The 57,671-nt window shown below is 64.7% G+C and carries 45 protein-coding genes and 1 tRNA gene (1 of these 46 only partly in view); 22 read left to right on the top strand and 24 right to left on the bottom strand.

From position 1 onward, the window contains the following. Positions 1-48 precede the first annotated feature (48 nt). Positions 49-2,385 carry a lipase maturation factor family protein gene (locus H6718_33325; protein MCB9590340.1) on the bottom strand — a complete coding sequence of 779 codons (2,337 nt, stop codon included), beginning with the start codon at positions 2,383-2,385 and terminating at the stop codon, positions 49-51. After that, positions 2,382-4,622: a DUF393 domain-containing protein gene (locus tag H6718_33320; protein MCB9590339.1), complete on the bottom strand. Its 2,241-nt coding sequence runs from the start codon at positions 4,620-4,622 to the stop codon at positions 2,382-2,384. The genes H6718_33325 and H6718_33320 overlap by 4 nt, the downstream gene beginning before the upstream one ends. Positions 4,623-5,476: 854 nt before the next feature. On the opposite strand from H6718_33320, the gene H6718_33315 reads away from it, so the two are divergent. Then, positions 5,477-8,107 carry a zinc-ribbon domain-containing protein gene (locus H6718_33315; GenBank protein MCB9590338.1) on the top strand — a complete coding sequence of 877 codons (2,631 nt, stop codon included), beginning with the start codon at positions 5,477-5,479 and terminating at the stop codon, positions 8,105-8,107. A gap of 626 nt (positions 8,108-8,733) precedes the next feature. On the opposite strand, the gene H6718_33310 is transcribed toward H6718_33315, so the two are convergent. After that, the gene (locus H6718_33310; GenBank protein MCB9590337.1) at positions 8,734-9,630 is read right to left on the bottom strand and encodes a serine/threonine protein kinase; all 897 of its coding nucleotides are present in this window, start codon (positions 9,628-9,630) and stop codon (positions 8,734-8,736) included. Between the two features lie 206 nt (positions 9,631-9,836). Here H6718_33310 and H6718_33305 point away from each other — a divergent pair, with 206 nt between their 5' ends. Further along, positions 9,837-11,297: an NAD-binding protein gene (locus H6718_33305; protein ID MCB9590336.1), complete on the top strand. Its 1,461-nt coding sequence runs from the start codon at positions 9,837-9,839 to the stop codon at positions 11,295-11,297. On the opposite strand, the gene H6718_33300 is transcribed toward H6718_33305, so the two are convergent. The 5 genes from H6718_33300 to H6718_33280 all read right to left on the bottom strand — a co-directional run bounded on the left by H6718_33300 (position 11,298) and on the right by H6718_33280 (position 17,272). Continuing rightward, a complete protein-coding gene (locus tag H6718_33300; protein MCB9590335.1) occupies positions 11,298-11,882 on the bottom strand; it encodes a hypothetical protein in 585 nt (194 codons plus the stop codon). It abuts the gene before it with no gap. A 68-nt stretch (positions 11,883-11,950) separates the two neighbouring features. Then, positions 11,951-13,591, bottom strand: a complete 1,641-nt coding sequence (locus H6718_33295; protein MCB9590334.1) for a L,D-transpeptidase — start codon at positions 13,589-13,591, stop codon at positions 11,951-11,953. 91 nt (positions 13,592-13,682) lie between these two features. After that, on the bottom strand, positions 13,683-15,641 hold the full coding sequence (locus tag H6718_33290) for a protein kinase (GenBank protein ID MCB9590333.1): 1,959 nt from the start codon (positions 15,639-15,641) through the stop codon (positions 13,683-13,685). A 48-nt stretch (positions 15,642-15,689) separates the two neighbouring features. Next, positions 15,690-16,103, bottom strand: a complete 414-nt coding sequence (locus H6718_33285) for a gamma-glutamylcyclotransferase (GenBank protein ID MCB9590332.1) — start codon at positions 16,101-16,103, stop codon at positions 15,690-15,692. Next, entirely contained in the window at positions 16,100-17,272 is a 1,173-nt protein-coding gene (locus H6718_33280; protein MCB9590331.1) for a PHP domain-containing protein, read from the bottom strand. The genes H6718_33285 and H6718_33280 overlap by 4 nt, the downstream gene beginning before the upstream one ends. 202 nt (positions 17,273-17,474) lie before the next feature. Between H6718_33280 and H6718_33275 the strand changes: the two genes are divergently transcribed. The 6 genes from H6718_33275 to pheA all read left to right on the top strand — a co-directional run bounded on the left by H6718_33275 (position 17,475) and on the right by pheA (position 22,065). After that, positions 17,475-17,744: a hypothetical protein gene (locus H6718_33275; protein MCB9590330.1), complete on the top strand. Its 270-nt coding sequence runs from the start codon at positions 17,475-17,477 to the stop codon at positions 17,742-17,744. Positions 17,745-17,948: 204 nt separating this feature from the next. Then, positions 17,949-18,728, top strand: a complete 780-nt coding sequence (locus tag H6718_33270) for a FadR family transcriptional regulator (GenBank protein ID MCB9590329.1) — start codon at positions 17,949-17,951, stop codon at positions 18,726-18,728. Positions 18,729-18,858: 130 nt separating this feature from the next. Next, positions 18,859-19,185 carry an SCP2 sterol-binding domain-containing protein gene (locus tag H6718_33265; GenBank protein MCB9590328.1) on the top strand — a complete coding sequence of 109 codons (327 nt, stop codon included), beginning with the start codon at positions 18,859-18,861 and terminating at the stop codon, positions 19,183-19,185. A 186-nt stretch (positions 19,186-19,371) separates the two neighbouring features. Beyond that, positions 19,372-20,163 (top strand): hypothetical protein, encoded by a 792-nt coding sequence (locus tag H6718_33260; GenBank protein ID MCB9590327.1) that lies wholly within the window; start codon positions 19,372-19,374, stop codon positions 20,161-20,163. A 52-nt stretch (positions 20,164-20,215) separates the two neighbouring features. After that, positions 20,216-20,902 (top strand): hypothetical protein, encoded by a 687-nt coding sequence (locus H6718_33255; GenBank protein MCB9590326.1) that lies wholly within the window; start codon positions 20,216-20,218, stop codon positions 20,900-20,902. Positions 20,903-20,934: 32 nt separating this feature from the next. Beyond that, the gene (gene pheA / locus H6718_33250; protein ID MCB9590325.1) at positions 20,935-22,065 is read left to right on the top strand and encodes a prephenate dehydratase; all 1,131 of its coding nucleotides are present in this window, start codon (positions 20,935-20,937) and stop codon (positions 22,063-22,065) included. Positions 22,066-22,089: 24 nt separating this feature from the next. Here pheA and H6718_33245 read toward each other — a convergent pair whose 3' ends face one another. The 4 genes from H6718_33245 to H6718_33230 all read right to left on the bottom strand — a co-directional run bounded on the left by H6718_33245 (position 22,090) and on the right by H6718_33230 (position 24,351). Beyond that, positions 22,090-22,584, bottom strand: a complete 495-nt coding sequence (locus H6718_33245; GenBank protein ID MCB9590324.1) for an FKBP-type peptidyl-prolyl cis-trans isomerase — start codon at positions 22,582-22,584, stop codon at positions 22,090-22,092. A 66-nt stretch (positions 22,585-22,650) separates the two neighbouring features. Further along, positions 22,651-23,025: an FKBP-type peptidyl-prolyl cis-trans isomerase gene (locus tag H6718_33240; GenBank protein MCB9590323.1), complete on the bottom strand. Its 375-nt coding sequence runs from the start codon at positions 23,023-23,025 to the stop codon at positions 22,651-22,653. A 199-nt stretch (positions 23,026-23,224) separates the two neighbouring features. Then, a complete protein-coding gene (locus H6718_33235) occupies positions 23,225-23,623 on the bottom strand; it encodes a TerB family tellurite resistance protein (GenBank protein MCB9590322.1) in 399 nt (132 codons plus the stop codon). Then, the gene (locus H6718_33230) at positions 23,620-24,351 is read right to left on the bottom strand and encodes a hypothetical protein (GenBank protein MCB9590321.1); all 732 of its coding nucleotides are present in this window, start codon (positions 24,349-24,351) and stop codon (positions 23,620-23,622) included. Before H6718_33230 ends, H6718_33235 begins: the two co-directional genes overlap by 4 nt. Before the next feature lie 292 nt (positions 24,352-24,643). Between H6718_33230 and H6718_33225 the strand changes: the two genes are divergently transcribed. The 3 genes from H6718_33225 to H6718_33215 all read left to right on the top strand — a co-directional run bounded on the left by H6718_33225 (position 24,644) and on the right by H6718_33215 (position 27,141). After that, the gene (locus tag H6718_33225) at positions 24,644-26,080 is read left to right on the top strand and encodes an outer membrane protein transport protein (protein ID MCB9590320.1); all 1,437 of its coding nucleotides are present in this window, start codon (positions 24,644-24,646) and stop codon (positions 26,078-26,080) included. A gap of 144 nt (positions 26,081-26,224) precedes the next feature. After that, positions 26,225-26,827, top strand: a complete 603-nt coding sequence (locus H6718_33220) for a class I SAM-dependent methyltransferase (protein MCB9590319.1) — start codon at positions 26,225-26,227, stop codon at positions 26,825-26,827. An 8-nt stretch (positions 26,828-26,835) separates the two neighbouring features. Beyond that, positions 26,836-27,141, top strand: coding sequence for a hypothetical protein (locus H6718_33215; GenBank protein MCB9590318.1), 306 nt, complete (start codon positions 26,836-26,838; stop codon positions 27,139-27,141). 21 nt (positions 27,142-27,162) lie between these two features. Here H6718_33215 and H6718_33210 read toward each other — a convergent pair whose 3' ends face one another. The 3 genes from H6718_33210 to H6718_33200 form a co-directional block, all read right to left on the bottom strand. Then, positions 27,163-30,024 carry a hypothetical protein gene (locus tag H6718_33210; GenBank protein MCB9590317.1) on the bottom strand — a complete coding sequence of 954 codons (2,862 nt, stop codon included), beginning with the start codon at positions 30,022-30,024 and terminating at the stop codon, positions 27,163-27,165. A gap of 281 nt (positions 30,025-30,305) precedes the next feature. After that, entirely contained in the window at positions 30,306-31,154 is an 849-nt protein-coding gene (locus H6718_33205) for a tetratricopeptide repeat protein (protein ID MCB9590316.1), read from the bottom strand. After that, positions 31,151-32,083: an SUMF1/EgtB/PvdO family nonheme iron enzyme gene (locus H6718_33200; GenBank protein ID MCB9590315.1), complete on the bottom strand. Its 933-nt coding sequence runs from the start codon at positions 32,081-32,083 to the stop codon at positions 31,151-31,153. The genes H6718_33205 and H6718_33200 overlap by 4 nt, the downstream gene beginning before the upstream one ends. A gap of 227 nt (positions 32,084-32,310) precedes the next feature. On the opposite strand from H6718_33200, the gene H6718_33195 reads away from it, so the two are divergent. Together H6718_33195 and H6718_33190 are read left to right on the top strand one after the other, a co-directional pair. Then, positions 32,311-33,936: a hypothetical protein gene (locus H6718_33195; GenBank protein MCB9590314.1), complete on the top strand. Its 1,626-nt coding sequence runs from the start codon at positions 32,311-32,313 to the stop codon at positions 33,934-33,936. Between the two features lie 1,155 nt (positions 33,937-35,091). Further along, positions 35,092-35,655: a hypothetical protein gene (locus H6718_33190; GenBank protein ID MCB9590313.1), complete on the top strand. Its 564-nt coding sequence runs from the start codon at positions 35,092-35,094 to the stop codon at positions 35,653-35,655. 92 nt (positions 35,656-35,747) lie between these two features. Here H6718_33190 and H6718_33185 read toward each other — a convergent pair whose 3' ends face one another. Next, a complete protein-coding gene (locus H6718_33185) occupies positions 35,748-36,911 on the bottom strand; it encodes an SGNH/GDSL hydrolase family protein (GenBank protein MCB9590312.1) in 1,164 nt (387 codons plus the stop codon). A gap of 700 nt (positions 36,912-37,611) precedes the next feature. Between H6718_33185 and H6718_33180 the strand changes: the two genes are divergently transcribed. From H6718_33180 to H6718_33165, 4 genes are all read left to right on the top strand, one after another. Continuing rightward, positions 37,612-40,059 carry a DNA topoisomerase IV subunit A gene (locus tag H6718_33180; protein MCB9590311.1) on the top strand — a complete coding sequence of 816 codons (2,448 nt, stop codon included), beginning with the start codon at positions 37,612-37,614 and terminating at the stop codon, positions 40,057-40,059. A gap of 43 nt (positions 40,060-40,102) precedes the next feature. Then, complete coding sequence (locus tag H6718_33175) at positions 40,103-42,001, top strand: type IIA DNA topoisomerase subunit B (protein MCB9590310.1); 1,899 nt, start codon at positions 40,103-40,105, stop codon at positions 41,999-42,001. A gap of 258 nt (positions 42,002-42,259) precedes the next feature. After that, entirely contained in the window at positions 42,260-43,246 is a 987-nt protein-coding gene (locus tag H6718_33170) for a Rieske (2Fe-2S) protein (protein ID MCB9590309.1), read from the top strand. A gap of 299 nt (positions 43,247-43,545) precedes the next feature. Next, positions 43,546-44,748, top strand: a complete 1,203-nt coding sequence (locus tag H6718_33165) for a metallophosphoesterase (GenBank protein ID MCB9590308.1) — start codon at positions 43,546-43,548, stop codon at positions 44,746-44,748. An 84-nt stretch (positions 44,749-44,832) separates the two neighbouring features. Here H6718_33165 and H6718_33160 read toward each other — a convergent pair whose 3' ends face one another. From H6718_33160 to H6718_33140, 5 genes are all read right to left on the bottom strand, one after another. Continuing rightward, a complete protein-coding gene (locus H6718_33160; GenBank protein ID MCB9590307.1) occupies positions 44,833-45,927 on the bottom strand; it encodes a hypothetical protein in 1,095 nt (364 codons plus the stop codon). Between the two features lie 80 nt (positions 45,928-46,007). Further along, the gene (locus H6718_33155) at positions 46,008-47,228 is read right to left on the bottom strand and encodes a hypothetical protein (protein ID MCB9590306.1); all 1,221 of its coding nucleotides are present in this window, start codon (positions 47,226-47,228) and stop codon (positions 46,008-46,010) included. A gap of 206 nt (positions 47,229-47,434) precedes the next feature. Continuing rightward, positions 47,435-49,276 (bottom strand): DEAD/DEAH box helicase, encoded by a 1,842-nt coding sequence (locus H6718_33150; protein ID MCB9590305.1) that lies wholly within the window; start codon positions 49,274-49,276, stop codon positions 47,435-47,437. A gap of 302 nt (positions 49,277-49,578) precedes the next feature. Continuing rightward, positions 49,579-50,343, bottom strand: a complete 765-nt coding sequence (locus H6718_33145; protein ID MCB9590304.1) for a hypothetical protein — start codon at positions 50,341-50,343, stop codon at positions 49,579-49,581. A gap of 89 nt (positions 50,344-50,432) precedes the next feature. Beyond that, positions 50,433-51,221 (bottom strand): hypothetical protein, encoded by a 789-nt coding sequence (locus tag H6718_33140; GenBank protein MCB9590303.1) that lies wholly within the window; start codon positions 51,219-51,221, stop codon positions 50,433-50,435. Between the two features lie 100 nt (positions 51,222-51,321). Here H6718_33140 and H6718_33135 point away from each other — a divergent pair, with 100 nt between their 5' ends. Next, positions 51,322-51,765 carry a hypothetical protein gene (locus tag H6718_33135; GenBank protein MCB9590302.1) on the top strand — a complete coding sequence of 148 codons (444 nt, stop codon included), beginning with the start codon at positions 51,322-51,324 and terminating at the stop codon, positions 51,763-51,765. Positions 51,766-51,913: 148 nt separating this feature from the next. Then, positions 51,914-53,056 carry a hypothetical protein gene (locus tag H6718_33130; protein ID MCB9590301.1) on the top strand — a complete coding sequence of 381 codons (1,143 nt, stop codon included), beginning with the start codon at positions 51,914-51,916 and terminating at the stop codon, positions 53,054-53,056. 18 nt (positions 53,057-53,074) lie between these two features. Here the strand turns inward: H6718_33130 and H6718_33125 are convergent, their stop codons facing one another. Beyond that, positions 53,075-54,043, bottom strand: a complete 969-nt coding sequence (locus H6718_33125; GenBank protein MCB9590300.1) for an SGNH/GDSL hydrolase family protein — start codon at positions 54,041-54,043, stop codon at positions 53,075-53,077. A 267-nt stretch (positions 54,044-54,310) separates the two neighbouring features. Between H6718_33125 and H6718_33120 the strand changes: the two genes are divergently transcribed. Both H6718_33120 and H6718_33115 read left to right on the top strand, forming a co-directional pair. Then, complete coding sequence (locus H6718_33120) at positions 54,311-54,763, top strand: hypothetical protein (GenBank protein MCB9590299.1); 453 nt, start codon at positions 54,311-54,313, stop codon at positions 54,761-54,763. A 75-nt stretch (positions 54,764-54,838) separates the two neighbouring features. Further along, complete coding sequence (locus tag H6718_33115; protein MCB9590298.1) at positions 54,839-55,411, top strand: hypothetical protein; 573 nt, start codon at positions 54,839-54,841, stop codon at positions 55,409-55,411. Positions 55,412-55,455: 44 nt separating this feature from the next. On the opposite strand, the gene H6718_33110 is transcribed toward H6718_33115, so the two are convergent. Further along, positions 55,456-56,235: a hypothetical protein gene (locus tag H6718_33110; GenBank protein ID MCB9590297.1), complete on the bottom strand. Its 780-nt coding sequence runs from the start codon at positions 56,233-56,235 to the stop codon at positions 55,456-55,458. A 593-nt stretch (positions 56,236-56,828) separates the two neighbouring features. After that, positions 56,829-56,900, bottom strand: a tRNA-Val gene (locus tag H6718_33105). Between the two features lie 138 nt (positions 56,901-57,038). On the opposite strand from H6718_33105, the gene H6718_33100 reads away from it, so the two are divergent. Then, positions 57,039-57,671 carry the 5' portion of a hypothetical protein gene (locus tag H6718_33100; protein MCB9590296.1) on the top strand. 150 nt of this gene lie beyond the right edge of the window, so only the first 633 of its 783 coding nucleotides appear in the window; the start codon lies at positions 57,039-57,041; its stop codon lies beyond the right edge, outside the window.

The raw sequence follows: 57,671 nt of genomic DNA, 5'->3' as shown, positions 1-57,671 counted from the left end.
AAAACACCCTGCGACTCAATAACGATCCTGTTCGGACGTCGCCGCGGCTCAGGGCGCTTTGGGTGGACCGTTGGGCTTCGAAAACAGCGGCCCGCCGGGCCGAAGTGCTGGGGATGACGGGAGCGGGCGCATCGGCGCGGGCTTGTCCATGGCGCGTCCTCGCTTGATTGGCGGCGCTTTCGGAGGCGTACGGGTCTGCTCCGGCCAAGGCCAAGCCAGGGGGTCCTTGAGCACTCCGTGGCTGACCAGGCGATTGCGAGTCGGGGGTTGGCGCGGCGCGCCGGGAGGAGGCACGCGCTCGTGCAGCGACCACATCTCGAACGCGACGATGCGATCGTTCGGGTTGCCCGTGCGCTCGTGATACTTGAGCAGGTAGTCCTTCACCCCAGGTAGATACGCGCGGAAACGCCCTTCAGACATACGCCGCATCCAGTCACACCAAATCTGGTTCAGGTGGTACCCGGTTTCTGGATTCATTTCGAAGCTAGGCGCCTTACCCGTGAGCGGGTCGATATGGCGACCGTCCTGAGTGATGGCGTCGACGACGATCACACCGTCGTCGTTCGGTGGCTGCGGCGCGAACATCGACCACCCCTGAAACATGCGCGGATAGATGATCGTGGCCTCCAGCCACTCCGGTCGGTGCTTGGGCTTGAACTGGTCTGGTATTGCGCGGTTCTCGATGAGTACTTGGCTCACCGCGGCCACCATCAAGTACGCCACCACGAGCTGAGTCAGCCAGAACCCAGTGCGCTGGACGGCGCGCCGTGCGGCGCTCTCTGGCGGAGCGATCTCGTCAGGTAGAGTCGGCAGTGAGGCGACGCCCAATCGCTTGGCGACCGCCTCACGATTCGTCATGGCTCGGGAGAGCCAGGAGTCCACCAGGTGACTCAGGCCAGGTACGTACAGGCAAAACCACACGAAGCGTGGAGCGCTCAATGCGTGGGTCAAGGAGCGGAGTCCAGCGACTCCGCTCTGGGCGGCTGAGTCGCTCCGCTCTTCTTCCAGCACGCCAAAGCCCTGTGCGTAGCCGGGCGAGCGGACGAAAGTCACCAAGCCTTGGCCATCGAAACGCTTGATCAAGCGACCCAAAGAAAGCGCAAGCCCATTGTCAGAGTCGAGTAGCACACGGCGAGGGTTCCGCTTCTTCCGCTGCCGCGCGGCAAGACTCGTCCAGTAGTCCGCGTGGACGAAGATCGACATCATGACCATCATCGCCCAGGAGAACGGTCCCAGCTGCACCATCGAGTCGATACCCAGGTGCAACGCTAAAATCAGCGCCCACGCCAACAGCCGGGCGCGTCGGAAGAACAGTGGTGTGAGGATGAGAGCGGGCAAGGCATACTCGATCGCTAGCGCGCTCCAGCTCATGCCCTTGATCGCCCAAAGTGGAAGGTGATGGCGGATCCAGCCCCCGAAGGGCGAGATCATGCGGTCCTGCTGCAGGAAGTAGTAGACCGCAGTACCGTCTTTCCAAGGTGGCCCGTTTTTGTGGACCGCGTTGAAGTAGTAGATGACCGCCCACTGCAGAAGCAGCGCGGTGGCAGCCAAGTTGACGACTGGCTTCGTCTCGAGCGTGGGACTCGAACGGTCGTTCAACGCCTCCACACTGGATTCGCGACGTTGCCTCAAGGAATCGAGCAGGGAATCCAGCGAGAAGCGCCGACCGAGCGGCAGGAACATGCTCCACACGGTGAGCAGGATGAGCACGACGTAGCCGCCGTTTTCCATCAGGATGCTGCGACTGCTGATGCTGCAGAGCAACACTGCGGACAGCACATGCATGAGTCGCGTGCGCCAGCCAATCCACAGGCAGAAGTAGATTGCCGCGTGGATCCAGAACAGCACCTTCACCTCGCCCGGTGTGCTGAACGCATGGTAGAGCGACCACAGGTGGTTGCTCATGGGGCGAAAGATGGCGAAGTGGTTCGGGAGCCAACCCTCGTTCGTGAAGTGGTCGACCAAGTCGGGATAGCGACGCAGCAAGTCGATCAGCAGGAGCGCTCCAAGGAGCCAGCGGAACAGCCCCAGCGACCGGGGGTCGACGGTGGCGTAGCGCTCCGCTAGCCCACGCCCGAAGCGGCGCCATAGCGGCACCCCCGCGTCGGGTGGTTCGCCATCAGCCGGCCCCGCCTTGCTGGTGGAGGGCCCGGCAGCCTCGTGCTGCCCTGAGTCGCTCTCATCCGAGTCGCTCTCATCCGAGTCGAGCTCATCCGAGTCGGGCTCATCCGAGTCGGGCTCGTCCGAGGCGCTCTCATCCGAGTCGAGCTCATCCGTGTCACGCTCATCGGAGTCGCCAGGATCGTCGGTCGGGCTTTCACCCTCGTCAGCCGAGTTCGGCGCCTGCTCCGGGTCGAGGCTTTCGTCGTCTTCGTGCGAGCTCACGGCTTACCCTGCTTGAGCCAAGGAGTGGCCAGGCTGTCTTTCACCAAACCGTGGGAGATCAGCTTCTGAGGTCGCCGCGGAACGCCGTGCTTCTGCCCGGGAGGAGGTGACTTGTCCTCGATCCACCACACGTCGAAAGCGACGAGCTTGTCCTTTGGATTGCCGGTTCGCTCGGGGTACTTCATCAGGAAGTCCTCGAGGTTCTTGCGGTGGTGCGAGTTCCCTCCGAAGCGGATCTTGTTCTCGTAGTCACACCAGAACTGGTTGTGGCCCCAGCCGGTTGGCGTATCCGGATTGAAGTCCGGCTCCTTGCCAGTCAGCGGATCGATCTTGCGGCCGTCCACGGTGCGAGCATCGACGACCACCGTCCCGTCGTCGTACGGGGGCTCAGGCGCGAACATCCGCCATCCCTGGTAGAGCCGCGGGTAATCAACGATTTCCTCCACCCACTGGGGACGCTTGATGCGGATCTTGCTGGTGATCCACGCGTTGTCGACCATCACCTGGCTACCCAAGATGACCAGCACGAAGAGCGCACCCACCTCGCGCAACGCACCGCCAAGCCGGCTCAGGCTCTCGCGCCACGGCTTCGGCTCCTCAGGCACGTTGGGCACCGCATGCCTCGCGACCCCGCAGGCGCCGAGCCCAAGCCACACGGAAATCTCAATCCGATTCGTGGCCACCTTGCGATAGAGCCAGCTCCCAAGGGCTGAAAACGGCGGTACCTTCAGCCACCACACGAGGGCAATCCCCAGCGGGAGCGCGCGCACGATCTCGAAAACGGCGCTCGCTTCCGTGCGGTAACTCCCGTCAGGCATGACGGCTACCACGCTCTGCTCGGTGACAGCTGGGTCGAGGCCTTGTGGGAGCTTATCGACGTCCCAGTTCTCCACGAAGGTCAAGCGCTGGAAAGGGTCGAGGCGTTTGAGGATTCGGCAAGTAAGCAAGCAGATCCCGCAATCCGCGTCGTAGATCACCGTTCGGCGCCGCTTCTCTTTCCCGAAGTAGCGTCCAACCGCTGCCCAGTCCTCGGCTCCCAGGAGCAAGATGAAGTAGCTCACCATCACGTACGAGAACGGTCCCAAGCGAGACATCGCCGCGATGTTGCCGTGCAGGCCGAAAGCCAGCAGGAATGCCAGACGGCGGAACCACTTCTGGCCAAAGGGGATGAGCAGGATCCCCGCGAGCGTGCCTTCCACCACCAGTGTGGTGTAGGTCAGCACACGCAACACGCCGAAAGGCACGTTGTTCCTCACCCAAACCCCGAAATCCGTGATGATGCGGTCCTGGTAGACGAACCAGTGCAGCGCCGAGCCGTCTTGCCAGCCGTGCCCGCTCTTGTGCACGGTGTTGAAGAAGTAGATCACACTCCACTGCAGAATCAGGGCGAAGAACGCCAGGCGATACACCGGCAGATTCACGCTTTCATCCGCGCTGCGGTCGTTGAGCTCCTCGGCATTGCGCTCCTTGAAGCGCTTCATCGACTTGCGGACAGCGTCCAGCGAGAGACGATTTCCGAGCGGCAAAAACAGCGTCCAGATCGTGATGATGTTGACCACCACGGTCCCACCGTTCTCGACGAACAGGTTTCTTGCATTCAAGCTGGTGATGCAAATCGCGGAAAGGATGTGGAAGAGCTTCGTGCGGTACCCCAGGAGGAAGCACACGAAGACAATCAGCGTGATCCCGAACGCGACGCTGACCTCACCGTACGTGCTGAACGCGTGGTAGAGAGAGAAGACATGACGCCCCATCGGGGCGAACAGCGAGTAGTGATTCGGGTAGATACCGTCGTTCGTGTAGAAGGCGTCCGCGTTCGCCCAACGCCGCAGTAGGTCGACGCTGAGGATCACACCCAGCACGATGCGGAACACACCCAGCCAGCGAGGATCGGCTTTGAGGTAGTGCTCGGCGAACCAGCCCGGCCCGGACGCCTTGGCCGGCTTGCCCTCCGTTGCTGCCTCCACGTGCTCGCTAGACTGGGTCTCTTCGGGAGTATCCTCAGTCTCCTGGGCGTCGTCCGCTTCGCCAGTGTCGGGCACGTCGACGTCGGCCTTGCGCCGCTTCTTCCGGCGCTTCTTGCGGCGGACAGGAGCGGCTCCACCCGTGTCCGCGTCGGGTTCGGAGGCGCGTTCCCCTGACGCGAGGCCGGAGCTTGCTGAAGCAACACTTTCCCCGGCGTCTGAATCGCGGTCTTCGCTAGGGGGATCGGAGTCTCGATCGGTCGAGTCTGTCATTGGAGCAGGGGCACTCTAGTCAAGGCGGGGTTCTTGGGGGGTGCGAATTGTTTCAATCACGGCTCGCCTACCTCCGCAGCGTTTGCGCAGTTTTTCGGCGGCTCTGTCGCAGTCGCCGCCGAGCGGGGTGGCTGTGAGTAGTGGATCCGGTTTCGAATGCGAAGCGCAGCAAGGCGCCGTGAGCGAAACTTCCGGCAACGGAAATCGCCAGGGAGCTGTGCACGGTCCGTGCCCTCACATTGCGCGCCCCCCAAGCGCTCGCGAGGACACTCCGGGTCGTGCGCCCAAGCGCCTTTAGGCGCTCCACAGCGACAGCTCGAACTGCGTGCTGTCGCGGACCTGGAGTGAGAGGCAAACGCCACGCTGGCAAGCGACGCCGCCCAGGCAAACAAGGACCGCCGACTGCGGACCCCAAGGCCGAGGTAGGACTCGCAGTGTCGGTGTATGGCGCAGGCTGGCGCAACCCCCCGTCCCTGCATCGGGCGCATTGGCGGCAATCCCCGGGCGGTAGTAGGCGGGAGTGTAGTAGATTCAGAGTATTGCGCTGGATTCCGTCTCCTCGTCCGCCTACCGACGCACAGCGCCGCGCCTCCCCATGAGCTCGCGCCAATACCAGGCGGCCGTCCGCCTCGCGCTCGACTTGCAGCCGCCCTGACTTTGCGGCCGAAACCCAGCTTTCCTCCACAGAAAGCACTGCGGATTACGCGACCAAAAGCGGCAAGCACCTGTACAGTGTCGTTTAGGGGTCCCGGGTCCAGCTACCCCGAGCCTCCTCGCGCAAGGCGAACTCCAAGGCCTCTCGAGAACTCCTCAATCCCACCCACCGCTCCCCTGCCCAAACTCCCCAGCGAACGATGAACGTTGCCTGCGAAAAGTGCTCTGCCAAGTACGCGGTGCCCGACTCCAAGGTCAAAGGCCGCAAGGTCCGTATCACCTGCAAGCGGTGCGGTGCTCCGATCGTGGTCGACGGACGGGCTTTAGCTGGAGACAAATCCGCAGAGAAACCCTCGCCAGCGAAAGCAGCCGCGAAGCCTGCTGCCAAGATCGAGCCCGCGAAGCCACAGGCGGCCGCCGCCAAACCCAAGGCCGAGTCGGTCAAGCCCGCGGACGCGCCCAAGCCGGCAGCAAGTGCGAAACCGATTCGCCCGGAAACGCCACCCACGGCCATCGCCACCGCGGTCAGCAAGCCGCCGACGGCGAAGTCGACGATGCTCGGCGGCCTGAGCGCCCCCAGCGGACCAAGCCCAGCGGCGCCGAAGCCCCTGACTGGACTCGGACCGAAGCCGGCCCAACGCACCATGCTGGGCGGCGTCACCGCTCCGCGCCCCGCAACCCCCATCGCCTCCAAGGCGGCCGTCAAGCAAACCTTGATGGGAGGCCTGAGTCCCGCATTCGGCGCCGCACCCGCCCCGCGGGACGCGGGACCCACCGCCTCGAGCGCGGCTGAGGGGGAGCGCGAGTGGACCGTGGCGGTGACCGACGAAGACCACTACGAAATGAACACCGACGAGGTCGTTCAGGCGTTTGCGCAGGGAAACATCGACGAGGAGACGTTCATCTGGAAGGAAGGGATGGACGACTGGCTCACCCCCTTCGAGGTCCCAGGCATCGCAGCGGCTTTGCGGAAAGCCGGGCAGCGCCCCAAGGGGGAAAACCCCATGGCGTTCGATGATGCCACGCGAGTGGGCCCATCCCCGATGGACAAGAAGCCGGTGGTGGCCCCGACGCCGAAGCCTGGTGAGACTCAAGGGGTATGGAAGGAGCCCGGCGACTGGAAGCCCATGGCGGCTCCAGGAATGGACCTCGCTTTCGACGACGTCACGGTGGCCATGGCCGCCCCACAAAGCCGGCAGTTGCTCGAGGAGACTCGAGATCTGATTGCTGCGAAGCAGCAGGACGATGATGAAGACCTGACGATTCAGGGCGAGTCTCCGCTGCTCGAACAAATCCGCGCGGAAGCACGTCTCAAGGAAGGGCTGAAGACCGTACCACCTCCGGCGCCAGCCGTTGGCACGCCCTACGCACCACCGCCCGTTGAACCCAAGATCCCCACGGCACCGGTCCCGGGCCCCTCCGCGTCTCCCACGCCCGCGCCCAGCGTCTCACCCGTGCCGAGCCCCGTCGCCTCACCAGTCCCCTCCCCTGCCAGTCCGGGGGCCCCACGGGTGACAGCCTCCGCACCTGTGGCAGAGCAGGACCCGGTCAGCGTCGCGGCGGACTCTGGGGCTTCGGATGCTGTAGGTCCGGACGCGTTGGCTCCGGAGTCTGGGATGCCGGTCAGCGTGGAAGTCGACGGCGTCGACGATCTCCTTGGAGGAGACACCTCGAAGCCGAGGGACGACGCGGGAGACGAGTCGAAGACCGGCGAACGAAACGAGACGTCGGTCTTGTTCTCCCTCGATGCCATCGGCCCGAACGCCGGCCAGCCGAAACCGAAACCCGCGAAGATGAAGTCAACCCTGCTGGGGATGGCTCCGCCGCCCCCGCCGCGGCCGGCACATCTGTCGAACCCGGGAATCGAAGCCGGCGACGCGGGGCTCTCCGAGGACGTTGCCGTGGGGATCTCCGCGAGTTCACCGGATCTCGGCAGCTCAAGCTCCCCCGACCTCGGCGCGGCGCCTGGACTCGGCAGCTCTCCAGACCTGAGCGGTGGTCTGAGTTCACCCGATCTCTCAGCGAGTCCCGGGCTTTCCTCGGGTCCCGAACTGACCGCCCCCCTCGACGGGCCGGATCCCATGCTGTCTCCGCCGGTGAGCGCTGGACCGGTCTCCGACTTCAGCCCGCCAAAGAAGTCGGGTGGCGGTCTGTGGGTCGCCCTTTTGCTGCTTCTGCTATTGCTCGGCGGCGGCGCGGCCTACGCGTACACCCAGGGCCTCGGCCCTTTCGCCAAGCCAGTTTCCACTTCCGCGCCGGCGAATACTGGGAGCTTGGCACCCGCAGGTCAGCCCACCAACGAGCCCACCCCGACCGCCGAGCCCGCGGATACGGCCCCTCCGAGCGACTCGGCAAGCGATTCCGCCAGCGCGGCGCCGACCGATTCGCCGCCGCCCGCGGCGGGGACGGCTCAGAAGCTGCAGACCAAGCCGGACGAGAAGACCGACGAAAAGGCCAACGAGAAGACCGAGGAAAAACCCGACGAGAAGACCGACGAAAAGGCCAACGAGAAGACCGAGGAAAAACCCGACGAGAAAGCCGAAGAGAAGCCGGACACCGCGGGCGCGCCCTTTGACGAGGTGGCCGCGCGCAACGCGTTGGCCTCGGCTGCGGGCTCCGCCTCGAGCTGCAAGAAGGCGGATGGCCCGACGGGTCAGGGCCGAGCTATCGTAACGTTTGCCCCAAGTGGGCGCGTGACGTCTGCGGTCATCACCGGCGCTTTCGCGGGGACGACCGTGGGCGGTTGCATCGCCAGGGTTTTCCGCGGGGCAACTGTCCCGGCGTTCTCAGGCGGCCCCAAGACGGTCTCGAAGACCTTCAGCGTCGAATAGCCGCTGCCGCGGCGGAGAGCGCACCGGAAGCGCAGCCCAAACGAAGCCAGGGGCCGGGATCGGCGGGCGTCCTAACCGGCGAGCCAACCGGCTCAGGCAGCCAGTACTCGCCGCAACCCCTCCGCCAAACCGCCCGTCAAGCCCGGTTCCTGGCGAGGCTTGGGCGAGAACCGGAGCGGAACATACTCGAGTATTTGAGCACCGGAAGCGCAGCCCAAACGAAGCCAGGGGCCGGGATCGGCGGGCGTCCTAACCGGCGAGCCAACCGGCTCAGGCAGCCAGTACTCGCCGCAACCCCTCCGCCAAACCGCCCGTCAAGCCCGGTTCCTGGCGAGGCTTGGGCGAGAACCGGAGCGGAACATACTCGAGTATTTGAGCACCGGAAGCGCAGCCCAAACGAAGCCAGGGGCCGGGATCGGCGGGCGTCCTAACCGGCGAGCCAACCGGCTCAGGCAGCCAGTACTCGCCGCAACCCCTCCGCCAAACCGCCCGTCAAGCCCGGTTCCTGGCGAGGCTTGGGCGAGAACCGGAGCGGAACATACTCGAGTATTTGAGCACCGGAAGCGCAGCCCAAACGAAGCCAGGGGCCGGGATCGGCGGGCGTCCTAACCGGCGAGCCAACCGGCTCAGGCAGCGAGTACGCTTTTCAGTGAGTTGAAGAGCGCCCTCACCCCCAAGAAACGCTCGTCAGGATTGGCAGCTAACGCCTGTTGCACCCAGAAGTCGATGCCCGGGTTTAGATCCGTGCGGAGCTGATGCAGACTTGGGCGCTCCCCTTCGGTGACCGCCACGAGCAGCGCCCCGAGGTTCTTGCTGTCGAACGGAGGCTGCCCCGTGAGGCAGCGGAAGACGATTGCACCAAGCGCGTAGACATCGACCCGCCCGTCAATCTTGCCGCCTTTCCAGGTTTCGGGCGCGATGTAAGTCGGCGAGCCAGCGATTGTCCCGTCGGCTGTGAAGCCTCGCATGCGCACGAACTTGGCGAACCCGAAGTCCAGCACCCGCACGCCGCCGCCGTGGGCGTCGTCGATCAAGAAGATGTTTCCGGGCTTGAGGTCGCGGTGGACGATACCCAGCTGATGGGCGCGCTCGAGCGTGGACACGACGGGTCCCAGCATCTCCAACAGGGCTTGGGCCGGCATGCGCTGTCCACGCTTATCGAGCTGGGTGAGCAAGTCGTCGAGCTCGAGGCCATAGAGACGCTCCATGACCAGACACAGCGCGCCATCCGGGGACCACACCTGATCCAAGACGCGCACCGCAGCGGTGCCCGTGAGCTGAGTCATGGCCCGTCCTTCACGGAACATTCGCTCGCGGAAATCCGGGTCCTTGGTCAGTGTGTCGTTCAGCACCTTGATCGCAACCAAGTCGCCGTAGCGCTGGTCCTGAGCCTCGTACACGACGCCTTGCCCGCCGCGGCCAAGCACCTGCAACAGACGGTAGCGGTCCCCTACCGTCTGCCCACTTCGATCCCAGTTGCTGTGTCCCCCGGTGCTGCGCATCGGAACCTGTTCTTTTATCACGCGCACTCCTCCATCCGCGATGGTGAGTGGGGACAAGCGCACAGAGTTTCATCGCTTCACTCATCGGCGTGCGGATTCTTCCCGCGCGGCTTTTCCGGCGGTGTTGTTGGCAGCGGATTCTTCGAGGCAGACGGCACGCGCTCGGAAACGGCTAGGATCTGCGTCATCTGCCACGCCTGCGGACGGTGTGCGATAGTATCCCGGCGATGCCCGTCAGCGACTCCAGCGCAGAACACCCTGCGGGTGATTCCGCGCCGATGGCGGGTGAGTTCTCCAGCGCGGGTCGCTCGGCTCTCGGCACCGGCGCACTGCCCGTGGCGCCGCCGAGTTCACGGGCGGAACCGGGTAGCTCACGCACCTCGCCGCGGCTCCGGCAGCTGATTCGAAGCTCTTGGCTGGATCGGCTGCGCGCAAGCAAGCCCGTGGGCTGGCGGGGCGGGCTCCTGCTGCTCACCTTCGTCGCAGGTTTCATCGCGCTCTCGAGCGGCGTGGAACTGACGGATCGGCCCGGGGTCTCGAGTGCGGGCGTCCTGACTCGTCTGTACTACGCGATTGGGCTGTTCGTGTTGGGCGGGCTGGATCTCGGAATGCCACGCGGCGGGCCTGCCTGGGGACAAGACCTCCTGTGGCTGGTGTACTTCGTCGCGCCAGCCATCACTGCCAGCGCCGTCATCGAGGGCGTCCTGAAGGTCCTCGAGCCTCAGTCTTGGCGCCTCAGAAGACTCCGCGGGCATGTGGTGATCAGCGGCTCGAGCCGCCTCGCAATGCTCTATCTGAAGCGGTTGCGAAAACTGGAACCGCGAGTGCCGGTGGTGGTGGTGGACCCACGCATCGGGGAATCGCTCTCGGATCAGGCGCGAGAAATATACCGCGCGGAAATTGTACAGGGCGACATCTCGAGCAGCGCAGTGCTAGCGCGCATCCGCCTTGACCGCGCCGCGCGGGTGGTGCTGCTCAGCGACAACGATTTCTCGAACCTCGACGCGGCAACGCGGGTGCTGAACCTGGCGCCAGGGCTGGAAGGCCGCATCATCGTTCACGTCTCCGACCTGCGCTTCATGCTGGGGATGGCCCACACGCTAGTGGCCCGCACCTGCGCGACGTTCAATGCCCACCAGATCGCCGCCCGTCACCTGGTCGAGACGCGCATGCTGAAGCACTTCAAGCAAACGCTTCCCCGAGATCGCGTGGTGCTGGCAGGCTTCGGACGCTTTGGGCAGACCGTGCTCGAAGAGCTGCAACAACGCGCGCCGAAGAGCTTCGATCGCTGCCTGATCGTGGACACCAACGCCGAGCGTGCCTGCAGTGAATTCGCAGAGCAGGTTGGCTTTACCGAAGGCTACGAGCGCTCGGTAGTCGAGGGTGACATCAAGGATCCCCGACTTTGGCGCGGCTTGGAGGAGAGCCACCAGCTCTCGCTGTGTCAGCCAGTGATTATCGTTGGCTCAGGCGACGACGCGACCAACCTGCGAGCCGCCATCTGGCTGAAGCAGCGCTGGCCCAGCGCACTGGTGATCGCACGCAGCTTTCGCGCGTCGCTATTCGCCGAAGAGGTGTCTCGAGAGAGTGGCTTCGAGATGGTCAGCGTAGCCGACCTATTGCTCGCCAGCATGCCGGAGAGCTGGTTCGCGGTGCGCGGGGAATCACAGCGCGATCTCGCGGCGTGACTAGCGCCGCGGACTCCACTCCACATCCAGGCGCACACTCCCCTTGCCCAGCTCACCGATGTCCAGGTGCGTCTCCCCACGAACCTCGGAGATGTCGAACACCGCAGCCGCCGCGCCCCACCACGCCAAGGAGAATGCCTCGCTCTTGCCGAGCAAGGCGGGCATTTTCCTCACAGTAATGATAGCGCTCCCGCGAGAGTCGAGCTCGGCCCCCTCGACGGTCATCTCCCCACAGCCGCGAGCCACGAGATCATGGACTCGCGGTGCCATCCGCAGGTAGCCGAGAGTACCTCCGCCATACAGGGCGCGGGCGCCAAGGCGCACCGGCTTGAGCAACGAGCGCCCGAAAGCCTCGAGCATGAAAGAGTGCCAAAACTGCTGTGTTTGCGCGTTGCCGAGGGCGCTCAGCAGGCCTTCCGAGACGGCGACTTGCACCTCGGCGTCGATCCAAGCCAAGAGCGGCGCGTCCCGCACGACCCGCCGCGTGTCACCAACCGCCGCCCACACCGCGGCGCGCTGCGCGTCGGGGAGCTGCTTTGCATGGGCCATGGTGAGTTTCGGCCAGCTCGCTCGCACTTGGGGCATTCTGCGCTCGGAGCGTACCAGGTGGCTTCAGAACTGCCAGGGGTCCACTCCAGGCTTCGGCGCCAGAATCACTTGTGAATGTGGACTAGGGTGCCGTCCTCGAAGGATTCACCCGCGTAGGCGGCGTGCCAGTGCTCGGGAACCTTGGGTGTCGCCCACTGGAAGACGAAGCGCGCGTCGATCGGCGCCACGTTGACGCAGCCGTGAGACCGCGAGCGGCCGAAGTCGTCGTGCCAGTACGCTCCGTGAATCGCGTAGCCTCCCTTGAAGTACATGACCCACGGTACGTCGCGCAGCTCGAACTCGTGGTCGGCGACGTTGGAGTCCATCGTCGTGGTCACGTGCTTTTGATAGATGTTGAAGGTGCCACGCGGCGTGCTCAGGGTCTTCTTCGGATCGCCCAAGCCATCGCGACCTGTGGAGACCAGGGTCGCGTAGATCGGCTTGTCACCCTCCCACAGCACCAGCGTCTGACTGACGATCGAGATGTCGATCCACTTGCGGCCCTTGCGTGCCCAGCTCGGCAGGCTACGGGGCTTCGCAGCCGTCTTCAGGTCCTCGGATCGCAGCCAGCGTCCGTTGCGAGCCTCCACCATGCGCACGCCTTGGATGCGCTCCACCTTCCCGCTGAGCGCGATGTACTCGCGCCAGCCAAGGCGCTCGCCCCTCTCCAGCTTCCCGCCCTTCACGTCCCACCAAGTGGCGCCCGCCTTACGGGCGAAGGCCACCGGTAGCCCGACGCTCGAGATGTCGTAGCCGTGGAACGGCGAACCGCTATCCGCCTTGAGCTTATCCGCAGGGATCAAGCGCGCGTCGGTGCTGATCGCATAGCGGCGCTCGGTCTCCCCTTCGCCGGCGACGAAGGTCCCGATCAACGCGACACCAGCGTGCCGCCGGACGCGGTCCGCGATGACCGCGTAGTCCGGCGCCTTGAAGTGACTGATGTTCGGGATCTTGCGATCGCCCTGGAGCCACCACGGTGCCTCGTCGTGACCGTCTCCGCCGTAGCGTTCGCTCATGTCCATGGGCGTGGCGTGGTCCGGTATCGCCCCAATCGCGACGCCCTTCTCGTCCAGAGGCACGTCGTTGGCGCCGACGTCCAGCGCGTCCCACTTCTCGTGCAGCTTGCGATAGCTTCGCAGGTGGCGCGCGAGGCGCATTTCGTACTCGAACATCTGCTGCTTGCTCGGCACGCGGAGGTAGTTCGGCGCGATGGACCGCAGGAATGCGTAGGCGTAAGGCATCGGGCGCTTCTGATTCGGTTCGACCTGTAGGGCGCGCGCGATGGGATGCTCGAGGTTGGTGGTCGCGGAGTCCTTGTCGGCACACACGAACCCAACGGGACGAACCGCGTACCACCCGCCCTTACAGTCGCGCTTGGTCACCGGATCCTTCGAGCGCGCAACCCGCGCCCCTGCCCGCAGGTAGCCAATCGCGGTCGCGCTGCGACTCGGCTTTGCGTAGACAGGAGTCAGCATGGAGATCGGCGCGAGCTTGGGGTTGTCCGCCGCTGGAACCGGCACTTGAGACCAGTCTTCCTCCGCAGGTAGCTCAGCGCCGCCGTTCTCCGCCTTGACCTTGCTGAGCCCTGGGTCCTTCTTTCCGCTGCTCTCTCCCCCCCCGAAAAAATCCGGTCCGCTGCAGGCAAGCAGTGCCGCGCTGGCCAGGATGGGGGCGAGGTAGCGCACGTGGGTAGTTACTCGGCTCATGGGGTCCACATGCACAACCCCGAGGATTTGGGCCAAAAAACTGAAGTTTTCAGCCGAGTTTTGGGAGCCGTGCGCCGCCGAGGGGCGCGGCCTAGCGGGAAGAGACCGGGTCCGGCTTGGGCTCGACGTGTGAGAGTCGCCCGTCTCGGGCCTCGTCAGGGATCAGCTGGCGCAGCTGCCAAGCGTGGAGAAACAAGCTGCGCTCGGCCGCGACGAACGCGTCCACGCTGCGCAAGGCGAGCTGATAGGCAACGACCATCACGAAGACGTGGAAGACCAGGAGCCCGAACACCACGAGTCCCCCGCTCATCTCGACCGCCCAGGGCGTGATGTGCAGACCGTGAGAGTCCAGCGTTACGGAGCGGGGCAGAACACCCGAAAACTCGAGCGCGACCGGGATCAGCACGGCGCCTATCGCGAGCACCAACACGATCCAACGCAGGGTCGCATCGGATCGCAGAGACATCAGGTACACGAGGAACGCCATCATGCCGAGGGTTGGCAACACGACGAAGGGCCCGAACAGCACGCTGGTCGCAGAGATCGACAAGAACGTCAGCGTGAGTCCGACCGCCCCGTGCCAAGTGTCGAGGCGCGGACGCTGGGTCATGAACACGGACCACCCCACGGAGACCGCCATCGTTCCCATCAAGATCGCCACCGCGAGCCAGCTCTTTACCCCGGAGTAGAGCAAGAACGGCAAAACCAACAACCACCCAGCGTATGCCATCGCTGTATTCCGCGCGGAATGTTTTCGGTCGCGCTGCAGGATCTGGTCGATTTCCGCCTGAGCCTCCGGGGGCATGTGGCGAGGCGGATCCGCCAGCAAGCTGATCAGCGTCGCTAGGGCGCCTTGATGCGTGGGCTGCAGCGCCAGCGCGGCGTTCACCTCCCGCAGCGCTCGGGACCGCTCCGCCGAGCCGCGCTCGGCGTCGTCCTCTAGCGCGCTCTTGGTGAGAGCTACTTGCGCCGACTGGGCGTGCACGTTGGCGAGCGCTGTGCGGCGCTCGTCGTCGCGGGCACCATCTAGGAACTGTTCAATCGCTTCGTGAAGCTCACGGGCCTCGGGGCGCTCCGCAGGGTCGAGCGCCGTGGTGCGCTGACAGATATCGTCCAGTTCCCTAGGGATCTTACGATTGGGAGCGCGCGCGCTAGGGCGCCCAGCGGTGCCCATCAACGTGGAGGTAAAAATCTCGTCGATGGTGTGGCCGCGGTGCATCTGCTGGAACGTGACGAGCTCGAACAAGATCGCACCGAGAGCGTAGATGTCTGCCTTGAAATCGACGGAGCCGGCGCCACGGATCTGCTCCGGGGGCATGTAGCCTGGACTGCCGAGTACGCTCCCCGCCTTGGTTTGAGGATCGTCAGAGGCAGGCAAGAGCACGCGACCACCGGTCGGCTCTTCGACCTCGGGGAGCTTTGCCAGCCCCCAGTCGAGCACGATGACCTCACCGAAGTCACCGAGCATGATGTTGGCTGGCTTGAGGTCGCGATGCACCACGCCTCGGGAATGCGCATAAGCGACCGCCAGGCACACGCTGCTGAAGGCGGTCAGCAAGCGGCGCCGGGAGTAGCGCTCGATCATCTCCGGATCCCCTGCACGGATCCCTGCCAAGATCCGCTCCAAGGTGAGCCCGTTGACGCGCTTCATGGTGAAGTACGCCGTCGTGCCGGTGCTCCCCAGATCGTACACGGGCACGATGCTCGGGTGCTCGAGCTGTCCCTGGACCCGCGCTTCACGGAAGAAGCGCGCGCGCAGACTCGCCCGCTGCCCCATATCCTCGCGGATCACTTTCATGGCCACGTCTCGGCCAATGCGGTGATCGCTGCACAGGTGAACCACGCCCATGCCGCCTTCCCCCAGCACGTCGACGAGGTCGTAGCGCTCCTCGAACCCTTCGTCGGTCGGCGGCTCCGGGTTCGGGTCGACCGGGTTCACCTCGGTGCGCAGCGTGGGTGACGACTTCCAGGTGTCGACGTCCTTCACTATCGTGACGGCATCATCGCTGAACCCCGCGGACCCGCGGTCTCGATCGAAAGGCGGCTTCACCAGTCAGACATCGTACACCGGCGAGGCCAAGGTTGGCCTGGTTCCAGGCTACCAAGTCCGCCGCGGCAAGCGCGTCACGCGGCCCCGCTGGCTGAATTCCTCCACTTGCTCGGCACGCATCACATACGTTTCGCTGGTCAGCACGCGATCTCCCGCCTCCAGGGCTACGGAGATGATCCGGCGTTGATAGAGCTGTGGCACGTCTTCGAAGCGATCCAGGCGCGCTAGCAGGACTTCGCCGATTTCGAACACTTCACCCGTGATGTACCCGGGTCCGGCGCTTGGATCCGGCGTCGCCAACCAGCCGGGCTGCGCCGACGGAAAGACCAACGCGGGGTAGTCGTCGACCTGAAACAACCACGCGGGATCGAGGGTGCGCGCAGCACCCAGGAAGTGCGCACCGCTCAGCTCATCCGCGTGTTGGTAGCCACGCTTGAGCGAACCATAGACGAAGAGCCTCATGGCGTGAGCCTCTGGGGTTGGAGCCAGGCCTTGCGTCCCTGAGTGTCTCGCACGACCGCGCGCACATAACCTTCGTCTCCCCGGGGATCGTACTCGGCGGTCGCCCCAGCGACCTTTCGGAGCAGCTTGCCGCCGCTGCCGATGAAGCGCGTCTCATACTGCTCACCTTCGCTCGCTTTGATTTCCACGCGCCAATGCTTCGGATCCCGCTCCAGCGTGTTCAGCTCCACACCGCTCGAAGCATAGAAGTCGCCCCGCTCGAGCGCCCCGCGAATGCTGGCCTCGTTGGGCTCTGCGTACACTTGCACCCAGCCGCGGTCGCCGGTGTACGCGCTCTTCATCTGCTTGCGACGCGCGTCGGCCTCCGAGAAGTGGTGTGCGTCGTCGGTCGCGACGCCGTAGACCACTAGACCTTCCGCTAGCACCGCATCCCACAGCGACTCGGCGTGGGTCTCGGCGCGCTCATGCCCGCCTGGATGCTGCGAGTCGAGGGCCGCGTTCGACACCTCGAAGAACTTCGCTCCCCCACGCACCAGGCGCGCGAGCAGCCGCGCATCCACCGCGAAGTGAAAGTTTGGATGCATGATCATCCCCATCCCGCCGAGCTTCTCCGCCAACCCCAACTGGGCGTCGTAGGCGGCGAAGCGCCCCGCCTGAAACGGTAACTTCAGCTCCTGCGCGTCGCTGACTCCGTGGAGAAACACCGCACCCGTGTGGAAAAGACAGCGGAAGCCAGGGGAAGCCGCCGGCTCGCACTCCGTCGCATTCTGAGTCAGCTCCGCCCCGGCGAAGACCAGCAAATCATCCGATGGCGACGGAGCAATCGTCACCCGATTGTGATCGGTTATGGAGACGAAGCGGTACCCGTGTTCTGCATAGAACTTCAGCACCTCTTCGGCGGGCTCTCGCGCGTCGTAGGAGCCGGCGCTGTGCACATGCAGCTGCCCCTTCAGAAACGCCGCAGCGGCACCTTCGACAGGCGAGCTGGCCGCCGCGGCGGCATCCGCCGTGTGTTCCGTCGCAGGAACGGACGTTTTTTTAGGGGGTGAGGCGCTCCAGGTGCCACCTGGCTCAGGCGCAGTCGACGCGTGCGTCGGCGCCCCAACCGTTGGCTCCGCCCCCCCGCAGCCCACAGCAATCAACGCAACCGTAGTGACTATCCACCTCACGATTGGAGGGGCTAGCAAGATCGGCGGAAGACGGCCAAACCCCGAGCGTATGAGGCGATGAGGCGCTGATGGAGCGCGCGAAGCATGCCCAAGTGCGGTTTGCTCTGCGAGCAAGCGCGCCAAGACTCCGAATACTGATATGCTCCGCCTCGTCTCACGGCGTGCTCAAACCGCAAACGTGCGGGTGCGAAGGGGAAACTTCATGAGAATTCAGCTTCTGTGTATTGGATTGGCTGCAAGCGTTGGCTTGGCCGGGTGCATCATCGAGAACACGCCCGCAAACAGCGCGCCTCCAGCTGCAACGGCCACCAGCACGGCCACCGCAACCGCCACGGCCGAAACGACGGCCACCACCACGGCCACGGCCACGGTCGATCCGACGGCCACCGCCACCGCTGAGCCCACGGCCACCACGCCGGCTCGCGGGTTCGGTGCTCGCCCGGCGCCAACTCCAGCGCCGTCGGGGACCTGAGTCCCTAGCTTTTCGAAATCGATCGCGAGGCTGCGGAAACGCAGCCTCGCTCGATTTTGCGCCCAGCAAGCGGGACTCAAGGCGCCGAAGGACGGCCCAAAAACCGTTGGAGATTCAATAGTTCGCTGTTCCGGGAGGCGACGACAACCAAATTGTCCAACAAACTTGGTTGATTGTTGGACAATTCGTCGCTAAACGGCCGGTGTGGCAGCAGTCGCACGGGGAGCGACGCGAGGCCGAGAGGTCAAGCGTGGAGGGGGTCGAGGGGCTGGTAAGTCCGGCGGCACCCTGGCTGAGCAAGTCGCCGAACAGCTCAAGCGGGAGATCCTGAGTGGCGCGTACGCCCCGGGAGACAAGCTGAAGCCCGAGCTGACGCTAGCGGAAGAGCTCGGCGTGAACCGCTTTACCGTGCGGGAAGCAATGCATCAGCTCGAACAGCTGCGGCTGATCGAGCGGCGGCCCGGCGCTGGCACCCTGGTGCTCGACTACTCACAGAATGCGTCGGTCGACGTCATTGAGTACCTGGTGTTGAGCGAGGACGGGGTGGTCAACACCACGGTGCTCGACAATTTGCTCGAGACCGCGCTGATGCTCAGCGCCGACTTGGCAGCATTGGCGGCCGAACGCCGCACGGAAACGGATCTGCGCATCCTGGACAGCGTCGTGTCCAAGATGCGCGGTGAGAGCACACTGAGTCGCCTGTTGTGGCTCGACTTCGATTTTCACTGGGCACTCGCGGGCGCCGCCAAAAATCTCGTCCCGCGGCTGCTCATGAACAGCGTCAGGGGATTGCTGAAAAAGTACGCGCATCTCCTGGAAACGCTTTGGGTTTCCCCAAGCTCCATTGGAGACGGCTACGTTCACGTAGTGGCTGCAATCCGCGCCGGAGACGCCGAGCGCGCGCGAGCGCTCGTGAAGTGGATTTGGACGAGTCGTCATCAACGCTTCGTCGAGGCGGTTCGAGAGATGAGCGGCACCCCATAGCTCCTCCGGCGCTCAGGCGCCGGTCGAACGGTTCGTGGTCTCTGGCCACGACCCAAACTCCGCGCCCTTGCGGGCGCACACAAGCAAGCAATCGCGTCGCTTGGCGCGAACGAGAAAGTAGGGAGATACCATGGCAACTGCAGCAGAGAAGATGGCCGATGCGGGCGAGAAGATTGGCGCGAACAAGGAGAAGGCCGCAGAGATCGGCGCAACGTACAAGTTCGTCCTGGACGGCGACGGCGGCGGCACCTGGATCATCAACCTCAAGGACAACCCCGGCGTGACCGAGGGCGAGGGCGACGCGATGTGCACCATCAAGATGGCGGCCAGCGACTACGTCGACATGGTTGAGGGCAAGGCCAACGGTCAGCAGCTGTTCTTCACGGGCAAGCTCAAGATCGAGGGCGACATGGGCCTCGCCATGAAGCTCCAGAAGTTCACCGAAATGCTCAAGTAGAACCGGTCAGGCGTCGGACGCAGTTCGCCCCTGGGAGGGGCATAACCGACGCCAAACCGAGAGCCGCGAGCCTTCACCGATTCGGTGAAGGCTCGCTGCGCTTTTGTGGCCCGTACGCGCCCCCCACGACGACGCAAATCACCTGCCCCCAGGCACGCACACTCTCGTGTATTCTGACCGCACTTCGTGGCTCACAAGACTCCTCCACAGTTCGACCGCAACAACCTCTCTCCAGAAGAGCGCGCCAAGGGGCGCTTCGAGACCGTCCGGCTCCAGCCCGAAGACGCCAAGGCGCCAAAGAAGCGCCGCCGCACCGCACGCACCGAAGTGTCGGCTCAGGACCTGGGCGCGTTGCCCGACGGCAACAAGCCCGACGTCGAGGAGGTCACCGCTGTGTTCCCTCCCGCGGCTGAGGCGCTCGACGGCACGGATCCCCCCCCAGGGCGCCGCACCCCCGCGCGTCCCTTGAAGGCTCCAGATTTCGGCGGGGACTTGCCGCGAAATGCCCCTGGCTGGATGCGACGCGCGCGACGCATGGCCCTCGCGCTGGAAGCGGCCATTCGAGCGCAGAACGTCAGTGACACGACAGAAGCGTGCATCGAACGCGCGTGGGCCGCGTGGGAACTCAACGGCTCGAGCGACGCGGAGATCGCTCACGTGAGCCACATCGCCCAGCGCGCCCACGCGGCGATCCGAAACACACCGCGCGCCGAGCTGGCGGAGGCTGTGAACGACTGCGCCGAAGTCCTGTGGAACGCGTTGCCCGCGCATGTGCTGCGAAGTGCGACGTTTGAGCAGGTTGTAGAAGTCGTGCGCGGTATGAAGGCCGAAGCCGATCCGTGGACCGCAGTGCTCGACGCGACGTGCTCGCTGCTGGGCTGGACGGGTACCTCCCGCGCTCACGCGGCACAAGCCATCCGGATCGCGGTGCTCGATCATCCACCGAGCTCTTCCACTCCAGAGATTGGCCTGAGATAGGCGACTTTTTCGGGTTATGGTGAAGACTGCCTGAGTCGCTCAGGTAGCCACCATGGACACCCCGCGCTCACACCTATTCGACACCGCACGCATGTTCGGCGATGAGGACGACGAGCGCGAGTCCGGCCGCTCACTCCTCGAGACCGCGTTCACGCGGCCGGATGAGGAGCTACTTCAGCTCTCCCAACGCACGGAAACGCCCATCGCGCCGCCATCGGAGGATCCGATCTCGGTGCCGAACGACGACTTCGACGGAGTGCACGCCCTGCCCCGTCTACCGATCGACGCGCCCGAGTGGATGCTCCAGGCCCGTCAGCTATCCGTGCGCCTCGAACGCGCGATTGCCAAAGGCCGCGCCAGCCACACTGCGCAGCTCCGGATTCAGCGCGCCGCCCTCGCCTATTCGGCGCTCGAAAACTCCAACGCACGCATCGTCCGGGTGGCTCATATGGTGCGCCGCGCGCATCGCGCCATTCGTGAGACCCAGCGCCCAGTGCTGGAGCCTGCGATCAGGGATTGTGCGGAGATCCTCTACGGAGGCCTCTCCACCCGGCTGCGCCAGGTGACGCCCTTTGAAGCCGTGCTCGAGATCGTGCGTCAGCTGTACGCGGAGGCCGATCCTTGGGTCGCCGTCGTGAACGCCACGGCGTCCCTGCTTGGCTGGTCGGACGCCGCTCGACTCCACGCCGCAGAGGCGATTCGCACTGCGATTGAAGAGCACCAGCGGCAAGAAGGCTGAAGCAACGCCTCGGGGGTGATAACTAGCCACCCATGTCGGGCCCCGAGGATTCACCCAGCGACGCGGACCAATCAGGTGTTGAGGCTCTGGATGTCAGCGAGGTCCGGGCGCACATCGACGCGCTGGATCTGCGGCTCCTCGAGCTGCTCGACCGCCGCGCGAGACTCGCGCTGCGTGCTGGCGAGCTAAAGCGCAGCAGCGGAAAAGCCATCCACGACCCAGAACGCGAGACCAAGGTCTTCGAGCGCCTGGAGCAAGCGCTCGAGGGGCTGCCTGCCGCCGTCTTCCCGGCGCGCTCTGTCAGGCCGGTATTCCGCGAGGTAATCAGCGCGTGCCTCGCACTGGAACAGCCGCTCTCCGTTGCCTATCTGGGCCCTCCGGGGACCTTCAGCCACATGGCGGCGAAGGCGGCGTTCGGCGTTGCGATGCGCTACGTCGACACCTCGACGATTGCTGGGGTCTTCGACGCCGTGATGCGCAAAGAGGTGACGTATGGCGTTGTCCCGATCGAGAACAGCACCGAAGGCGGAGTGACGTTCACTCTGGACAGCCTGATCGAGAGCGACGTGCGGATCCGCCAGGAGATCGTGATCGAGGTCGCCCACTGCGTCGTATCGCGTTCGCCAGAGCTTGCCAGCGTCCGCAAGGTGTTCACTCACCCCCAACCCCTCGGGCAGTGTCGCGCGTGGCTCAACACCAACTTGCCCCACGCAGAAATCGTGCTGAGTTCGTCGACCGCAGCCGCTGCACGCCTCGCATCGGAGGAGCCAGGTAGCGCGGCGATTTCCTCGCGCCTCGCGGCGGAACTCCACGGGCTAACAATTCTCCGCGCGGATATTCAAGACAAGAAGCACAACGCCACGCGCTTCCTGGTGATAGGCGAGCAAGACGCGCCCCCCACGGGTAGCGACCGCACGAGCATCGTGTTTTCTGCACCCCATGAGCAGGGTGCCCTGCGGCGCAGCCTGGAGATCTTCGACGACGCGGGGATCAACCTCTCACGCATCGAGTCGCGACCTGCGGGCAAGCTCTGGGAGTACGTGTTCTTCGTCGACCTCGAAGGCCATCGCAGCGACGAGAACGTCAAACAAGCGATCAAGGCGCTGACCGATCGCGCTGCCATGCTCAAGGTGCTCGGGAGCTACCCACGCAGCGCCAGCTAGCGCGCTGCGTGGACGCCGCGTGAGCTACTTGATCTCGAGCAGCTCGATCTCGAATACCAACGTCGCGTTCGGGGGGATCGTGGGCGGGCTACCGGCCTTTCCGTAGCCCTTGGCGGCGGGAATCGTCAGCTTGCGCGTGCCGCCCTTCTTCATGCCGACCAAGCCTTCGTGCCAGCCCTTGATCACGCTGCTTTTCCCCACGGTAAATTCAAACGGCTCGTTGCGGTCCTTCGAGGAGTCAAACTTGGTGCCGTCGAGCAACGTGCCGGTGTAGTGCACACTCACGGTGTCCCCGTCTTTGACCTCGGGCCCAGTGCCCTCCTTGATGTCCTCTTTCTTGAGTTCGGTGATCCCGCCGGTCACGTCCTTGGGTGGCGCGGTGGCGGTGAGCGCCGTCTTGCGCTCGACGGTCGAAGGCTCTGGCACCTTGTCGTCGCACGCCGTCGTCAGAAACACACCTAGGACCAGGCTCAGACCACCAATCAATCGCAAGTGGTCGGGGATTCGCAGAGTCGACATGGCCGCCTCTTAGCCCGAGGTCGGCCTCTCGACAAACGTTGTTGCAGGAGGGGCTGGCTCGCCGGGCTATTCGACGCCCAACAGCTCGATCTCGAAGATCAGCGTGGAGTTCTCGGGGATCTTCGGCGGGTGCCCCTTGGCCCCGTAGCCGAGCTCAGGAGGGATGGTGAGCCGGCGGATCCCGCCCACTCGCATTCCCAAGAGCCCTTCCTCCCAGCCCCGGATCACGTAGTTTTTCCCTATGGTAACGGAGAACGGCCTAGCGCGTTCCCGCGATGAGTCGAACACACTGCCATCGGTCAGGGTCCCCACGTAGTGAACGACGATCGTGGTTCCGCTGACGACCTCGTCCCCGGTGCCGACCTCGAGATCGTCAATCACCAAGCCGTCGGCACGCGGAGCTTGGCTGTTTGGAGCGCTAGGCGTCGCCGGATACTCCATGTCGGACTCGTCCGCGGAGTCGACTTCGTCGATGGCGATGGTCGGTGCGCTCTTCGCCTCGGGTTGCGGTGACGCACACCCAGCGAAAATCAGCGCGGCGGCTCCGACGCCTGTGACCCAGGCGACTGGAACCGAGGCGACTGAAACCCAGGCGACCGCACGCTGGACGAGCGTGCGGCTTGGATACGTAAGAGGCAACTCAGTCGGCGTCTTCGAGCAGCCGGTTGCCCACTGCGATGGCGCCATCCCGGGCACTCGCGATGATGCGCTTCGCCTCAGCCTCGTTGAGCTTCAGTCGCTTGACCAGCTCGTCGAGCAACTTCTGCTCGCTCTCGGAGGTCTTGCCGTCCGCAGCGCTCAAGAGCGCGGCGTTGCTCAGCAGGATTTCCTTGCCCTCGTCGTCCAGCTCATCAAAGGGCACGTCGTCGAGGGTCTTGCGCTCCTTGGCGAACTCTTTCAGCTCCGCCTCTTCTTCGTCACTGGCGTCATACAAGCCGAGAAAGCCGTCAATCACGCCTTCCTCGGGCGCCGCGACCTCACCATCGGCCCACGCCACGGCGATCAGGGAACGAACGATGTTCTTCTCTTCGGGAGTCATAGGTCATTCACCGACTTGGCCGGGTCCTTCGCGCAGTTGATCGGAGGCGGCTCCGGGTAGTCATCCGTGCCCGTGCCACTCACGCGGACCATGGTCCAGGTGGAGCCACCGATGTCCAGCGCAGCAGGCTTGCTCACGGCGCCCACAGGAATGGTACCGCAGTAGAAGTCTGCCATCTCGCAGAAGCCGCCGGGCTCGGCGCGCGTCTCCGCGGGGCAAGACAGGATGGTGAGATCGTTCGCCTCGATCGGACTGCCGCTGATGGGGTTGGCAGCGCCGTCTACCGCAAGGATGCTCGCGATGTAGGACATCGAACCGCCGCTGATGGGGAACGGACCGACCGTCAGAGGCGAGCCGACCGGTGTCTTGCGGTCGTCCTTGTTCAGCGGCTGCATCTCCCACGTCATGCTCAACGCGCCGCCTCCGCTGTCCTCGGTGGTCACCGTGGTGAGGAATACCAGCGGAATATCGTCAGCGATCGAGGCGGACAGGGTGAAGAAGTACGTGCCGTCCACCACCCCGGACATGGGGTTGTCACAGGTGAAGTCGCACGCGCCTTTGACGGGATCGCAGGTGGTGCCTCCCGCGAAGTCGCCCTTGTTGATCTGATCGGTGCAGCGTTCGGCGAACGCCTGAAGCTCCCCTTCGGGATCAGCACAACTCACCGCCAAGAGCGCACCTGCCACGGTGAGCAGCGCAACCACCGAACCCCTAACGAGACGTCTCACACGCCGACTCTGCCAGACTGCGACCCTGAGTTGAAGTCCCGTGATGCGACCGCTGACTCTCCAGGGCTGCGCGGGCGAAACCCCATGGAGGTTTCCGCGACATCTAGGTAAAAGAGTCATTGCGAGTAGTTCTGCAACTGGAGCTGCTCCTCAGTCCGCGCCGGGTTGGAGGCAAGGACCGCATCGTTCGAGTCCATCGGTACCCCACTATTGCGCGGGAAGCGCGCACCACCAAACGGGACACCGTGGACATCCGAGGCACATCAAAAGCCGTCTGGAAAGGGTCGACAGCATGAGTCAGCGACGGGGACAGGGTTGGCGGAGCAAGTGCCTCAAGGGAGGCGCGGCGGTGGCACTCGCGAGCGGAGTGCTGCTCAGCACTGGGGCCGCCCACGCTTCCGGTTTCTCGGTCGCGCGCTTCGGTGGTGAGCACGGCACCCCAATGACCACGAACGGCACCAGCCTCTATTACAACCCGGGTGGCTTCGCTGCGAGCGACGGCACCCACGTGTTCATCGACATCACCGCCGCTTGGCGCTCCGCAAGCTATCAGCACACGGTCGCGCCAACGGACTACTCGGAGCAAACGGGCGCAACGGACCCAGACACCGCTCGCGAGGCCAACACCCAGAAGGCCACGTTGTTCAACGTGATCCCTTCTCCGTCAGCCTTCGTCACCACCAAGCTGGGTGATCTCGGTCTCGCCCTCGGCTTCTTCACGCCCTTCGGCGGCGCAGCCAAGTGGGGCAAGAACGACAAGTTCGAGAACGACCCCAAGTATCAGGGCCTCTACGATGGCGGTCAACGTTGGTACACGATCGACGGTCAGCTGCGCACTTCGTATCTGAGCCTGGGAGTCGGCTACAATTTCCCTGACGCCGGGCTATCAATCGGCGTCGCGGGCAACGCGCTGATTAGCCTCGTGCAGACCCTACGTGCGCGAAACGCGGACGGCAGCGACAACATCCAGCGTGAAGGCCGTACCTACCTCGACGCGACGAGCTTGGATTGGTCGATTGGTGTTGGCGCGCGCTGGGCCCCCAACGACCAGACGGCGATTGGGCTCTCCTGGCAGTCGGCACCGAACATCAACGGCAAGATGCGCTTCGAGGGCACGCTGACCAACGTCTACGGCCCAGAAGACGCGCAGGCGGGCGGCAGCAGCGGTGACACGGACTTCACCGGCAACCTACCGAATGTTTTCCGCGGTGGTATCGAACACAAACTCGACGAGACGGTAGCGCTGCGCTTCTTCGTGGACTACCAGACCTGGAGCGCACTCAAGGACCACTGCGTCGTCGCTCCCGGCGGGACCTGCGATATTCAGGAAGACGGAACGGACGCGAACGGCGTGGGCACCGTCAACCAGCCCCGCCACTGGAAGGACACCTGGGGCGTGCGTGCCGGCGCGAGCTACTTCCTCGATCAAGGTAGCGGCCCTGAGCTCTTTGGCGGGATTGGCTATGCGTCCAACGCGATCCCTGACGAGTACCTCGAGCCGGCGCTGATGGACTTCGACGCGCTCACCCCGGTGGTTGGCGTACGCTTCAACGTGAACGACGACTTCGCGATCGCCACGTCCTACACCCAGGTCATCTACTTCTCTCGCGACACCACGGGCAAGTCGGTGCTCGCTGGGAAGAGTCCGCCGTCGAAGGGCCCCGACGCAGGCGGCAAGTACAGCCAGGCGATTGGTGTGCTCAACCTCAACGCCGACTACAAGTTCTGAGCGCCCGGCTGTTCCCGCTCGGCGGCTCCCGCGAGCGTTTCCGCCGCGCAAGGTCTTGGCAATGTACACCGGGCCTTTCGCGGCGGCGCTTTTTTGGCTTTCGGGGGTAGAAGAATGGCCACTTGGTCGGGCTAGACTAAGCCCATGGACCAATTCCGTCGCTTCGACGAAGCGTACTACCATCGCTTCTACGAGGATCCGAAGACGCGCGTCGTCTCAGCGGAGGAGCACGCCAACTTGGCGAGTTTCGTGTTTTCGTTCGCTGACTACAACAACCTCAAGGTCAAGTCGGTGCTGGATGTCGGCGCAGGGGTTGGCCACTGGAAGCAGTGGATCGAGAAGAACAAGAAGGGCATCAAATACATCGGTACCGAGGTGAGCCAGGCAATGTGCAAGAAGCACGGCTGGCAGAACCGGGACATCGCCCGTTGGCGCGACCGCAAGCGCCACGACTTGGTCATCTGCCAAGGCGTCCTGCAGTACCTCCCGGATCCCGACGTTGCCCCGGCGATCGCGAACTTGGCCGCCATGGCCGGCGGTTTGATCTACCTCGAGATCACCACTCGCGCTGACCTCCGAGAGCAGTGCGACAAGGATCGCACCGACAGCGACATCTACATCCGCAACGGCTCCTACTACCGCGGCATCCTGCAGAAGCACTTGGTCCACGTCGGTTGCGGTCTGTACTGGCCCAAGGACATCGCGTGGCCCTTCTTCGAGCTCGAGATGTGCGCCACCACCAAGTAGCCTGAAGCATGAGTAGCCGCGCCCGCGTCATATTCCGCATGGTATTTCTTGCGCTGGTGATCGGCGTGACCGTGCTCGGCATGCTCAATGTCTTTGGTGACAACAGCGCGGTCAAGCAGCAGGCGATGGAGCTCGTTTGCGGCAAGCCCGGTTGCACCGTGCACGTCGTCAAAGAGGAGCGCACGCCGTTCTCCCAGAGTTACGGCTTTCAGGAGTCTCGCCAGAGCCAGCGGCTGATCGAAATCAAGTGCGCGCGCCAGTTCGTGCTGCTCGGCGCCTACGAGTGCCAGAACATGTCGCCCGCCACGCACTGACGCTCGAGTAAGAGGGGCGGTTCACGCCACTGCGATACCCAAGTCCTGACGCAAGCTCAGGTAGGGCTCTGAAATGGAGAACGCCCTGAGGTCGTCCAAGATCTCTTCGCTGGACGCCCCGGGCAGCGGGAGCCGCTCCACCAGGCCCTGAATCGTTTCGAGATCTCCGCCGAGCAACAGCCCAACCCGGCTTCGCCCAAACGCCAAGCGCCGCCGCCACTCGGCGAGCAGACGGCTCACCTGCTTGATCGGCAGCTCCGCTACGGCGGCTTCCAAGTCCGCCATGCCGTCATCGTCGAGCAGCTCCTCCAGACGCTCAGCGAAGGCCTCTGTTTGGTCATCGACGTCGATGCCCGTCGCGCCGCCGAGGTTCAGCCCAGCCAACAGCAGGTGAGCCAGCTCAGCGTCGCTGGCATAGACCTCCGCCAGTTCGAACGGACTCACGAGACCCGCCAGGGTGCGACCCCAGACGAAGCCGAGTTCAGCGGGACCGAGTCCGGAGCCCAGCTTTTGAGCGGCCAAGACCCGGGGCTGTCCGAGGGCACCTTCCACGCCCTTGGCGCTCGGTAGGATGCGCACGCCAATCTCCGAGCCGAAGCTCTGTTGCCAATCCGTGCGGATCCAAAGTTCCGGTGCGTCCACACCCAGCAAGCGGGAGGCCCAGCCAAGCGCCCGCACCAGCGTGGCCGTGCTCTCTGGATCCTGCTTGGTAGCGCCATCGAGCCACGGCATACGCATGCTGTGCTCGGTCGCTAGCCGGAGAGCGGCCGATTCGAGCCGTGCGAAGACGGCATCGAGCTTCGTTTGGGCCTCCCCTACATTCGCGGAGCCTAGCGCCGTGCTCTGCCAGCGGGCCGGCGTCAATCCACGGCTCGGCGTGATCGCGCCGTCGGGGCGGTGCTCGGTCGCGAGCAACGACTCGTTGATGTCCGCTTCACCTAGCGTCTCGAGGGCGATGGCTGCGTTCCATGCGGCGTCGACATCCTCAGCCTTCTCGAATAGCCACAACGCCCGACGATACACATCGGCATTGCGAGGGTGATGCCGTGCGGCAATCTGAAACTGGCGGGCCGCCGGCACGTATTGCTGCTCCGCTTCGTAGAGTTCGCTGACGAAATAGTACAGGTCGAGCGCCGTCGGGTCGCACTCGAGGGCGCGCTGAAAGCTTCGTTTCGCGCCCTCGAGCTCGTCCAGCTCGTCGCGATACAAGAGGCCCAAACGCTTCGCCAGCTCGAAGCTGACCGGGCCCCGAGGCATGCGCTCGAGGCTGGCTTCATACGCCTTCGCCAGGTCGCCGAAGCGCCGTCTGCCGGCCAACACCTTGCTCATGAGTTCCAGCGCCTCGAGGGCAGCTGGGTCCGCCTCCAGCGCGCGCCCGCACAACTCGAGCACCTCTTCCCCACCCTCGAGCTCGGAGTCTGCGAGCTTTGCCGCACGGATCCAGATGCGCGCTTGCTCCTCGTGGTCGAGAGTTACCTCGCCCGCCGTAGTCAGCGCACGAATCGCCTGGGCGGGTCTCTCGAGCTGACTGAAAGCGGACGCCAGCTCCAGATAAGCGGAAGCGTTGGCGGCGTCGGCCGCGCACGCTGACTCCAGGGCGGTGACGGCCTTGCGCGGGTCCTGATGCTCGAGCCAGATCTTACCGAGCTCCACGAGGCTCATGCTCTTCACGTGAGGGTCGTCGGTCTGCTCCGCCCGGCGCCGCACCCAGTCGCTCAGACGTTGGATATCTCCCCCCGCGAGCACCAACGCCTTCGCCTCGGAGAACGCCACTGCGTCCAGCGGCGTGATGGTGAGCGCCTTATCGTAGTTGTGCAGCGCCTCCTCGGCCTTGCCTTGTCCAGCCTTCGCTCGCGCCATACCCAGGTAGACCTGAGCATGATCCGGTCCCCGCTTGCTACCGAGCTTCAGCAGCTGCTTCTTGTATTCGACGAGCGCGGCGTCGTATTGCCCTGCGGCAAGAAGCTCGGCGGGGTCCGGGGGCGGTGGCGCACTGGGGCGCACCGAGAGCGGAGCGGACGAGGGTGGCATGGACTGTGGGCGCCCCGAGCTTGGCGGTATGGACTGCGGCCTCTGGGAGCTAGGCGGCGAGACGGCTTGCATGTTCGGGTTGCTGCGTCCCGTCGGCTTGGGGGGCGGCTTGCCGAGGCGGCCGGAGCTCTTGGGCGCCTCACTGATGGGAGCGAGATCGCCAGCGCTGGCTGGCGGTCGTTCCGAGTTCCGCGGCTCCAGCAAGACCTGAAGGACGTGTTCTCGCGCGGGGAAGAAGCCGACGACCTTGAGCTCCGCGAATGCGGGATCCTCTCGCATGCGGTCATAAAGCGACTTTGCGTCGAGAGCCCGACGTTCGCTCTCCGCCCGCTCCAGGGTGAGCAAGAAGAGCCGGGTGAGTAGACTGGGTTGAGGGGGTCCCGCAACGGCCGGTCGCGCTGAGATCAACAGGCTGACGTCCGGAGCTTCTGCCAGGTTTTGCCGCACGGCATCGACCAGATCGATCCCGAGCGTCGGATTCTCGTCGTCTTCTTCGTAGACTAGCTCGAACACCACGAGGCGACCGCCGGCGCGCGCCGCCAGCACCTCGCTCAGCTTCCCGACGGAGAACACGCCTCCGCGAGGGTCATCCAAGACCAACTTGGCATCACCCTCACTCAGCCGGGCGTAGCCAGAGAAGTAAAGCAAGGTGTCGCCTTGCTCCGTTCCAGCGAAGGCTCGCTCGAGCCGCCCCTTGAGCTTGCGCCGCGGAATCACCCGCTCCAGCGCGAAGCGCGCATCAGGCTCCGCGAGGCGATCCTCCATCAAGTCCCCATCGAGGGCGCAGCCGGGTCGAGGTGTAGCGCGAGGGTTTTGGTCGTAGTTGGAAGCGAGGATGACGGCGAGTCGCATGATTAGCCCGTGCAAAAGGGCCGGCGCCGGAGGGTTCGATTGCGCCGACCGGGAGGGGCGATGCAAGTACCACAAGCTGCCCCGCGCCTCCCGCTTCTCGAACGGAGTACACGATTGCTACAAAGATTCGCTGCTAGTGTCCTGTCTCCGTAGTTCGCTGCAAAACTCGCCCGCCCCCTCAGAGTGTGGGCGCTCGAGTTTTACGCCTTCGCGCTACTTTTGAGACGAGGAAACGCTGCGTTGATTTGTTCGGCGAATCACAGATTCGCCTCACTAGGACACTAATTCAGATCGCGGGTGTTGAGCTTGCCCAGGCGATTGAGCACGCGACGAACAGCCTCGCCGTCGTCCGCATTGGGCCAACGCTCGAGGTACTCGTTGAGGTCCGCGCGAGCCGCTTCCGGCGCGCCCAGCTCGGCGTTCAAGATCCCGCGATCTCGCAAGGCCTCCTTGGAAGCTGGGATCAACGCAACCAAGCGATCGAGCACGACCAACAGCCGCGGAAGCTCTCCACGCTTCAAGTAGATGCTGCGCAGGTTCGTGAGCATGCGGGCCAGAATCAAACGCAGCGGACTTGGGTCGAGCAAGCCTTGCTGGAGGACCTTCCGCGGCCATCCCACTTGGTCGAGCCTGGCTTCCAAGTCGCGCTGGTCGAGCACGCGCCCGCCAGCGAACGGATCGAGGATCAGGTGCTCGGCTTCGCCATCGAGACGCACGAGGAAATGTCCCGGAAACCCGATGCCGCTCGCGCGAAACCCCGCGCGTTGTGCGACCTCGACGTAGACCAGTGACAGACTGATGGGGATCCCGACGCGGCGCTCGAGGACCTGATCGATGAACGAGTTATCCGGATCGTAGTAGTCCGCCTTGTTGCCGCTCAAGCCGTAGCGCTCGCTGAGCTCGAGGGCCAGCGCCTCCGCTTGATCGCTCAGGCGCTCGAGCGAGAGCGCTTCGAGCGGTGACGACAGCGCGTCTAGCTTCGCCTCGACCCCAGCAAAATCAAGCGAGGGACGTGCGTCGCGGGCGATCAACAGCGCGCCTGTGAGCAGATCCAGATCTTCATCCTCGCGCGCAGCGAACTCCGTGAAGTCTAAGTTGCCGCGAGGCAACGCTGTAGGTTCCCGAGTCAAAGTTGAGGCTCCTGACAGCAGCGAAAGCCTATTTCGTAGAAGCGGAACCCGTCACCGTGGGTGATGATGTCGTTCTGGCAGGTGCGAGTGTCGGCCCAGTAGCGTCCCTTCAAGTTGCCGTGAAATTGGCTTTGTCCGCCGTCGCGGCGGCGCGTCCACTCTTCGACGCTACCAGTGAGGTCACGCACGCCGCCCACTCCAACGCAGGCCGCGTAGCTGCCGGCGGGCTCCGCCTGATAGAGTTCACGCACGTGATCTGCTGCGGCCTTGGCGCTGGCGGAGAGCTGGCTCACTCCGCTGAAAAGCGCGTCGAGTGTGTCGTATCCCGAGCCATCGAATGTATATGGCCAGCCGCTCAGCAGCGTCTGGTTGTACACCTTCCAGGTCTTCGCGTCGTTACACACCCCGGGCTGCTGCACATCTCCGTACGGATACTTGTAGCCCTCAGGCCCACCGCAGGTAAACGCCCACTCGTCGTCGAAGCACAGGCGTTTCTCGTGCCGAGCGCACCATGCCTCTGCCTCGTCGAAGTTGAGCATCACCAGGGGTAGCTCGCCCTCGACGTTGGGCGCCTCGTAGCGGTCCATACACACGGGCGCTGGCAAGCTCGGATCGTCGATCAGCAGCATGTCGTCGGGGCATGGCGCTTGCGCCGTATCTGGGGGCGCATCGGTGCCGGCATCGACTGCGCCCGCGCCACCCGATGCTCCCATACCGCTCGAACCAGCTGCGCCGCTGGAACCGCCGCTTCCGCTCGCGCCACCAACGCCTCCAGCTCCTCCGTTCGAGGCGACGCCAGCGCTCCCGCCGGACAGCTCCAGCCCGTTGTGGGCGGTGTCCCCCTCGCTACAGGCAACGCTCAGGCACGCCGAACTCAACGCGATGCCCGTCACGCCAACATGCCGAATGACCCTGGGAACTCTCCCCACGTCAGGAAGCCTTGAATGGCTGCGACAGAGGGGCAACCATCTCGAGACAGGCACAGCGTTTTCCCGCCGACTAGCGCGCGTCAGCGTGGTCGTATCGCTGCCGCGCCTTCGCAACTCGCCGGCGCTGCGCTTTTTCCGCCGATTAACCCGCCAGAGGTTCCGCACAGTTCTAGCCCGCCGCTTCGCGCCCCTGGCCGACACCTCGCGGCCGGACTAGCAAATCTTTCATGCGGTTACGTCTGCTTTTGGGTGGTCTTGGGATGGGTGTGTTGCTCGCGACAGCCGGTTGCAGTGACGAGGACACGAAACAGGATCCGAAGCGCGGCAAAGGTGCCGGCGCCACCGGAGGAACGGGTGGTAGCGGAGCATCTGCCGGCAACGGGGGCACCGGAGCGATGGCCGGCAACGGTGGCGTCGGCGGTTCCGGGGGGATCAGCGGCGCCGGAGGCACCACCACGGGTGGCGCGAGCGGCTCCAGCGGCTCGAGTTCTGGCGGCGGCGCGGGCACGACGTCCGGCGGTGCCGGAGGAGCCACTGGAGGCAGCGCGGGGACCACCGGAGGCAGCGCGGGGACCACCGGAGGCAGCGCGGGGACCACCGGAGGCAGCGGTGGTGCTTGCCCGGCTGGCTTTGGGGACTGCGATAGCAACCCCCTCGACTGCGAGACGGATCTCAGCTTGGTGACCAGCTGTGGCGCGTGCAACAAGACCTGCAACGGCGCCAACGGCAGCGTGGAGTGTCAGTCCGGCACCTGTGTGATCACCGGATGTGACACGAACTACGGGGACTGCGACGGTGACGACAGCAACGGCTGCGAGCAGAACCTGGTGAGCAATGACCAGCATTGCGGCGTCTGTGGGCGTGACTGCGCTGCCGCTGGGTCCACCTGCAGCACCAACATGTGTGCGCCGGTGACCGTCCAGAGCGCGCTCCCCATCAGCACCGACAACTCAAACGGCGCGACCTGGGCCTTTGGCAACGGCGCGCTCTACCAAGTTGGCTACTACAGCTACACCGTGCGCAAGGTGCCTCTCGACGGCTCAGCCTTCAGCAACATCTGGAGCGCCGCAACGAACCACGCGGGGCGCCGCAGCCTGGTCGTGAACTCCAACGAGGTGATCTGGACCCAGCGCGGCACCCCGAGTGTCGTACTCAAGAAGGCCCACACCGCCGCTCAGTCAGATCTGCCGCAGATCGTCTTCACCCCTCAATATCAGCCCTACTTCCTCCAACAGAAGGGCAACGCCTACTACTGGTTCAGCGGGGACTACCAGGCTGGCGATCCGGGCGGCTGGATCTACACGCGGAGCGTGACCGCGCCTTCGAGCGATCCCGGCACGCGCATCATGAGCGTGGACCAAGGCACCCACAACGCCGTCTTTGCCTTCGTGGTGAGCGACAACGCGCTGTACTGGTACACCACACAGTCCACGCCGGGAGAAATCCGCACGACACCGCTCGCAGGCGGCACGCCCACCGTCGTCCCGACGGGCATCATCGCCTCCGGCTACGCCAACGACCGCGTGCGGCTGTTTCCGGTCGGCAACGACTTGTACTACCAGCGCGCCGAAGGCACCTCGTTCGCCAACGGGATCTACCGCTGGACACCTGGGGACACGGGAACTGGCACGCAGATCGTCACTCGCGACAATGTCTCCGACTTCGTCGTGGACGGAACCTCGGTGTACTTCATCGTGTTGAACGCGAACGCGGTCTACAAGGCTCCACTCACAGGCGCGGCGCCGGTGCAGATCGCCAATACGGGCGGCGTGCGGATCCTGCATCAGGACGCCGACTCGATCTACTTGCAGAAGGGCAGCGGCACGACCGACATCGTGCGCGTGTTGAAGTAGCTTCAAGGCGGTGGCCCGCGGCCGATCAGGGCCACCAACGGACAGGCGCGCTGCTCCCCGAGTTCACAGGCTCGTTGGAGCAGCGTCCTGGCGCGGTCACGCAATCCTCCTGGGTTTGCCGCCAGGCCCCCTCCAGAACGTGCTAAGGAAGCCGAAAGAACCTGCGCTTCGCAGTTAGGTTGGGGCTTTTGGTGATCACGTTCCGAGAAACCATTCGCTGCACTTCCCAACTGGATGCTGAGAGGGCGGCGGAGGAACTGCGTGGAGTTTGGTCGAACTCACCTCACTCCATCACGGTGCAAAACCCGTCCAGGATCACCTTCACACTCTCGATACGGGACGCAATGCGGCATGGCTCGGCGGCGTTTGGTGGCAAGCACGGGTCATCGCCAGGCGTTTGGCTCCCTTGTCCAACAGCGTGCCCTCGAACTGACCGAGGGCGTCGGTGCCCGCCGCTTACCGCGATTGCCCCCAGCTCATGCGGAGTAGATCCGCGCGGTCCTATTTTTCGGGGGAGAGGAACGCCGAATTGCACCCGAGCTACCTCCCGTGGTCTGGCGTCCCCCCGGATCGACGGCGGAGAAACGTGCTAAGAATGGCACTCAAGCTCTGAGTCTTCGCTTGGGTTTCCGATGCTGGTACGCGCGACACACAGGTCGAAGCAGCCCCACAGCGCTGCGGAGCTCGCTTGGCGGCTCCGGCAGCACTTCGGAGCGGAGATGACAGTCACGCTATGCGACGAGCAGTGGCTGACCTTCTCCAGGGAGTTTGAAAGCTCCAACGGAGAGCTGACCGCCGGAGAAATGGGCACGGTGGAGCTGGACCAGGAGCACATCACGGTCAGGTTGGAGGCGAGCATGACCCCGTTCGTGTTCCACATTCCTGTGCCTGACGGTCGGCGTGCTCTATCTGTGTGGAGACCCCAAAGCGGCGCCTTGGCTGTGTGCAGGGTACGTCGTTTACAACGCAGCCACCCCCGGATTGACCTTGTTGAGAGCACATCGCCTCGCGTGGTTGCTAAGCCGAACGGAGCCCCAGTCGCTCGACGGCGACCCGTGAACGCTAGCAACCTGCCGACTCAACGCTTGAACTGCTCGCGCGAAAAGCAAGCGGCGCCCTGCCGCGCAAGGTGTCACGCTGAGCCTGCTCTGCGTCATGAACCGTCTCTTCTGGCTCCTCGTCCTGCTCGCACTGGTTGGCGTCGTTGACCTCGTCGCGTTGCGCGAACCGCCGGATGAAGACTACGTCGAGCCTTTGAGCGCGGAGCCGGAGCAACACAAGCTCCAGCCCGTTTCCGTGCGGGGCCACCGCGGATTCGTAGTGCCGGAGGGCACCTCTGGCGGGCGACGTCAGTGGGGTGCGTCTCAAGAGCTACTGGAGCGCTTCGAGCAGCGGCTCAGTGAGTTGGACATCCCGAGCTTGGACGGCTACCTGCGGCACTACGAGGGTGGTTCCCACGTGATGTTCGTGCAGCTGATATGTCAGGAACTTCAGGAGTGGGAGGTCGCTCGCTGGAACGAGGAAATGTGGTGGGGAGGATCCGACCGGGGCCCCTGCATGGTGCACGCGCACTACGACATCAAGAGCGATGAGATCTTGCACGTCAGTCAAGCAGGGCCCGGTGGTCGCACCCTTTACGACTCGCAGTTTCACCGCCCTGGTGGCGGCGCGTCCCTGCAACCGCCGTTTTGGGACGGCAGCCCAGACTCCCATCCGTGAGGAAAGAGCGACCCGGCCGTCGTCTTGGGTGATGACTCGCTTGCAGAGAAGGCGGCGCGCCGCTGGCTGCGGCTGCGCCGACTCTCAGCGACCTACTCCTGGATCACATCCATGAAGAAGCCGGCGAGCGCCGTATGGCCGGCGGGCGTCGGGTGGATGCAGGAGATGTCGAACCACTGCTCGGTGTTGGCACCGCGGTAGCACTGGAGGTCCATGCGATCCCTGCGGTAACCGTGGCCGCAGAACTGCTCCATCATGAAGACCATGTCGGCGCCTGTGTCGACGGCGATCTTCGCGTAGCCCTCGTTCATGCCCACGAGCACCTGGGCACCGTTGAGCCACGTGCCACTCAAGCCGGCGAAGCCTGCAGCGGGGCATGAACTCAAATCGGCGCTAGTGTCCGTGTACTCGTAGATGTTCGCAAACACGACGTCGTTCCCCATCGGGAAATTCGTCGAGTCCTTGAGGTACTCGATGGCGCTCCGCATCTCGTCGACGTAGCCCGCCGCCTCGGCCTGCGACGTCGCGAGGTCCGGCTTGTCCCGGGCGATGGCGGCGATGTCGTTTCCGCCGGAGATCACCAGCGTCAGCGTCTTCACGTTGCGCGTGTTGGCGTCGCCGAAGCAGTTGGGGATCTGCGACTTCATCAGGTCGTCATTACGCGCACCGTTGACCGCGCACGACTTGGTCTCCACCCCGGGGAACAGCGTCTTGAGCTGAGAGTCCAGCTGGGTACGCACGAACTGACTCGAGGGAGTCGGCGGCGTGCCGTTCATGATCGAGTCGCCGAGGTACACGATGCGCTGGATGCCTTGAATGTCCTGGTGATTCGTACCGTGGCAGTGACTCCCGGTGCTGATACCAAGCACGTCGTAGTCCCAGACGATGAGCCCGTCTTGAATGTCCGCGAAGCACTCGTTGCTGGTCACGGCGCCGCTGCCACCGTTGCCGCCGTTCGCACCGCTACCTGCCGCGCCGCCGTTTGCTCCAGCACCCGCCGAGCCTCCTTGACCACCCACGCCGCCACTGCCGCCATCGGTTCCGCCGTTGCCAGCGCTGCCGCCGTCGGTTCCACCGTTGCCGCCGTTCGCGGCACTGCCGCCGGAGCCGCCGTCAGCACCGGAGCCGCCGTTTGCGTTGGTGCCCGTGTCACTCCCGGAGTCCGAACCGCAGGCAGTGACCAGCAGCGCTGCGCAACCCAGCGCCGCCATGCCTGCTCCGATGTTTCCGAGACCCAAGCTTTGCTTCCGTGCCATGGCAACCTCCCCGCGCCTCCCGGGCGCAAGATTCAATGCGGCCCCCGCAGCGGGCGCCTCCCCAAGTGGCGACAGCGTAACGCCAGAGACACCGCTGAAACAATCGGGAGCACAACTGTTTGGTTTGGGTTTCAACCATCTGGAAAATATCTTCGGTGGAAGTTTCAACACGCAAAAAGCCGTGGCGCGCTGCGCCTAGCTGGCACCGTCGGCACAGCGCGCCGTCAGCAGACAGCAAGCACCTGGGCAGCTCGGTTGGGCTAGCGGCTCGCGCACACCCGCTGCCCCGCCACGGCATTGCCGCGCTGAGTCATCTCGAGTCCCGCCCCGGCGAACGCGTTTCCTTGCGGCAAGCAAGCGTGCGGCGCCACTCAGGGCCGTGACCCTCCCCCCCAAACCCTCGGAGAGACGGCCTCGGCCCTGAAACGCCGCAGGCGACACGCCCCGCCGCGATTGCTGCGTCGCGTTAGCTCAAACCGCCCGTTCAAGCTGCCCAACCGGGTGGCTCGAACGCGCATAAACCTTGATAATTACTAATCTTTCTCCAACGCCCCCAGGCCACTCGCCCAGTGCGCCGGAGCATTGCAGCTTATTTGCCCTCTGAAGCCAAACCCGCTACCGAGGCACCTTCAATAAGTCGCCATCAGGCGCCGTAGCTTCCGCGTAGCCCGCCGGGCGCGCTCCACAACAGGTAAGCGAATTGGCCACCAGCCGTAAGACCACGAGCAAGACGAAGTCCTCACCCACCGCAAAGAAGAGCGCCTCCAAGGGCTCTTCAGGCGGAGGAGGCAAAGGCAAAGGCAAAGCGAAAACGGAGGAGACACCCCCTCCCCCGCCGGTGCCGCTGCACGAGATCGCCCAGACTCGCTACCTCAACTACGCCCTCAGCGTCATCACGAGCCGCGCGCTGCCTGATGTGCGCGACGGGCTGAAGCCAGTTCAGCGACGCATCCTCTACACCATGTGGGAGCAGCGCCTGCTCCCCACGGCAAAGCACCGTAAGTGCGCCAAGGTGGTCGGCGACGTGATGGGTAACTATCACCCTCACGGCGACTCCGCGATTTACGACGCGCTGGTGCGCATCGCCCAGCCCTTCAGCCTGCGAGTGCCGCTGGTCGAGGGCTCAGGCAACTTCGGTAGCCTTGACGGCGACCCCGCCGCCGCCATGCGCTACACGGAGTGTCGTCTGGCAACTCCGGCGACGGAGCTACTGACCGAGCTCAGCCAAGACACGGTGCACTTCCGCCCGAACTACGACGGCACCAAGGAAGAGCCCGTCGTTCTGCCGGCGAAGCTACCGAACCTGTTGATCAACGGCTCGACGGGCATCGCCGTTGGCATGGCGACGAACATCCCGCCCCACAACCCGGAAGAGATCTGCGCCGCCGCGGTGCGCCTGCTCGATGCGCTGCTCGAGGGCAAGGAGCTCAGCAGCCGCGAGCTTTGCCGCACGGTAAAAGGACCAGATTTCCCGACGGGCGGGCAAATCGTCTCGACCACCGAAGAGATCAAGCAGGTCTACGAGACGGGCCAAGGCGCGATCAAGCTGCGCGGCACCTGGAGGCCAGGCGGCACCAGCAAGAACTCCAAGACCATCATCATCGACAGCATCCCCTTCGCGGTGAACAAGAGCACCTTGGTGGAGCGCATCGCCGAGGTGGTGACCAGCCGCAAGATGCCGCTCATCCTGGATGTGCGGGACATCTCCGGTGAAGACGTCGCCATCGAGCTCGAGCTGAAGAGCGACGCCGAAGAGGCGAAGGTGCTGGCGTACCTCTACAAGAACACGCCGCTGCAGCAGAACTTCAACGTCAACCTGACGTGCCTCGTCCCGACGGAGAACCCGGAGGTCGGCCGCCCCGAGCGCCTCGACCTGCAGAGCATCCTCTGGCACTTCTTGCAGTTCCGCCTGGAAGTGGTGACGCGACGCTTGCAGCACGAGCTCGGTCAACTCGAGCGCCGCATGCACATCCTCGAAGGCTTCGTCAAAGTCTTCGACGCGCTCACCGAGATCATCACCATCATCCGCAAGAGCGACGGCAAGGCCGACGCGGCGAAGAAGATCATCCAGCGTTTCCGCCTGGATGAGGAGCAGACGGACGCGATCCTCGAGCTTCGCCTCTACCGTTTGGCGCGCCTCGAGATCCTGATCATCCAGGACGAGCTCAAGGCGAAGAAGAAGCGCGCCTCCGAGATCAAGAAGCTCCTGAGCGGCCCCGAGGGTCGCTGGGCGGTGGTGAAGGATGAGCTGATCGACGTCGGCAAGAGCCTTGGCAGCGACGGCCGCCGCCGCACGCTGATCGAGGCCGTAGAAGACGAGCCGGAGTTCTCCGCAGAAGATCTGATCGTCGCGGAAGACTCCCAGGTGCTGCTCACGAGCGACGGCTGGGTGAAGCGTCAGCGCGAGATCAAGGACATCAGCAAGGTGCGCCTGCGCGAAGGCGATCAGATCTTGAGCTGGATCGCCGGTTCGACCCGCGCGACGGTGTGCTTCTTCTCGAACTTCGGCACCGCGTACACCTGCCGCATCATCGATATCCCGGCGACGACGGGCTACGGTGAGCCCATCCAGAAGCTGTTCAAGCTAAAGGACGGCGAGGCGATCGTCAGCGCCATGAGCTTCGACCCGCGCCTGATTGGCGAGCTCGAAGGCAGCGAAGAGCACTACCCGGAGACCTTCGGGGTCGCCGCGTCCACGGACGGCTACGGCCTGTGCTTCGGTCTCGCGCCGTTTGCCGAGCCGAGCACCCGCTCCGGGCGCCGCTACGCCAAGCCCGCCAAGGGCCACCGCATGCTCAACGTCGCGACCGTGAACGGCACCGAGACGCTGATCGCCGCCTCCAAGGGCCGCCGGGCGCTGCTCTGCGCCGTGACCGAGGTGAACTACCTGTCCGGCGCTGGCAAGGGCGTGATGCTGATGAAGCTCGGCAAGGACGACGAGCTGATCGGGTTCCTCGCGGCAAAGAACGACGCGGACACGCTGACGCTCAAGACCAGCCTCGGCGGCGAACAGCGGGTGAACCTCAATCGCTACGAGCTGACCGGGCGCGGCGGAAAGGGCCGCGAGGTGATCAAGCGCGGCCAGCTGATCGGCGTGGTGCGTGAGGTGCCGGCAGCCCCCCCGGAGTTTGCCCCAGCCGAGGCGTGAGCCCCGAAGCTGAGAGACCAGCGCTAAGGAAACAGGACGAGAGATGAGCTACAGCGCAAAAGACATCACGGTACTCGAAGGCCTCGACCCGGTACGCAAGCGCCCCGGCATGTACATTGGCGGAGTCGGTTCCGCGGGGCTTCATCACCTGGTGTGGGAAATCGTCGACAACTCCGTCGACGAGGCGATGAACGGCCACGCCACCGAGATCCACGTCACCCTGCACAAGGACGGCAAGAGCGTCACGGTCAGCGACAACGGCCGCGGCATGCCCGTCGACGTGCACCCCAAGTTCAAGAAGCCTGCGGTGGAGATCATCTTCTCCACGCTGCACGCTGGCGGAAAGTTCGAGGGGCAGAACTACAAGACCTCAGGCGGCCTCCATGGCGTCGGCGCGAGCGTCGTCAACGCGCTCTCCTCCGAGCTAGTCGCGAAGGTGAAGCGCGACGGCGCCGAATACGAGATGCGCTTCGCCCAGGGCGTCACCCAGGGCAAGCTGAAGAAGCTTGGCAAAGCGCGGGGCACCGGCACCACGGTTTATTTCCACCCGGATCCGCGCATCTTCCCCCGCATCGACTTCAACCCGGACACCATCCGCGAGCGCCTGGAGGTCGCGAGCTACCTGCACAAGGGGCTCAAGGTCACCTTCGTCGACGAGAAGGCCGGCACGAACCAGACCTTCAAGCACGACGAAGGCATCGCCGACTACCTGAAGAAGATCACGAAGGCCCGCGGCGACCGGCCGATCCACGACGCTTTCACGCTGTTCAAGGAGAACGGCGCGCGCGTCGAGATGGTCTTCCAGTGGACCGAAGCGACGGACGAACGCATCCTGTCCTACGTCAACGGCATCCCGACGGGCTCCGGCGGCACCCACGAAAACGGCATGCGCGCCGGCATCACCAAGGCCGTCAAGAACTTCATCGAGACCCACAAGCTGACTCCGCGCGGAGTCAACATCACCGGCGACGACATCCGCGAAGGCGTGGTTGGGATCCTCAGTGTGTTCATCGAGGAGCCCCAGTTCCAGGGCCAGACCAAGGATCGCCTGAACAACCCCGAGGTGCAGAGCAGCGTCGACGGCGCCGTGCGCCCCACCCTCGAGGGCTGGCTCAACAGCAACCGCAGCATCGCGGACCAGATCGTCTACCGCATCGTGCAAGCGTCGCGTGCTCGCGAGGCTTCACGCGCGGCGTCCGCAGCGGTCAGCCGCAAGACGGCCACCAGCGGCAAGCTCACGCTGCCAGGCAAGCTCAGCGACTGCATCGCGAAGAACCGCACCGGCACCGAGCTGTTCATCGTCGAGGGTGACTCCGCAGGCGGTTCCGCGAAGCAAGGCCGCGACCGTCAGCTGCAAGCCATCCTCCCGCTGCGCGGCAAGGTGCTGAACACTGAAGCCACGAGCCTCGCCAAGGTGCTGGAGAACAAGGAGCTCAGCGACCTGGTCACCGCCATGGGCTGCGGCGTCGGGCAGACCTTCGACCCCAGCAAGCTGCGCTACGACCGCATCATCCTGCTCGCCGATGCAGACAGCGACGGCCACCACATCACGACGCTGCTGCTCACCTTCTTCTATCGTCACCTGCGGCAGCTGATCGAAAACGGCAAGGTGTTCGTCGCCGTGCCTCCGCTTTACCGCATGGATATTGGCAAGGAGACCTACTGGGCCGCCGACGAGGACGACAAGAAGCGCATCCTCGAGCAATACAAGAAGGGCAACGCCAAGGTCGAGATCACCCGCTTCAAGGGCCTCGGCGAAATGATGCCCAACACCCTCTGGGAGACGACCCTGAACCCCGCCACGCGGCGCTTGCTCCAGATCAACATCGCCGATGCTCTGGAGACCGACCGCATCGTGAGCGACCTGATGGGCAAGGACCCCGGCGCCCGCTTCCACTTCATCATGGACCGCGCCGAGGAAGCCGAAGACCTCGACGTCTGACTCCGGACAGCCGTCACCCGCAGCTCCCCGGGTTGACCTGCGCCTCACCGTTTCAAGCCCATCACCTGGGTTTGGGGGTGAGGCGCGCTGGTTTCCGGCGTGTCCAACTGCACGCTGCGGGCGCAGATCCGCAGTGTTTGCGCACTCCTACGAGGCACGCGCTGCCTCGTGTCGTTACGTGACTGCGGTCAGCGGGCAATACGCAGCGTATTGAAAAAGCCCGTGGTGAAAAATAGAACATGTTCTATTCTTGGCCCCATGAGTCGCTACTACACCGCGCCAATTCCCAACGGCTGGTTCATGGTTGCCTACGCTGACGAGATCGCGCCGGGTGAAGTGAAGCCGCTCCGCTACTTCGGCAAGGACTTGGTCCTTTTCCGTACGGAAGGTGGGCAGCTCACGGTGCTGGACGCGCACTGCCCCCACCTCGGCGCCCACCTGGGCTACGGCGGCAAGGTGGTCGGCGACAACATCGAGTGCCCCTTCCACGCCTGGAAGTTCGACCCAAGCGGCAAGTGCGCGGAGGTTCCGTACGCCAAGCGCGTCCCGCCCAAGGCGAACCTCGCCTGCTGGCCAGTGCATGAAGTCGCCGGGATGATCATGGTGTGGCACCACGCTGGCGGTCTGCCGCCCCAGTGGGAGCTGCCCGAGGTGCCGGAGTACGGCGACGAAGAGTGGACCAGTCAGGAGCGCCGCTACTGGAAGATCAAGACGCGCAATCAAGAGATGGCCGAGAACGCCGTCGACTCCGCGCACTTCCACTACGTGCACGGCGCGAAGAACATGCCCCAGAGCCAGGCGGAGTTCAAAGACCACACCATGCGCGTCTTCTCAGATACGGGCATGGAGACGCCGCGCGGAAAGGTCGACGGCTCCGTCGAGAGCATGTCTCACGGCTTTGGCTTTGCCACCGTGCGCTTCAAGGGCATCGTCGAGACGCTGCTGATCAACTCGGTCACCCCCATCGACTCCGAATACGTCGACGTCTTTTTCGCCTTCCAGGTGAAAAAGATTGGCGGCGCGGACGTGACGAAGGGCGTCGGCAAGGCGTTCATCGCCGAAATCGAGCGCCAGCTTGGCCAAGACATCCCGATTTGGGAGAACAAGATCCAGTGGGAGAGGCCCATGCTGTGCGACGGCGACGGCCCCATCGCCCAGTATCGCCGCTGGTGTCAGCAGTTCTACACCGTTCCGGAAGAGCCGCCGGGTCGGCAGCTCGACGTCGTACAAAACGCTCCGAACTGAACGCTCCCTTCAGAGACGTTTCCCCACGGTTGGAATTGTTTACTTGTTCGCGCCTACCGGGCGCGAATTTTTCGCCCGTTCGCGGCCCTCCGAGCGCCCGAACTCCAAGCCCCTGCGCGCCGCAGCGCAGGGGCTTGTTTGCGTTCGAGGTTCGCGCTGAGTGTCAGGTGCAACGCCCGCGTCGCTCAGGTACCGCGCCAACCACGAACCGCGGCGTGGGCGACGAAGCCGGGGACTTTGACTCACGTCCCCTGCTCGAGGTCGACAGAAGGCCAAACCACCGTTAGGCTTCCTGCCCGATGACGCGTTCTTGGCTTTTGGTGGGTTTGGTCGGCGCACTGAGCGCTGGCTGTGGTTCTTCAGGCTCGGCTGAGACCTCCGGTAGCGGAGCGACGGGCGGCAGCGACACCGGCGGCAGCGGCGCTGAAGGCGGAGCCAGCGGCAGCGGCGCTCAAGGCGGCAGCGGAGCTGGCGGCAGTGGTGCTCAAGGCGGCAGCGACACTGGCGGCAGCGGAGCACAGGGTGGCAGCGCAACCGGCGGCAGCGGAGCACAGGGTGGCAGCGGCGCCGACGGGGGCACCGCGGGAGTCGCTTCCGGTGGCTCAGCGGGCAGCGCTGGCTCGGCAGGCACTGCTGGAACCGGCGGCGGCCCGAGCACGGTGCGCTTCGTCGCCATGGGAGATGCCGGCGAAGGCAACGCGACTCAGTACAAGGTAGCCGACGCCATCAAGGCGGAGTGTGACAGCCGCGGCGGTTGCGAGTTCGCGCTCTACCTCGGCGACAACTTCTACGATGTCGGCGTCAGCAGCGACATGGACACGCAGTTCCAGACCAAGTTCGAGATGCCCTACGCGAACTTGAGCTTCCCCTTCTACATTACCTTGGGGAACCACGACTACGGCTCAGGGGGCGCGGGCCTCGAGCTCAACAAGGCGAGCTATTACATCTCGTACGGAAACGCCTCCGCCAAGTGGTACTACCCGGATCGGTACTACGTCGTGCAGCACCCAGGGGTCGACTTCTTCGCCCTGGACAGCAACGTGATCTTCTTGAACGGCGACTCGAATCAGCGCTCGTGGTTCGGCAACGCCGTCCAGCAGAGCCTGGCGGAGTGGAAGATCGCCTTCGGGCATCACCCCTACATCTCCAACGGCAAGCACGGCAATGCCGGCACCTACGAGGGGATCCCGCTGATTCCGGTCATCAGCGGCGGCAACGTGAAGGACTTCATGGAGGACACGGTCTGCGGCAAGATCGATGTCTACATCTGCGGTCACGACCACAACATGCAGTGGCTGCAGCCGAAGTGCGGGACGGAGTTCATCGTCTCGGGCTCCGGCGCGAAGACCACGGGCCTCGAGGGGCGTGGCACTCCCACCTTCTTCGAGACGGACGCGAAGGGTGGCTTCTTGCTCGTGGAAATCACTGGCAAGAGCTTCTCCGGTTGGTTCTACGACGAGGACGGCAACGAGCTCTTCACCCGTACGGTGACGAAGCCCTGAAGAGGCTGCCCTCTCCCCCCCAAAAAAACGAACGGCCAGAGACCTGAAGTCCCTGGCCGTTTCTGTTTGGAGCGCCGCGCGAACTCAGTTCGCGTCGGGCTGGGTGTCGACGAACTCCGCGATGTGTGCGGTGTAGTCGTTGCCAGCGATGGCCGTCGTGCCGCTCTCGCCAGCCTTCTCGCCGATGATGAAGGTGATGTCCTTGGGGATCCCAGCGTCTTCGTAGGCGTCGATGTCGGAGCCCGCATTGCCGTAGGCCGCGGTCACCGTCCAGCCGAAGTTGTTCTTGATGCGGTTCACCCAGGTGCCCTTGTAGGTGCGGGCCGAGTCGCCGAACACCAGCTGGTTTGCGGTGATCACCGGACCCTCGGGGAAGCCGTGCTCCACCATCCACGCGCGCGTCTCCGCGCGGAAGAAGTGCGGGCGAGCGGTGAGGTAGACCACCTGGTAGCCCTTCTGGGCCCAGTGGTTCATCATGACCGACGCGGACTTATTCTCCTGCGGGTCGTAGCTGCCGTCGGCGATCTGCTTGGAGAGCTCCTCATCACTGGAGGTCAGGGTGCCGTCGATGTCTGTCACGACGACCTTGGTGCCCTTGTCCAGCAAGTAGGTGTAGTGCACGGCGCAGCTGCCATCGCCCTCGAGGATGGCGTAGCTCACGCGCGGCGGCTGGCCGCCAGCGAAGTCGTTGAGCGAGAAGGAGTACTTACCGTCGGTGTCGGTCTTCTGGCGACCGAGGCTCTTCCAAGAGCTGCCGTCTTCGACCCAGAAGCTCACGTACTCCTCGCTGAAGCCCGTGAAGCTCAGCCCGGAGGCGTTGACGGAGCGCGCCTTCGTGCCCTCGAAGATGTACGGAGCCGTCAGCGGTGAGTCTTCGACTGGGATCGTCGTGTATGCGTAGCTTTCACCCGGATTGCCGAGGATGTCTGACGCGGCGTCCTTGTTGCGCTCGAGGCCCTCGGTGTCGGCGGAGTCCGCGCTCTCGAAGCTGCTGCTCTCCGTTGTGAAGGGGAGCGTACCGGGATTGGGGCACTGCAGGGCGCCGCTGTTTCCTGTGCCGCCGCTGCCGTTGCCGCCGCTGCCATTGCCGCCTTCATCGGTGCCGCCTCCACGGCACGCGGGTACCGCGGCCATCAACGCCACCAACGCCAACGCTCGCTTCGAAGTATTCAAACGCATGATGCTCTCCAATCGTGGGCTAGCCACATTCAAGTAAGCAGCGCTGGCGCACCGAGCGACCGCGCGCTGATCCATCTGACTCAGAACCAACCGAACTGCATGAACACGAAGACCTCATCACCAATCAGCGGGTTCCCGTCGGAGTCCGTCTTGGGTCCTTCGAGCAAGTCCGTCAGGCGATAGGCGATCTGAAGCTTCGCGCGGTGCTCCTCGATGTACACGTTCGCACCGAACTCGAGGGTGCGGCGCTCGGTGTTGTCGACCACCGCATCCTGCCCGGCGGGAAAGCCATCCTCGCTCTGGTTCACGTCGGAGATCTCCATGCGCACCACCGGCTCGAGCTGCGGACGCATGAATGGCAACGGGAGGACGTATCCCGCTTGAACCGCGATCCCCTGGCGCTTGACGGCCTTCCCCCCATCGCGCCCGTCACGCTTGGCTCCGATGTATTCGGCGCGTGCCGTTGCCCCGTGGAAAACCGCGCGGAAGTCTGCACCATAGCGGGTCTCCGCAAGGCCGACGTCGTCAATGCCGAAGCCCTTTCCGAGCTCCGGGGTGTAACCGATCGACCCGCCCGCCGTGAGCTGGAGCTCGCTATCCCATAGGTCGGACTCACTCTTCAGCGGCTCGTGCAGGCTGACCTCCAGCCGCCCGCTGTAGGTAAATTTATCGTCGATGTTACGACGCGCGCGAAAGCCACCTTCGCCGTTTGCGATCATCGCACCCCAGCCGATCCACACCGGGTCGACGTCTACTTCGCCTCGCAGGCGCGCCCCTTGGTCGCGCCCAAACGCCAGCTCGCGGACGCGAGCGGCCAGGGGAAATTGCAGCTGGGCCTCTGACTGCATCTGGGCCAAGCCGAACGGCTGCTTCATCTGCCCGACGTCGAGCATCACCAGCTTGCTGTTCAACCCGAGCGTGCCGTAGACGTCCTTCGGGTCGAAGTTGCCTGTCGCGACGTCGAAGCCGAACTCCATGCCCATGAAGAAGTGCTCGTTCAGCTCCTGCTTCCCCTTGGCGGTGAGGCGGGCGTTCGCGAACTCAAAGCCGTCGTGGGAGTCGTCCTCGTTGAACGGCGTGTCGACCTGGGACACGAACCCTGGCTGGATGTAGCCCCCAAGCGTCAGCGAGAGGTTCGCGATCTTGACCTGAGCACCGCCATCCTCCGAGTCTTTGCCCTGCGGCAACGGCTCGACCGGCGGTGGTTCGACCGCAGGCGGGCGCTCGAGCGTCTGCGCGAGAGCGGGAGTGGAGAGTAAGGCTAACGAAGAAGCAGCAAGCAGCGGCCAATGGATTTTCACGTCACTCCGAGCCGCTGGACGGGGATCCGCAAGGCCCGTGGGCCCGCAGTTGAAGCGTCGTTCGAGTCGCCAGCAGCGGCGCGAACATGAGCACATCTGTGGGCGTTTGGGTGCGTCGCCTCGCAAAAAGCTACGGGCACGTTACCAAGCCGTCACAATCTCTAGACGGCCCGGAAACGTGCCCGGATGCGTGAGCAGCGGTCAGCTCAGTGGTGACGGGTGCCGGTGCGCTTGCGCGACTTGAACGGCTTGGGGTCCAGGCCATCACGAGGCCCAGGAGCACGGCGCTTACCGAAGGCCGGGGGCCCATTGCGCCGCTCTGGCGCGCTCGGGAGAGTGCCCTTGAAGCGGTCGATCCGCAGTCCCGGCTCACGCGCGTCGGGCTTCCGCGCGGCAACTTCAAAGGCCTGAGCGACGTCGCTCGCGACCTCGAAGACGCTCATGCGCGCTTCGACGCGCACCGCGCCGATCGACTGACCACGAATGCCGCCGCGACGACACACGTGGGCGATCAGGCGCGCTGGGTTCGCGCCACCGCGCTCCCCCCAGTTGATGAAGAACGGCACATAGCTCTGGGCGCGCGGCGTGCGATCGCGCTCCACGAAGCCGCCGGCTTTCGCCTCGGCTTTGCCGAGAGGAAAAGGCTCACGCGGCAGCACCGGCTCGGCGAGCTTGATCAGCGTCGCAACCAGCTCGGCGGGGTCGCGGTCCGAGAGCAGCCCACGGGCGTACTCCAGCTCGGCCTCGTTGTACCTCTCCCCCTCCAGAACCTCGGCCTGCAACAGCTCGAACATGCGCGTCCGAGTCTGCTTGGTGATCGCCTTCTGCACCTTGTCGGGGCCGGGGCCCGGACGCCAGTTGCAGTTGACCCCTGCGACCTGCAGCAGGCGACGGATGCGACGCTCGGCAGTCGTGGGGACGATCAGGATGCTTTGGCCCTTGCGCCCGGCGCGCCCGGTACGGCCACTGCGGTGCGTGTAGACATCGGGATCGTTGGAGAGCCCCATGTGAATCACGCGCGCGATGTCGGGGACGTCGATGCCGCGAGCGGCCACGTCCGTGCAGATCAGCGTGCTGATGACGCCGGCCTTGAAGGCGTTGAGGGTGCGCGTGCGCTGGGCCTGCGCCAGATCGCCGCTCAAGTGCAGCGACGCGAAGCCGTCTCCAGCGAGCATCTCAGCGAGCTCCTGGGCGTCCACCCGGCGCTCGACGAAGATCAACGTGCGCTCGCCCTGGCTCATCAAGAGCAGGTTGACGAGGCAGTTGTAGCTCTCGCCCCGACGCACCAAGTGGGCGATGTGCTCGATGTCTTGGTTCGCCTGACCGAGCTCGGTGCCCGCGACGTGCAGCGGGTTCTTCTGAAAGCGATCGGCGAGTGACTTCACCGCAGGCGGGAAGGTCGCGGAAACGAGGTGGCTGCGACGCTCTTCGGGCATCGCGCCGACGATGGCGTCGAGGTCGTCCTTGAAGCCCATGTCGAGCATCTGATCGGCCTCATCGAGCACCACGTGGCGCACGCTGTCGGCGTTGAGTACGCCGGTCGTGAGGTGATCGTTGAGGCGACCGGGGGTGCCAACCAGGATGCGTGGCTTCCGCGCGAGGGGCTTCTTGTCTTTCCAGACTTCGGTGCCGCCAGTGACACAAGCGACGTCCACACCGCGCACGCCACTGAAGAGCCAGCTGAGCTCTTCGGCGACCTGATTCGCGAGCTCGCGAGTCGGCGTGATCACCAACGCCTCGGGTCCGCTGCGACCGGGAGCCGGCTCGAGCAGTTCCTTCGCCAGCACCATGCCGAGCGCTACGGTCTTGCCGGAGCCCGTCTGGGAGGAGATGCGCAGGTTGCGGCCGGGAGAATCCGCATCGAGCACCGCGCGCTGGACCTCCGTGAGAGAGGAATAGCCGCGCTCCTCGAAGGCCGCACGCAGCGGCTCCGGAACGCCGTCCAGGGGATCACGCACGGGCACGCCGCTCAGAGGAGAAGACACGGGTGCGTCGTCATCGAAGCCCTCGACGTCGTCGAAGGTCGTTTCGGGAAGAGATTGGGACATGTAGAGGTACGCCGTTCCTGCGCTTTTCGCGCTTCACACGAGCCTGCGGAGCCTAGCCGCGTGTGGCTCACACGAGCGTGAGCGACGAAAAACCAAGAGGAGCGGCGATGCTCTGTGCGCCTCGAAAGCGCTCAGGCCAGTCGGGACGCGAGGCACGCCTTACGGCGCCGCGTCCCTTGGGGGAGCGGAGTACTACTCGCAAAGCACCCGGTCAGCAAACCGAAGCTTGCAAAAAGTCACTTTGCGGTCGGATCAGCCCGGCTGGGCCGCCCGTCGCCCAGCGGGCGCCTCACCTCGCGGAATCAGTACAAATCGCAGACGTTTGGGTTGCCGAGCGGAGTCGTTGCGCAGGTGCCTTCCACACACTGCGTGGTCGCACAAGGGCGGTCGAAACAGCTCTCACCGGGCAGAGCTGCCTTGACGCAAGTCCCATTTTGACAGCCGTAGTCCGCGCCACACGGCGTGAAGTCGTCGCAGCTGGCTCCCTCGCCACGACCTGTCACGCAGGTTCCGTAGCCACTGGTACCCCCTTCACAGAACAACCCCGCCTCGCACTTGTTCACCGTGTCGACGCAGGAGTCGCCCTCGGCGATTCGATCACATGGATCGAGGCAAACTCCGTCGAAGCACTCGAGTCCCCGATCGCACTCGTTGTCCGTGCAGCTGCCACCCCTCGGGATATCTCCGTGATAAATCTGACAGACGCCGCAGTGGGTGTAGTCCCACAGCTCGTCCACGCACACGTTTCCAGCGAAACTGTTGACGCGCTTCGCTGCACACTCAGCGTCGAACGTCAGACCCTCGTTGCGCGAGGCGTCCTGCGAGTCTGCTACCGAGGTCGTGAACAGCGCCTCACACTCCGCCTGGTCGGCGAAGTCGTACACGGGGCTCGGGGGACAGTCGCACTTGTAGAATCCTCCGCACACTCCCTTGGCATACAGCTCAGCGTACTGTTCCTCAGACACGCTGATGACACCACCTCCGCCACCCCCGTCCGAGCTGCTGCAGGCGGCAACGATGAAAGTGGAGGTGATGGCTACCGCGAGCAGGGACGGAATCGACTTCATCCGAGCCCAATACTTCAGGAGACACCGCGAGTCGACTGGCTTCGAGCGACCGCGCGGTCTATTCGTTGCGACCACTGGCGACGCGACCTTCAGTGCGGCACCTCAGTCAGCGGATAGCGGATGATCAGCCGCCCCGCTTCTTCAGGGAAACGCAGGCTCTTGAAGGTGGCGTCCATGCAGCGGTCGAAGTAGCCGGCCCCACCTTCGAAGCTCGTCTTCTCGACGTGGCCATCCGGCGCGATCACGAACTCGATCACCGCGACCTGGATCGTCTCCTGGCGGCTGTGCGCGCCTTGGTAGCAACGCCGAAAACGCGCCTGCGCCTGACGCATCACGCGCCTGTACACCGCCAGACGGCCATCGGTCTGGCGAACCGTGGGGATCCGAGCGGTGCTCCCTGGTGGCTTTGCCGAGGGCTCAACGGGCTCGTCCTCCAAGGGGAGCGCGGCTTCCGAGGGCGACCCGACTTCCGACGTGGGCTCGACTTCGCCGTCATCGTCCCCGCGCACCTCACCCGGATCTCGATCCGTTTGGCTGGGTTTGGGCACTGGCGAAGGCCTGGGACGAGGCGCGTCACGCAGGCGCACTGCTGTCTCCCGCAAGCGCTCGACCCGGGAGGCGTTGCACGCCGTGTCCCCGGCAGCTAGCGCCGCCTCCATGTGGTCTGCGATCTCCTCGAACGCGGCTGCGTCGCCGGCATCCGCGCGCGTCGCCAGTTTTCGCCATGCATCCGTACGGAAAACGATCTGGGTCCAAGCCGCGGCATCCGAGCGGGAACAGGCGAGCTCGGTATCTGCAGCCAGATCGGGCGGCTTTTTTGGGGGAGAGGCGCACCCAACCGCGCCGAGCAGCACCACCAAGCCGCCGAAACACCTCATCCCTTGGAGTATAGCCCGTTCTCGAATCTGCGAGTCGCCTTCTCACAATTGCGAACGAACCGGGTACCTAAGGCGCGTTAGCTTGCGCCAAGGAGGTCTTGTGTTCCGAACTACCCATGCCAGCACTTCAGATACAGTACTTCGAGCGTTCACCGTTACCTTTGCGCTGCTGCTGAGCAGCGGGCTCGTCGGCTGCAAGAAGCGGGATCCCTGCCGAGGAACGCCCCGCGCCGAGAACTGGACGGGACACGCTGACTTGTTGCCACCCGACGCGATCCTCTGCGCCAACGGGATCCGCAAGGACGTGGACGAGGGATCTCGGCGTTACGACGCGGCGAACGTTTACGTTCCAGGAACCAAGGCTGAGGCCTACCTCAAGATCACCAAGCACCTGGAGGGCGAGGGCTGGCGGGAAACGTTTCGCAACGACCTGTACTCTGGCTATGACAGCAGTACCGGTGAGAAACTTTCCGTGCAGATTTTCAAAGACACGGACTACAGCCGCGCGCAGTTCGAGTACAGCCTCCCGAAGTCCAAGCCCTGAGGCCGGGGAACCACAGAAACCCGAGCGAATCCCAACGAGTGTAGAAGAACGCGGCGATACGCCACGGCCAACAATCGCACGCCGCGCGATTAACCCCGCCCCGCTCTTCAGCCTCGGCGCCTAGCATTCCCGTATGGGAGTTCAGGGGATGACGAAGCGGACGGCTTCTAGGAGCGGCCTGCTAGGTTCGCTGGTCTTGAGTAGCCTCTTGGTGCTCACGGGTTGCGGCGACGACGGCGACGGAGGCTCCAGCGGTGGAACCGGGGCAACCGCAGGCACCGGTGGGGCTAGCGGGGGAAGCGCAGGGTCGACGAACGGCGGAAACGCAGGGTCGACGAGCGGCGGAAGCGCTGGTTCGACGAGCGGCGGAAGCTCGAGCGGCGGTGGCAGCTCGAGCAGCGGTGGCAGCTCGGGGGCCGGAGCGACGGGCGGCAGCGGCGGCAACGCGGGAGCTGCCGCGGGCGGCAGCGCGGGTGCGTCGAGTGGCGGTTCGGGTGGTGCAACTGCTGGAGCCGGCGGAAGCGCTGGGGCGGCAGGTAGCGCCGGAAGCGGAGGCACCGCCGGCGCAGCAGGAGCCAACAACGCAGGCCCCTCCTCGGATCGTCACGTGAAGCGCCCCAAGGGCACGAAGTACGCGGGTAATGGCTACTGGGAGTACCTCCCCCCCAACTACGCCACGCAGGCGAAGCACCCGCTCATGGTCTTCTGGCATGGCGTCGGAGAGAACGGCGACGGCGGAGCTACCGATCTGGACAAGGTGATCAGGAACGGCCCGCCGAAGCTGATCGACAAGGATCAGTGGCCGAACTCGCGCCCGTTCATCGTGCTCTCCGCGCAACACACGGGCAACGGCAACTGCCCCAGTGCAAATGAGATCCACGACTTCATCACGTTCGCGATCGGCGCCTACAAGGTCGATACCAAGCGCGTGTATTTGACTGGGCTCAGCTGTGGAGCGATCGGCAGCTGGAACTACTTCGGGAACTACATCGATCAGCAAATCGCTGCGATCGTCGTGATCGCGGGCGACGGGCGGAACGCCTGGAACAAAGCAGGCTGCGACCTAGGCAAGGTACCGATCTGGGCTTTCCACGGGGATATGGACCCAACGGTCAAGCCTGTCGGCTCAATCGAGCCGATGACGAACCTCCAGGCGTGCACCTCCCCTGCTCCGGTGGACGCCAAGCTGACGATCTATCCCGGTGTCAAGCACGACTCCTGGACCCGCACCTACGACCTGAGCGCGGGTCACGACATCTATAGTTGGATGCTCGGCTACACCCATCCTTGAGGTGACGAACCCGACGCTCTACGGCGCCACCACACCCGGCAGATCGGCGGACTGCACGACTTGAAACAGCAGCTGATGCCCCTGCTGATTCGGGTGCACTCCGTCGGTCAGCTGATACTGCGTGTTCGCGGTGCCGTCGCTATTCGTGAGCGGCGTCCAGAAGTCCAAGGCTCGCGAACCGAAGTCACTCAGCACCGCCAAGCTAAGCGACCGCGAGAGGGCGATCGTCTCCATGGTGGTGGTCTGCAAGTTGCGCGGCTGGGACGTCGAGATCCAGATCGGGATGTTCGCAGCCTGTGCGGCGTTTGCGATGGTGTGAAGGTTGTCGACGATTTCCTTCGCGCTGTAACCGCCGACCTCCAGGTTTCCACCGGACGGATAGTTGGCGATGATGGCGTCGGGACTCTCGGCCAGAGCACGCGTGATGTTTCTCTGCGGATCCACCGGGGGCCGATTCGCGGTGTTGGGCGTCCCCGTGGGCAGCGCATCGTAGGTGGACGCTCCCGCCAGGGCGAAGCTCACGACCTGGGAGCCTGGCCGCGCTGCAGTCAAGGCATCGGTGTAGAGCGCCACCCAGCCTTTGTAGCTCGGGTCCCCTCCATAAGCGGTCTGATCGAGGTTCTTGGCTGCCGCCGTCGAAGACCCAAGCACCACAATCTTCAGCGGTGCACCGGTCCCGCCAGCGCTACCTCCGCTGCCCGCCCCCGAGGCGCCCCCTTGAGCTCCGGCGCCGCCTGAGTTTCCGGCGCCGCCTGAGTTTCCGGCGCCACCTGCCGCTGCACCGCCGGTCGTTGCGCCTCCCGCTGCTGCGCCCCCCGACGCAGTGCCACCGGTCGCCGCGCCGCCTGAAGCAGCGCCACCCGAAGCAGCTCCGCCAGACGCTCCGCCACCGCCGCCGGACGCCCCCGAGCCGCCGCTTCCCTCACCGTCACTGGAACACCCCAGCAGCGCGAGCGCACCAAGCCACACCCAAGTTTTCAAAGCCATCGCCTGATGTTAGGGAGCAACCCCCACCGCGGCAACGATTTCCCATGAGGGATTGTCCCGGCAGCCAGAAATCATGAGCGATCGTCAGATCGTCCCCAACGGACTGAGAGAGGGCTCGACACCGACCATCCTTTCCTCGCGGCAATTTGAGGTTCCCACACCATGCTGGGCGCGGAAGGCCGCAGCGCGCAGAACTTTACCTCGCAGGTCATTGAGCACGGCGCCTCACCGCCCAAGCTCCCAGGCATCAACCAAACAGGAGCTCTCATGACCCAAAGAACTCACAAACTCTGGCTCAAGGTCGCGGCGATTGTCGTTGGTTCGTTCGCACCGGTGTTCTTCCTCGGCACGATGCCGGGCACCGCGGAACCGGCGCGCTTCAGCATGGACCTCTTGAGCTGGCCGGTCGACGGCGCCACGACTTGGACCAGCCCGGACACGCGCTTCCTCTCCGCACTGACCGGCGGCTTTCTGCTCGGCTGGGGCGTAACCATCTGGATGTTGTCTGAGCGCCTGTATGACCTGGCACCAGAATCCGTCCGGAAAATCGTCGTTTCTGGGCTGGTGTGTTGGTTCTGCCTAGACTCGTCCGGCTCGATCGCCTCGGGCAACGCCTCCAACGCGCTCTTCAACGTGCTGGTCTTGCTCTTGGCAGTGGGTCCGCTGTGGTTCCCTGCTCGGCCACAAGCGACCGATGGGAGCCACGAGCCAGCGCGCTAGCACCCGGGGCACGGCGCGCGATGAGTCGGACGAAATTTCAGATCCGACCCACGCCCCGCGCGTAGTATCGCACCCATGGATCAGAGCGATCGAGGAGTGCCTTCCAGGGCTGCGAGGACGCACCACGCGCTACTCATCATCCTGGGGCTCGCGGCCATCAGCGGTTGTCACGACGCGGAAACGACTGCGGGGAAGGGCGCGACGGCGTCTGAAGCAGCAAATACCGCGTCTGAAGCAGCAAGCGCTGCGCCGGCGGCGCCCCCTGCCAGCGGGAAGCGCGACGAGCTGTGCGACACCCCGCCCACATACGAGACCCTCAAGGTCCCACTCACCCGCCGCATCGAGGAAAAAGGCGTGGTGCTGGGCGTTCTCCGGATTGCGAAAGACAACTCCGCCAAGTTCACAGCGGACCCAGGCGCGCCAGCTGCGTCCATCAAGCGCCTGGCTCAAGTGATAGAAGAGCTGGCAAAAGGGGAAGGCACCCTCAACCTCGACTGGGGCGGCCGCACGCCAGCGGGCGTCGAGTACTCGTGTGGGGGAGAGGTGAAGCGTTCCGATCCGCGCTACCCGGCGCTGTTCCTGGTGCGAGTGAGCAGCCGCTATGACCGCTCGCTCAAGTTCGTCGAGCTACCCGACGAAGGTCACTAGACTGGTGGCGCGGCCGGCGCGCGGGAACGCGCCTGCCCGCCAGGCTAGTGGAGACCGCAGACGCGGGGGATGGCGGAAAACTCTGAGCAGACGCCGTCCACGCAGGGCGAGAACGCGCACGGGCGTTCCCCACACACCTCGCCGGGAAGCGCCGCCAGCACGCAAGCTCCGTCCAGGCAGATGAGACCTTGCCCACACGGTGTCCCTTCCCCACAAGATTCCCCTTCCTTGGCTGCGTCGACACATTTGCCGTCATTGCTGCAGCGCAGCCCCGTCTGACATTGGTTCACCGATGGGAGGCAGCCCTCCCCCATGAGCAAAGGTCGACACGGCTCGACGCAAACACCTGCTACGCACTTGAGGCCACTCTCACATCCTCCCGGTAGGCAGGCCGCACCTAGCCCGAACGTGCCAGCGTAAACGTCGCACTCCCCACAGGTCGTGTCGGGCCGCGCCTCATCATGGCAAACGTCGCCGGCGAAGCGAACGAGGCGCTGAACGGCACATTCAGCGTTAAAGTGTTTCCCCGAGGCAACTTCATCCGCTTGCCAGTCTTGAATCCTCGTGGTCATCTGCGCTTCGCACGCAGCTTGGTCCGCAAACGGCGCGTCCCCAGCCCCCACGAGGTCGTCACACGCGCACTGCTGGTAGCCCGCGCACAGCCCCTTGGCGAAGTCAGTTGCAAAGGAGTCTTCGATCGCTCGCGCTTGTCCCTGCGACTCCGACTCCGATCCCGATGGCGGATCCGACAGGTCGCACCCCCCAGAGGCGAGTGCAACGAAAGCCACAAGAACACCCAATCCAAAGGCCTGACGAAAGATCATGCCTGAACCACTAGGGACGGATTCAGTCCGTAGCAACGCCCAATCTCTGTCCGCCTCGGCGACCCGGCGGAAACGCGCGCTCATCGACGCAAACCTGCGCAGAATCGTGCGGTCATCGCCGACGCCTCACTGCTCGCATTCAGCTCCGAGCGGAGCGCAAGCAGGGACCGCCCGCCAATCTGGACTCACCTCAGCACCGGCCACGACCCACCCCCAACAGCGAACGCGCGAAAGCGCGCAGCGATCTTCAAGGCACTTGGAACCGCAAGCCACAGAGCGAACGCGCGAAGCGCGCAGCGATCCTCAAGTCACTTGAAGTCGCTGAAGCCCCAGCAGCCTCGACACAACCCAACCCACGAACGCGACGCGAAGCCCGAAGGGCGAGCCAAAGCCCAGCGCGGGCCGTCCTCAAGTCACTTGGAGTCGCTGAAGCCCCAGCAAGCTCGACACAACCTAGCGAGCGAACGCGACGCGAGCCCCCGGCGAGCCAAAGCCCAGCGCGGGCCTGCGGGCGCCCGCGCTGAAAAGAATCGACGAGAGCCACAAACGCGAAAAGGGCAAGGTCCCTTAAGCAGACCTCGCCCTGGATCGAGTGGGCGCAACAGGATTTGAACCTGTGACTTCAACCGTGTGAAGGTTGCACTCTACCGCTGAGTTATGCGCCCGAGCGGAGCGAACTCCGCAAGCCTCCCAAAGGAGGACGAGCTTCATAGCCTCGATTCCGAGCTTGGGCAATCCACTCTCTGCAGAAAATCGACGCGCAAGGGGGACGCACGGGCGCCCCGTGATATAGACCGCGGCCGATGTCAGCTGAGGATCCGACCAGCGTCTCCCCCAACGCCCCCGCGCCGTCTCCCGCGCCGCCCGCGGCCCCAGCCCCGCCAGCGGCGGCCGAGGAGCCGCCCAAGCTCACTCCGGAAGGTCGCAAGGACCGCGTGCGTGGGATGCTGATCGTCTTCGTCACCTTCCTGGCCACGCTGTGCCTCGCGTGGTGGGCGAAGTGGAAGAACACACCCGTGCCCGCGGAGCCTCCCGCCGAGCCGGATCCCAGCGCCGCGGTGGGCTTTCCCAAAGCCGTGGACGCCGTCGCCACCCTTCCCGCAGCTCGCAAGCGTACCCCACGCGAGGTGCTGCGCGGGATCGTGCTGCGCGGCGTGAAGAGCGACGGCACGGTGGACATCACCGAGAAGGGCTCCGAAGTCCGCTTCGTGTTTCAGAGCCGCCCTGGCGAGGGACCGCAGCCCCCGCGTGACCCCGAAGGCCGCCCGAATCGCCCCTACTGCGGCAAGCAGGTGGTGAAGGTCAAGCCGGAGGGCCTGCAGGAAGAGGAAGACGAGACCAAGTACTCGTGCTCCTCGAAGGGCTTCGAGCCGCTGCCCGAGCCGCGCTGTGGCCCGAAAGAAGTCTGGGCACACGCCGTCGCGAATAATATCCCC

Source organism: Polyangiaceae bacterium (assembly GCA_020633205.1).
GTDB lineage: Bacteria > Myxococcota_A > Polyangia > Polyangiales > Polyangiaceae > JAHBVY01.
This window is presented reverse-complemented; position numbering and strand designations above follow the sequence as displayed.

Coding starts and splice junctions, on each gene's coding strand:
- H6718_33320 (MCB9590339.1), bottom strand. CDS start 4,622: ATGACAGACTCGACCGATCGAGACTCCGATCCCCCTAGCGAAGACCGC.
- H6718_33315 (MCB9590338.1), top strand. CDS start 5,477: ATGAACGTTGCCTGCGAAAAGTGCTCTGCCAAGTACGCGGTGCCCGAC.
- H6718_33305 (MCB9590336.1), top strand. CDS start 9,837: ATGCCCGTCAGCGACTCCAGCGCAGAACACCCTGCGGGTGATTCCGCG.
- H6718_33300 (MCB9590335.1), bottom strand. CDS start 11,882: ATGCCCCAAGTGCGAGCGAGCTGGCCGAAACTCACCATGGCCCATGCA.
- H6718_33295 (MCB9590334.1), bottom strand. CDS start 13,591: ATGAGCCGAGTAACTACCCACGTGCGCTACCTCGCCCCCATCCTGGCC.
- H6718_33285 (MCB9590332.1), bottom strand. CDS start 16,103: ATGAGGCTCTTCGTCTATGGTTCGCTCAAGCGTGGCTACCAACACGCG.
- H6718_33275 (MCB9590330.1), top strand. CDS start 17,475: ATGAGAATTCAGCTTCTGTGTATTGGATTGGCTGCAAGCGTTGGCTTG.
- H6718_33265 (MCB9590328.1), top strand. CDS start 18,859: ATGGCAACTGCAGCAGAGAAGATGGCCGATGCGGGCGAGAAGATTGGC.
- H6718_33255 (MCB9590326.1), top strand. CDS start 20,216: ATGGACACCCCGCGCTCACACCTATTCGACACCGCACGCATGTTCGGC.
- pheA (MCB9590325.1), top strand. CDS start 20,935: ATGTCGGGCCCCGAGGATTCACCCAGCGACGCGGACCAATCAGGTGTT.
- H6718_33245 (MCB9590324.1), bottom strand. CDS start 22,584: ATGTCGACTCTGCGAATCCCCGACCACTTGCGATTGATTGGTGGTCTG.
- H6718_33240 (MCB9590323.1), bottom strand. CDS start 23,025: ATGGAGTATCCGGCGACGCCTAGCGCTCCAAACAGCCAAGCTCCGCGT.
- H6718_33235 (MCB9590322.1), bottom strand. CDS start 23,623: ATGACTCCCGAAGAGAAGAACATCGTTCGTTCCCTGATCGCCGTGGCG.
- H6718_33225 (MCB9590320.1), top strand. CDS start 24,644: ATGAGTCAGCGACGGGGACAGGGTTGGCGGAGCAAGTGCCTCAAGGGA.
- H6718_33220 (MCB9590319.1), top strand. CDS start 26,225: ATGGACCAATTCCGTCGCTTCGACGAAGCGTACTACCATCGCTTCTAC.
- H6718_33215 (MCB9590318.1), top strand. CDS start 26,836: ATGAGTAGCCGCGCCCGCGTCATATTCCGCATGGTATTTCTTGCGCTG.
- H6718_33210 (MCB9590317.1), bottom strand. CDS start 30,024: ATGCGACTCGCCGTCATCCTCGCTTCCAACTACGACCAAAACCCTCGC.
- H6718_33195 (MCB9590314.1), top strand. CDS start 32,311: ATGCGGTTACGTCTGCTTTTGGGTGGTCTTGGGATGGGTGTGTTGCTC.
- H6718_33190 (MCB9590313.1), top strand. CDS start 35,092: ATGAACCGTCTCTTCTGGCTCCTCGTCCTGCTCGCACTGGTTGGCGTC.
- H6718_33185 (MCB9590312.1), bottom strand. CDS start 36,911: ATGGCACGGAAGCAAAGCTTGGGTCTCGGAAACATCGGAGCAGGCATG.
- H6718_33175 (MCB9590310.1), top strand. CDS start 40,103: ATGAGCTACAGCGCAAAAGACATCACGGTACTCGAAGGCCTCGACCCG.
- H6718_33170 (MCB9590309.1), top strand. CDS start 42,260: ATGAGTCGCTACTACACCGCGCCAATTCCCAACGGCTGGTTCATGGTT.
- H6718_33165 (MCB9590308.1), top strand. CDS start 43,546: ATGACGCGTTCTTGGCTTTTGGTGGGTTTGGTCGGCGCACTGAGCGCT.
- H6718_33160 (MCB9590307.1), bottom strand. CDS start 45,927: ATGCGTTTGAATACTTCGAAGCGAGCGTTGGCGTTGGTGGCGTTGATG.
- H6718_33150 (MCB9590305.1), bottom strand. CDS start 49,276: ATGTCCCAATCTCTTCCCGAAACGACCTTCGACGACGTCGAGGGCTTC.
- H6718_33145 (MCB9590304.1), bottom strand. CDS start 50,343: ATGAAGTCGATTCCGTCCCTGCTCGCGGTAGCCATCACCTCCACTTTC.
- H6718_33140 (MCB9590303.1), bottom strand. CDS start 51,221: ATGAGGTGTTTCGGCGGCTTGGTGGTGCTGCTCGGCGCGGTTGGGTGC.
- H6718_33130 (MCB9590301.1), top strand. CDS start 51,914: ATGACGAAGCGGACGGCTTCTAGGAGCGGCCTGCTAGGTTCGCTGGTC.
- H6718_33125 (MCB9590300.1), bottom strand. CDS start 54,043: ATGGCTTTGAAAACTTGGGTGTGGCTTGGTGCGCTCGCGCTGCTGGGG.
- H6718_33120 (MCB9590299.1), top strand. CDS start 54,311: ATGACCCAAAGAACTCACAAACTCTGGCTCAAGGTCGCGGCGATTGTC.
- H6718_33115 (MCB9590298.1), top strand. CDS start 54,839: ATGGATCAGAGCGATCGAGGAGTGCCTTCCAGGGCTGCGAGGACGCAC.
- H6718_33110 (MCB9590297.1), bottom strand. CDS start 56,235: ATGATCTTTCGTCAGGCCTTTGGATTGGGTGTTCTTGTGGCTTTCGTT.